This window comes from Olsenella sp. An293 (assembly GCF_002159495.1).
Classification (GTDB): Bacteria; Actinomycetota; Coriobacteriia; order Coriobacteriales; family Atopobiaceae; genus Thermophilibacter.
On the sequence record NZ_NFIT01000002.1, the window covers coordinates 171,761 to 228,205 of the forward strand.

Below are 56,445 nucleotides of genomic sequence, written 5' to 3' on the forward strand. Positions count from 1 at the left end.
CTCCAGCGACTCGGCGAACGCGGTGTCAATGTTCGCGGACTACACGACCATGATGGCGAAGTACGCCGACATGTCGGAGCAGATCGATGCCATCGATACGGAATCTCTCTCTGCCGACGACCTGGCCTATTACACCGAGGTCATGGGGCGCGTGTCCCAGCGGCTTGCGGAAGTTGGCCAATAGGCTCGCGAGAAGAACGGGCGAGACAGGGCGGGGTGGCTCCAAATCCGGGGTCGCCCCGCTTCTTTGATGGTCGGCATCTGCGACCGGCGGTCATCTCGCACGTGAGTTAGTATGCGCTTCGCAGGGAGAACCTGGTGTCATCCCAGATGAGCGTCAAAAGACTCAGGCAGATGCGCGTTTTCCGACGGCTCCGAAACCTATGCGCCACTGGTCCTAGAGTCCCAGCACCTCGCGCTTCTTGGCGTCGAACTCCTCCTGCGAGAGGATGCCAGCGTCGAGCAGGTCCTTGAGCTTCTTGAGTGCCTCGATCTGATCGTCAAGCGACGGCGTGGCGGCGCGCTCGGACGGTGCCGGGGTTGCCGTTGGCCGCGACGCGGCGGAGGCGTCCATCGGGCTGAGCGACTGCGCGAGGTTCATGCCAAAGAGCATCCCGCCCCCGTCCCCGAGGCCGTTGTCGCGCACTCCCTGGGCAATCATCTGCTGTGCGGCAACGTTGGCGGCACGCTGCGAGACGTCCTCGTATGCGCGAACGCCCATCTTCTTCTCGGAGAACTGGCGCACGAGCTCGCGCGACTGCTCGGAGAACTCGATGTTCTCAATGGCAACGGCCACGAGCTTGAGGCCAAAACGCTCGGGCCAGGTGCCAGCGTTCTCGTCTTCCGCCGCAATGGAAGCTGCGATCTCGTTGGTTTGCGACGGCAGCTGCGATACGCGGTAGTCAACGGAGAGCGAGTTCACGGCGGCGATGTAGGAGTTGAGGAACTCGGAGAGCAGCTGTCCTCTCGCCCTGGGGTCATCGAGCGTGTAGGACGTCACGTTGGCGGGAACGAAGTTTCGAACAAAGCGCTCGGCATCACACACGGCGACGGTGAAGCTGCCGTAGGAATAGATTTCGAGGTCGGTGCCATAGAAAAGGTCGTTGTAGGCCAGCGGGCCCCGGGTGCCAAACTTGAGGCCCCGAATCTCGCGCAGGTTGACAAACGCCACGCGCTTCTCGTCCTGGGACATTCCGGAGAAGCCGATGCGGTCCGCCGCCTGCCCAAGAAGAATCTTGCCCAGGCCCTTCTCGCGTCGGTCTCGCTCGTCAAAGACGCTCGCCTCGCCGTCTCGGTACTCAAATCCGCCTGGAGTGGTTATGACCTGCTCGATTCCCGCCTGGCTGAACACAAATGCCGCGGTGTTCTCGGGGACGAAGATTATCGAGCCGTTGGAGAGGATGTCCTCGGCGCCAAAGTTTCCGCCACGCCCGTTTTGGGCGTTCTTGCGGATGCCTGGGGAGACGATGGTGTGCTCGTCAAAGGGCGCTGCGGTGACGATGTCTTTCCATTGGTCTGCGAGGACTCCGCCGATGGAGTCAAACGCCGCGTCAAGAATACCCATGGCTGCTCCTAGATGGTCTGCTTCGTGTCACAGTACGGGCAGATGACGGTGCTCCCGGCACGCCCCGTGATGGGAGCGTGGCACCCCATGCACCTCTTGGTTACGGATGACGGGCGCTGGCTCGCACCGTTCTTGTCGGCAGGCTTCTTGCCCCCACCGAATATGGCACCGAAGGCGCCCTTGGCTCCGTCGACAAAGTCGGCGATTTCCGGTGGGAGAGTATCCTCGGGCTGAATGCTGGAGAGATTCCCCACGGCCGCGTTTCTGATTGCCTCCGCCCATCGCTCGGCGGAGCGCTTCGTGTTTGAGGGGAAGGTTACGGAGATGGTCTCGTCGGGGTAGACCACCTGGAGATAGTAGCTCTCGCGATATTTGGTTACGAGGGCCTGGGGCTCCTCCTGCGAGCCGCGAATCCTGCTGAGAGGGCAGCGCTTCACGAACTTTGAGCGCCTGAGGAGCTCCTGGGACATCGTTGTGACAAGAACGAGGTTTTGGTTGGTGAGCACGAGCTCGTCAAGGGTGGTGTCGTCATCGAGCTTGACCGACGCCTCCTGCATGATGACGAACTCGCCGGGCTCGAGGTTGTAGTCGTCCACGCTTCTTCCTCTCAATACCGAATGAGGCACCCTTCATGGTAGGAAGCAGGAGCTGCGGTTTCCTCAGTTGACAGCTGAGGAAACCAGGAGGGCTCGCTCTCACAATGTGACTGACTTGGGTTGCTTTCAGGCACAGCGTCAAGGGAGGCACGCATGAAGTGGGAGCCGGCGGGAAAGAATGCGCCCGGAGGAAAGAGGGGCAAGAAGAACAGGCTTCTGATTGCTGTTGCCGTGATCGCCGTCATTGCAATCATTGGCCGCATAGCGAGCTGCGGCGGTGGCGGTGGAGGCGGCAATGCGACTGAGAAGCTCGAGTGGCCAACGACTGGCCTGGCAACCGTGCTGCCCAAGCCGAACTCTGACAAGGGTGAGGTCGTCATCGACAACGACGATATGTTTGATGCCAACATTGATGGCTGGGCAAAGTCTGACTACGACGCATATGTCGAGCAATGCAAGGAGCGCGGATTCACGATCGAGGCATCGGACGGCGGAAGCACGTACGAAGCGTTCCTCGACGACGGTCATCACCTGAGGCTCATGTTCTATGACGGCATGGAACAAATGGATATTACGCTCGAGGCACCCATTGAGCTGGGTACCATCACATGGCCCACGGCTGGGGCGGGCGCCCTCGTGCCCGCGCCCACCTCGACGACGGGCAAAATCAACTCCGACAGTTCGACGCACTTCTCTGCGAGCGTGGGCGAGACGGGGCCCGAGGCGTATTCCTCATATGTCGAGGCGTGCATTGCCGCGGGGTTCAACGTTGACTACAACCGCGGTGACGATAGCTTTACTGCAGATAACGCCGCCGGTGCTCATGTGAGCGTCAGGTACGAGGGGTTTAGCGTCATGAGCGTGTCCGTCGACGCGCCCGAGGCTTCTGCCGAGCAGGCGGAGCAGCCCGTCGAGACGCCGGCGGAGCCCGAGGCGCCCGCCCCTACGGATGGGGCCCCTGCGGCACCGTCCGAGACCACCGCGGAGACTACGGGAACCACCTCTGACTTCCGGGCCATGGTGGATGAGTACGAGGCATTCATGAACTCCTACTGCGACTTTATGGAGACGTACAGCAGTGACTCCGGAAACGTCGTGAGCATGGCAATCGACTATGCCAGCATGATGGCTCAGTACGGAGACTGGGCAACGAAGATAGACGCCGTTGACGAGAGCGCGCTCAGCGCCGAGGACAACCAGTACTTCATTGATGCCCAGACCAGAATCAACCAGCGTCTGTGGAGCATCGGCCTAAGCGAGTAGCGCGCGACGAGAGGAACGTCGAGCGGGCCCGGGCGCCTTTGACGTGCGCCCGGGCCCGTCGCTCGGTCAGCCGTGGAAAAGTGACTGTCACTTTTCCACGCTAGCAGGTGGCGCCGCCGGTGACGTCCTTTGCCAGGATGGCCTCTTTGTCGATCGGGGCGGTCAGCAGCTTGTCCTGCACGTAGTCAAAGCCGAGGCGCGCGACGGTGTCGGCAAAGCGCTCGCCGCTCACGCCCTCGTCGCGGAAGAAGAGGATCGACCGCTCAACGACGTCCATGACCTCCTCCTCGCTGGTGAAGATCTTGTCCAGCGGGATGCCGTGGGCCGTCTTCTTGCCCCAGCGCCCGCCGATGTAGACCTTGCAGCCCGCAAGCCCCTCGGTCACGGCGCCAAACGGACAGCTGCCCACGCAGCGACCGCAGTGGTTGCACAGCGACTCGTCGATGGTGATCTTGCCGTCCGGCCCCACCTGTGCGTCTCCCATGGGGCATGCCTTCACCACCTGGCAGACCTTGCACGCGCGGCACTTCTCGAGGTCGACCTGCGGCACGCGCTGCCCGACGATGCCCAGGTCGTTGAGGTCGGGCTTGACGCACATGTTGGGGCAGCCGCCCACGGCGATCTTGAACTTGTGCGGCAACTCGATGCCGTGGTAGCCCACGTAGAAGCGCTCGTGCAGCTTCTCGGAGAGGTCAAAGGTGTCGATGAGGCCGTACTGGCAGGTGGTGCCCTTGCAGCTCACGACCGGGCGCACCTTGGAGCCGGTGCCGCCGGCGTCGAGGCCGTGGTCTTGCAGGAAGGCGATGCACGCGTCGATCTGCTCGTACTTGACGCCCTGAATCTCCAGCGTGAGGCGCGTGGTCATGGTGACCTCGCCGGAGCCAAAGCGCTCGGCGGCCTCGGCTACGACCTTCTGCTCTGCCGAGGTCAGCTTGCCGTTGCGCGTGATCACGCGCACGTTGAAGACGTCGTCAAAGCGCTTGTCCTGCAGGCATCCCAGGCCCTTGAGGCGCTTGATCTCCGCGGCGGGCAGCTTCGTGCCAGCCGGGCGCGGCACGCGGACCTCGTTGAACGTGATGCCACCCTCGAGTACGCGCGTGTTGGTGTAGCCGGCGGCCTTGAGGCGGTTCTGCGTAAAGTAGCCGCGCTTGCCCTTGGCGCACACGAGCAGGAGCTTCTCGTCCTTGGCATGGCCGGGCAGGCCATCCGCGCCGATCTTGGTGAGGTCGGCCCACTCCGCGCCAGGGATGGTGGGCGCAGGCAGCACGTCGATGACCTGGTAGTCCGCGGCGCCGCCGGCGGCGTACTCGGCCGGCGTGAAGCTCTCGAGCTCGCCTGCGAGCTTGTTCTCCAGGATATAGGCGGTCGTGACCAGCGGGTGGATGGCGGTCGAGAAGGGCGGTGCGTAGGAGAGGTCCATGAGGTCGAGGTCCTCGACGGCGAGCTTTTGGTAGAGCGCCGTCACCATCACGTCCACGACCTTGTCCACCGCGCCGGCACCGAGCGCCTGCACGCCGAGCAGGCGGTGCGTCGCGCGGTCCGCAATGAGCTTGATGAAAAAGCTCGAGGAGCCGGGGTAGTAGTGGGCCTTGTCGTCCACCACCGAGACCACGCCCACCGGGTCAAAGCCCGCTTCGCGCGCGGCCGCCTCGGTGAGGCCGGTGCGGCCACCGTTGAGCGATGGCAGCAGCCGCACCACGCCGGTTCCGAGCGCGCCGGGGTAGGCCGTCGGCGTGCCCGTGAGCGTGCGGGCGATCGCGCGACCGGCGATGTTGGCCGTCGATCCCATGGCGCTCCAGAACGGGAGCCCGGTGATGGCGTTCGTGACCTCGGCGCAGTCGCCGGCGGCGTAGACGTCCGGCAGGTTGGTGGCGCCGAACTCGTCCACGAGCACGCAGCCCTTGAGCGTCTCCACGCCGGAGCCCTCGAGCCAGCCGGTGTTGGGCCGGATGCCAATGGAGAGGACCACGAGGTCGGCCGGCAGCACGCCCGCGCCGGTCTCCACTCCCTCGGCCTTGCCGTCGCCAACGATGCCCTTGAGCGGGCACGACGTCATCACGCGCACGCCGGCGGCCTTGAGCTGGCGCTGGGCGAAGCCGGCCATCTCGGGGTCGAAGACGTTGGGCAGGATCTGCGGCATCGCGTCGATCACGGTGACGGAGAGGCCACGCGCGAGCAGGTTCTCGGCCACCTCCAGGCCGATGAAGCCGGCACCCACCACAACAGCGCGCCGCGCGCCCGCCTCGACGGCCGCGCGGATGGCCTCCGCGTCGTCCGGCGTGCGCACGGTGAAGACGCCGGGCAGGTCGGTCCCGGGCAGGCCGGCGGGCACAAACGGCGAGGCGCCGGTGGCGATGACGAGCTTGTCGTACTTCTCGCCGTGCTCGGAGCCGTCCTTCTCGCGCACCGTGACCTCGTGCGCGGCGGCGTCGAGCGCCACCGCCTCCACGCCCGTGCGCACCTCCACGCCGGTGAGCCCCGCGTAGGCGGCCGGCGTGTTCACGATGAGCTCGCCGCGGGTCTTGATGTCGCCGCCGATGTAGTAGGGCAGCCCGCAGCCCGCGTAGCTGATGTCCTCGCCCTTGGTGACAACGGTGACGTCTGCCGAGCGGTCGCAGCGCTTGAGCTTGGCCGCAACCTTGGTTCCAGCGGCCACGCCGCCGACGATCAGGTATCTCATGGTGTTCCTCTCCTCTTGCGTTGCCTCGCGCAGCGCGTCCAATTCCATGGTAGGCCGAGCTGGATGTCGTTGTCCTGGGATTTGCGGCAGCGGCGAGGTCTTGGTCGCGTGAGGTCTGAACGTGTTCGGCTGGGAGATGTCTGCAAAATAGCCCTCCAATCCATTTTCGGCCGGCGCCCGGAACAAAACCGCCCTTCGATCCATGGAAAAATGGGCTATCAGAGTGTCTTTCCGATTGCCGGCCGATCGGTCAACTGCGATTTTGTTCTGCAGCCTCGGCGAACGCTGCCGCATCGCCTCAAAACCTCATGGATCGAAGCTCGGTTTTGTTCTGTACGTCGGCCAAAAATGGATCGGAGGAAGATTTTGCAGGGTCGCCTGTCCCGACGCTGCGGTCTGGTTCGTCGGCGGTTTGCGCCTGACGTCGCTTGCTGCCAGAATGGCCTCGTCTAGCAGCGCGGGTGCCGGTCGTGCCGGAACGCCCGCAACGAGAGGAGATTCCCATGAAGGTTGCCATCCCCACCCTCGGCAAGGGTGGTCTGGACTGCGAGCGCTCCGGTCACTTTGGCCACTGCGACTGCTTCACCGTGGTCGATGTCGAAAACGGCGAGGTGGGCGCCGTGAGCGTCATCGATAACCCGCCCCACGAGGAGGGTGGCTGCATGCGTCCCGTGGCGCTGCTCGCCGAGAACGGCATCGACGCCATCGTTGCTGCCGGCATGGGCATGCGCCCCATGATGGGTTTCGCGCAGGCGGGCATCACCGTCTTCTTCGAGAACCAGACCCCGGGCGTGGGCGACGTCGCGCAGATGGCCGCCTCCGGAACCCTCCCCGTCATGGGCGAGGAGCACGCCTGTCATCACTAGCGTGTCCGATGCCCTGGTCATAGCCGGCTGTCTCTCAGGCGAGAGTGGCGACGCGGGCGTCATGGCCCTGGTTGACGAGCTTGGCGCGGCAGTCGGCGCCGACGTGACGCTGCGCGCCCGCACGGGCGGCAGGCCCGTGGGGCGGTCGCTGCCCGAGGTGCTGGTGGACCTGCGAGAGCGCGGCGCGCGGCGCGCGATCGTGGTGACCACGCACGTGGCCGACGGCCGCTTGCAGCGCGAGGCGGCCGCCGCCGTGCGCGCCGCCGCCTCCGGCTTCGACGAGCTCCGACTCGCCCCGCCTCTGCTCGCGGACGAGAAGGACCTGGCCGCCGTCGCCCGCGCGCTCGATATGGCGCTGCCCGCGTCCCCCGGCCGCGTCACCGTCCTTGCCGGACACCGCGGCGCCGAGTGCGAGGCCGCCCTCGCTCGGTTGGAAGCCGCGCTGCGCGACCGTGGTCGCGGCGACGTGCTGGTTGACACGCCCGAGCGTCTGTCGGCGCGCGTCTCGTCGAGTTCCGAGCGGCAGGTGCTCCTCGCCCCCTTCCTCATGGCCCTTGGCCATCACGCCATTCACGACGTGCTGGTCGAGCTCCGCGCGGAGCTGGAAGGCGCCGGCCTTGACGTGGCCCCTTGGCCGCACTCCTTGGCCGAGCTCCCCGCCATCCGCGCGCTCGTCGTCGACCACGCGCTCTGTCAGTTGGGGACAGTCCCCAACTGACAGAAAGGTTTTATGTAAATTGGGGACTGTCCCCAACTAACAGACTCGCCCGACAGAGAGGGATCGCCCATGAAGCTCGTCATCGCCTCAGATATCCACGGCGCCGCTGACGCCTGCGCCCGGCTCATGTCCGCCATCGAGGCGGAGTCTCCCGATCGCGTGGTCCTTCTGGGCGACCTGCTCTATCACGGACCGCGCAACGACCTCCCCGCGGACTATGCGCCAAAGCGCGTGATAGAGATGCTCAACTCCATCGCTGACCGCGCGATCGCCGTGCGAGGCAACTGCGAGGCCGAGGTCGACCAGATGGTCCTCAACTTCCCCTGCATGGCCGACCACAACATCCTGGTCGACCCCACCGCAGACGGCGACCCGTACACGCTCTTCCTCACGCACGGCCATGTCTACGGCCCCGGGTATCACAACAGCGTGGACGCATGGCCCACGCTTCCCGAGCGCTCGGCCCTGGTTTATGGCCACACGCACATCAAGGTGAGCGAGAAGAACGAGGAGCGCGGAGCGTGGGTCTTCAACCCCGGCTCCGTGGGCATCCCCAAGGACGGTTCGGCCAGCTATGGCGTCTACGAGAACGGGCACTTTGAGCATCGCCTGCTGTAGGCCCGTCCCTCCTCAACTCCACACGTCAAAAAATCTCATATGTGGAGACTTAGATAATGTATAGAATCGAAGCGCATGGGGGATAAACTCCACCGTACAGAAAAGGAATCACGCGAGAGGGGCGCGCACGCGGCCCCGCGCAGGAAAAGGAGAGCAACCATGGGCAAGATTCTTGGTATCGACCTGGGCACCACCAACTCCGCGATGGCGGTCCTCGAGGGCGGCGAGCCCACGATCATCGTCAACGCCGAGGGCGACCGCACCACCCCGTCCGTCGTCGGCTTCCGCGCCGACGGCGACCGCATCGTGGGCAAGGCGGCCAAGAACCAGGCTGTCACCAACCCCACCAACACCGTCTTCTCGATCAAGCGCTTCATGGGCCGTCGCTACGACGAGGTTGGCTCCGAGCTCAAGACCGTCCCGTACAAGGTCAAGTCCGGCACCGGTTCCCGCGCCGTCGTGGAGATCGAGGGCGAGGACTTCACCCCGGAGCAGATCAGCGCCATGATCCTCTCCAAGATGAAGGCCGACGCCGAGAAGTACCTCGGCGAGCCCGTCACCGACGCCGTCATCACCGTCCCGGCCTACTTCAACGACGCTCAGCGCCAGGCCACCAAGGACGCCGGCAAGATCGCCGGCCTCAACGTCCAGCGCATCGTCAACGAGCCCACCGCCGCGGCGCTCGCCTACGGCCTCGACAAGAAGGGCATCGACCAGAAGGTCCTGGTCTTCGACCTGGGCGGCGGCACCTTCGACGTGTCCCTGCTCGACCTCGCCGACGGCGTCGTGGAGGTCCTCGCCACCAACGGCGACAACCACCTCGGCGGTGACGACTGGGACCAGCGCGTCATCGACTGGCTGGCCGACAAGTTCCAGGCAGACAACGGCATCGACCTGCGCAAGGACCCGATGGCCCTGCAGCGTCTGAAGGAGGCCGCGGAGAACGCCAAGAAGGAGCTCTCCTCCGCCCAGCAGGCCCAGATCAACCTGCCCTTCATCACCGCTGACGCCACCGGCCCCAAGCACCTCGACTACACGCTGACCCGTGCCGAGTTCGAGCGCATCACCCGCGACCTTCTCGACCGCTGCAAGGGCCCCGTCACCAAGGCGCTTCACGACGCCAACCTGCAGCTCTCCGAGGTCAACGAGGTCATCCTCGTCGGCGGCTCCAGCCGCATGCCCGCTGTTCAGGAGCTCGTCAAGCAGATGACCGGCAAGCAGCCCAACATGTCCGTGAACCCGGACGAGGTCGTGGCCGACGGCGCCGCCGTCCAGGGCGGCGTCCTCACCGGTGACGTCTCGGGCATCCTGCTGCTCGACGTCACCCCGCTGTCGCTGGGCGTCGAGACCATGGGCGGCGTCATGACCAAGATGATCGACCGCAACACCACGATCCCCACGTCCAAGACTGAGATCTACTCCACGGCGGCCGACAACCAGACCTCCGTCGAGATTAACGTCCTGCAGGGCGAGCGCGAGATGGCCGCGGACAACAAGTCCCTCGGCAAGTTCAACCTCACCGGCATCCCGGCCGCCCGCCGCGGCGTGCCGCAGATCGAGGTCACCTTCGACATCGACGCCAACGGCATCGTGAAGGTCACCGCCAAGGACAAGGCCACTGGCAAGAGCCAGCAGATCACCATCTCCGGCTCCACTGCGCTCTCCGACGACGAGGTCGATCGCATGGTCAAGGACGCCGAGGCCCACGCCGAGGAGGACAAGAAGCACAAGGACGAGATCGAGATCCGCAACCAGGTCGACAGCCTCGCCTACTCCACTGAGCAGACCCTCAAGGACCTGGGCGACAAGGTCCCGGCCGACCAGAAGAAGGCCGCCGAGGACGCCGTGGCCGAGGCCAAGAAGGCCCTCGACGGAACCGACGTCGACGCCATCCGCGCCGCGGGCGACAAGCTCCAGGAGGTGGGCCACAAGCTCGCCGAGGTCGTCTACTCCGCCACGCAGGACCAGGCCGCTCAGGGCGGCGCCAGCGCGCAGGGCGGCTCCGCGGACGACGTGGTGGACGCCGACTACGAGGTCGTTGACGACGACAAGAACAACTAGCTCGGGGCCGGCGCAACGTACTTGAGATCGGGGGCGGCCGCGGCTTCGCGACCGCCCCTTCGCAGAAGGTGGCAAGGGGAGCGCCCCTTGACCCATCGGAATGTTTGAGGAGGGTGACGTGAAGGTGCCCATCGAGGTAGAGGACGAGAAGAACAAGGCCGTGGAGCCCGAGGAGACGGAGTCCGTCGAGAACACGTCGGCCGAGCCGACGGAGGCAGAGGACGGGGTCGATGCCGAGGCCGCGGCCGTCGAGCCGGAGGATCCTGGCGACAAGGACGAGGAGGCCGAGGAGCGCGCCCGCGTCGAGGCCGCCATCCGCGCCGGCGAGGAGGCCGCGGAGCGCGAGCTCGCGGCCGACGCCGGCAAGCTCCGCGAGGAGCGCGACGAGCTCCAGAAGAAGCTCTCCGACGTCGAGGACCAGATCGAGGCGGCGAAGAAGGAGGCCTCCGAGGCCACCGATCGCATGCTGCGCCTCCAGGCCGACTGGGAGAACTACCGCCGCCGTACGGCAGCCGAGCGCCTCGCCGAGAAGGAGCGCGCGGCCGAGGGGCTGGTCACCAACCTGCTCCCCGTGATCGACGACATCGAGCGCGCCATCGAGCACGCCGGCGCCACGGAGGACAACGATCAGCTCAAGCAGTTCGTCGACGGCGTGAGCGCCGTGCACGCGAAGATGCTGAGCGTGCTTTCCAAGGAGGGCGTCGAGCCCATCGACCCGGCGGGGAAGGCCTTCGACCCGCTTGCCCACCAGGCCGTCGGTCGCGTGGAGGACAAGGACGCGTTTGACGAGACCGTCGCGCAGGTCTACCAGAAGGGCTACAAGATGGGCGAGAAGGTCATCCGCGCCGCCATGGTGACGGTGACCTACGGCGGCCCCAAGCGCCCCGCGGAGCCTGAGGCCGAGGAGGAGTAGCCCTTCGCGCCCGGACGCGCCTGTGAATTGGGGACAGTCCCCAATTCACATAAATGTTTTCTATAAATTGGGGCCTGTCCCCAATTCGCACACCGAGAGGAGGCTCGTGCAACATGGCAGGTAAGCGAAGCTACTACGACGTGCTCGGCGTCAAGCGCGACGCCTCTGACGATGAGATCAAGAAGGCGTTTCGCAAGCTCGCCGCCAAGTACCACCCCGACGCGGGCGGCGACGAGCAGAAGTTCAAGGAGGTCAGCGAGGCGTACACCACCCTCTCCGACCCGCAGAAGCGCCGCGAGTACGACCAGCTGCTGATGTTTGGCGGCATCCCGGGCGCCGACTTCGGCGGCTCGGGCGGCCGCGGACGCTACACCTACACCACCAACGTGGGCGGTGACTGGTCCGACATCTTCAACAACATGCGAGGCGGCGACGGCGGCTTCGGCGGGTTTGACTTCTCGTCGATTTTCGGCGGCGCCGCGGGGGCGCGCGCCGCGAGTAACCGGCCGACCAAGGGCAGCGACCTCACCATGTCCGTGGACGTGTCCGCCGAGGAGGCCTTCCGCGGCGCCACGCGCAAGGCCACCTATCGCGTCCCCTCGACGGGCGAGGAGCAGACCCTCACCATCAAGATCCCCGCGGGCGCGGTGGACGGCGGCAAGCTGCGCTACCGCGGCCGCGGCGAGTATGGCACCAACGGCGGCGACCGCGGCGACCTCGTGATCACCACGCACGTGGCCGAGCACCCGCTCTTCAAGCGCGACGGGGCCGACGTCCGCATGGACCTGCCCGTGAGCGTCTTCGAGGCCGCCCTCGGCGCGACGGTGGACGTGCCCACGCCCGACGGAACCGAGGTTCGCCTCAAGGTTCCCGCAGGCACGCAGGACGGCAAGACCTTCCGCTTCCGTGACCTGGGCGCCCCCAACGTCAAGCGCAAGGGCTCGCGCGGCGCGCTCTACGTAACCGTCCGCGTGAAGGTCCCCACGATGCTCACCAAGAAGGAGCGTGACGCTCTCGAGGCGCTGCGCGACGCCGACGCACGCGACTATCGCGAGGAGGTCAATCGCTATGGCACGAGGTCGTGACGAGGCCAGCGAGGGAACCGGGCGCGACAAGCCCCTCTACATGATTAGCGTGGCCGCCGAGCTCACCGGCATGCACCCCCAGACCCTGCGCGTCTATGAGCAGAAGGGCCTGGTGACGCCCGGGCGCTCGCGCGGCAACACACGCCTGTACTCGCAGTCCGACATCGACCGGCTCAACCTCATCTCAAAGCTCACCGACGAGGGCATCAACCTCGCGGGCGTGGTCCGCATCCTCGACATGCGCGAGCGCATGCTCGAGCGCGAGGACGAACTCGAAGAGCTTCGTCGCCGCGTGCGCCAGCTCGAAGACGAGGTCCACGAGTTCCGCATGCAGGAGAAGATCACGGCGCTCGCCCGCTACGACGGGCAGGGCAGCCCCGAGCAGGTCATGCGCCGCCTCCTCCTCAACGGCGCCCCAGGCGAGAAGAACGAGAAGTAGCGGCACCCCATTCGTCGAGGCGTCTTCCGCGGCGACGGCAAAACCCTTTGTGGAGACTCCGTGTGCCATTCCGTAGGATAGAGCTACGGAAGGAGGAGTCGTGGACGCAAAGCTCGCCAAGCTCATAGAGATTCTGCGTGACGAGGGGCAGATCAGCCCCGCCGAGCTCGCCCGACGTCTTGACGTGAGCGTGCGGACGGTCCGCACCTACGTGAGCCGTGCGAACGACCTGCTCACGCGCGCGGACGCCCAGGGCGGGGATGGTGCGCGGCCCATGGTCGCCTCCCGCCCCAAAGGCGGCTCGTCCTCCTCCCGAGGCCGCATCGAGATGCGCAGCTCATCGGTCTATCGTCTCGAGGGCGTCGACCCCTCGCGCATCGACGAGCTGCTCGGGCGCAGCGGCTCGGAGGGCTCGCGTGCGGGGGAGGCCGTTCCCGCCACCTCGGAGCAGCGCGTCGCATACCTCATGAACGACCTGCTCTACCGCGCGGGCTGGATTACCATCGACGACCTCGCGCAGATTCTCTATGTCTCCCGCGTCACGGTGAGCGACGAGCTCAAGGAGGTCGAGCGCCGCCTCGCGCGATTCGACCTCGCCCTCGAGCGCCGCCCGCGCTACGGCATTCGCGTCACCGGGCCCGAGCTCAAGCGGCGGCTGTGCCTCGCTGCCGTCGCCGCGAGCGGGCACAGCGCGGCATCCGACGCCTCGCTCGCCTCGAGCGAGGTCGTCACCGTCATCGACGAGTGCGTGCGCGAGGCCACGCGTCGCAACAACTTCCAGGTCAATGCCCTCGCCCATCAGAACCTAATCGTCCACATCGCCGTGGCTGTCGCACGCATCAGGGAGGGCTGCTATGTCCCCATGCCCGAGGAGCAGCTCGACAGGATTCGCTCCACGCATGAGTTCTCCGTCGCGCGCGATGTCGCGGCGCTCGTGGAGGCCCGCTTCGGCGTGGCGCTTCCCGAGGAGGAGGTCGCCTACATCGCGATCCACCTGGCCGGACGGCAGCGCCTGTACTTCTCCGCAGACGCCCCGGAGAACGACCTCGTCATTTCGGACGAGGTGTGGGACGTCGTCGCGCGCATGATCGAGCACGTGTGGACCGTCCTGCGCTTCGACTTTCGCGACGACCTCGAGCTGCGCATGAACCTCGCGCAGCACGTGACTCCGCTCGCGGTGCGCCTGCGCTTTCACATGCGCATGGACAACCCGCTGCTGTCGGACATCAAGAACCGCTACCCGCTCGCCTGGACCATGGCGGTCGAGGCGAGCGCCGTGCTCGCCGATGCCTACGACGCTCGGCTCAGCGACGAGGAGATCGGCTACGTCGCGCTGGCGTTCGAGCTTGCCCTCGAGCGCCAGAAGGGCGGCCCTTCGCGCAAGAACATCCTCATCGTCTGCGCCTCCGGCGCGGGAAGCGCGCGCCTGCTCGAGAACCGCTATCGCAGGGAGTTCGGCGCCTACCTCGACCGCATCGAGACCTGCGACGTGGGCGGCGTCGACGCCGTCGACCTCACGGACATCGACTACGTCTTCACCACGGTGCCCCTGGCGCACCCGCTCCCCGTTCCCGTCCGCGAGGTCGGCTTCTTCCTAGACGAGGGAGACCTCCATCTCGTGCGCGAGGCGCTCGAGGTGAGCCCCCGCCCGCAGGGCGTCGAGTCCTACTTCGACGAGCGCCTGTTCTTCTCGCATCTTGCTGCGAGGGACAAGAAGGAGGCGATCGAGCGCCTCTGCGCCCTCGTCGCCGAGCGCCGCGAGGTTCCGGAGGGCTTTGCGAGGCTCGTCTGGGAGCGCGAGAACGCGGCCCCCACAGCCTTTGGCAACAACGTGAGCATGCCCCATCCCGCGAGGCCGTGCACGCCCGACACGTTCGTCGCCGCGGCAATCCTCGACAGGCCCGTCCTCTGGGCACCCGAGGTCTGGGTGCAGGCGATCTTTCTCGTGAGTATCTCGACAAGCGCCGAGAAGAACCTCCAGGGGTTCTACGACAGGATTTCACGCCTCCTTCTGAGTAAAGAGGACATTCAGACGCTGATCAGCCAGCGGGACTTCACCACCCTGCTGGAGCTAGTGAACCGGTGAACACGCACGCATCATGACGAAAGGAGGAACGATGGACGAGAGCAAGTACGAGAACGCCATGCAGATCATCCTGCACGCGGGTAACGCCAAGTCTGCCGCGCTCATGGCGGTTGACGATGCGGCCGAGGGAGACTTCGGTGCGGCGAGGGAGCATCTCGCGGAGGCTCAGAGAGAGATGCACGAGGCGCATGACACCCAGCTCTCCCTCATCCAAGGGGAGGCCAACGGCGAGGGCGTCGAGGTGAACATCATCCTCGTGCACGCTCAGGACCACCTGAGCATGGCGATTACGGCAAGCGACGTGGCCGAGCGCATGGTCGAGATGTACGAGCGCATGGCCCGAATCGAGTCGGGAAAGTAACGGGACCGACCAGAGTGGAGCATCGGGGTCGATCCCGAGCAGAAAGAGGAGCTGAGCTATGAACATCATGCTGGCATGCGCCGCAGGAATGTCGACGTCCCTGGTGGTAAGCAAGATGCGTGAGGCCGCCGAGAGCCAGGGCAAGGACTACAAGATCTGGGCAGTCGAGCAGGGGCAGGTGGAGTCGGAGCTCGGCAACTTCGACGTCCTGCTCCTGGGGCCCCAGATTCGCCACATGGAGCGCAGGCTTGCCAAGGTGGTCGGGGACGCTGCCCCGGTCGCCGTCATCAACCCGATGGCCTATGGTCGCTGCGACGGAGCCGCCGTGCTCAAGCAGGCCGAGGAGCTCGTGGCTGCCGGCAGGTAGCGCCTGACGGAGCCCGACGCTCCGGGCACACATCAAGACAACCCATCGTACGTCCATGACGCTCTGAAAGGAGTGATACCCCATGCTTGACAAGTTTACGGACCTCATGGAGCGCATCCTGACTCCCGTTGCTGACTTCATGAACGGGAACAAGTACGTGGTGGCAATTCAGAAGGCGTTTACTACCTACACCCCCATCGTCATCACCGGCTCGTTTGCGTTCATGCTGAACCTCATGCTCTGCTCCACCTCGAGCGGGCTCGCCCAGTTCGCGGGATTCGAGTGGCTTGCGAACTACGCCAACATCTTCAGCACGGTCAATTACGCCTGCATCTCCTGCATGGCCCTCTGGATCGCATTCCTTGTCGCCTACTCCATTGGCGAGCAGGATGGGCAGAAGCCGCTCATCTGCGGTCTCATCTCGGTGGTCTGCTTCATCACCGTGCTCGACCCCGAGAACATCGCCGGCAGCCTCGATGCCTCCGCCCTCTTCCTGGCATTTTTCGTGGGCATCGGGTCGATGGCGATCTTCAACGGCCTCATGCGCTTCGAGCGCATCAAGATTAAGCTGCCCGAGTCCGTTCCCGAGATGATTGCCAACAGCTTCAACGCGCTCATCCCAGCCTTCATCACGATCATGCTCTTTGGCGTGTTCGCGGGCGTCCTGTATGCCGCCACGGGGACGTTCATCAACTCGATCATCTACACGGTGATTCAGATTCCGTTCAACCAGGCCATCGGCACGCAGATTGGCGTGAGCATCATCACCGTTCTCTCCCAGCTGCTGTGGTGGATGGGCATTCACGGTCACATGGCCATGAACGCCGTCGCTAAGCCCGTGCGCACCGCGGCTCTTGCCGCCAACATCGCCGCCGTCGCATCCGGCGCGCTTCCCCCCGAGTTCTACACCCTCGCCTTCGTCCACCTGTTCATGAACCTGGGCGGATCCGGCATCGTCATCTCGCTCGCGCTGGCAATCCTCGCGTTCTCCAAGCGAGCCGACTACCGCGAGGTCACGAAGCTTTCCTTCGTGCCGCTGCTCTTTGGCATCTCTGAGCCGATGGTGTTCGGCCTTCCCATTATGCTCAACCCCACCTTCTTCTTCCCCTTCGTGCTGGTGCCCCTCGTCACCTGCAACATCGGCTATTACGCCATCACCTCCGGGTTCCTGACCTCCGCCTACGTCGAGTCGATCGCCGGTGCGCCCATGTTCCTGCAGCAGTTCCTGGCCTTCAGCGGTCAGTGGCAGGCCCTGCTCATGGTCGTCGTCGTTATTGCCGTCGCGTTCGTGCTCTACGCTCCCTTCGTGCTCGTCTCCAACAAGCAGTACGAGCGCGAGCAGGCCGAAGCGGCCAAGATCGAGGCGTAAGAAGCCCCCCTAGCGGGCGGGTCGCCTCTCCCCGACGCCCGCCCCCCCCGCGCCCCGCGGCAGTTCTGCCGCGGGGCGCCTCACCAGACTCCGCAACCATCGAAGCCCGCGGACGGCGGGCGGACAAGGAGATGCCATGAACGCTTCAATCGAGGCGGATGCCGCCATCGAGGCGGGCGGCTCGCGCCGGCTCGTCGCGACGGACTCGGAGTGCTCGGCGGTCGCCAAGGGCATGCCCGAGGGGTTCCTCTGGGGCGGCGCCGTCGCCGCCAACCAGGTCGAGGGAGCCTACCTCGAGGACGGCAAGGGCCTCTCGATCGCCGACGTGCAGACCGCGGGCGCCCATGGCGTTCCCCGCGAGATTCACGACCACGTGCACGAGGGCGTCTACTACCCGAACCAGGAGGGCATCGACGGCTACCATCGCTACAAGGAGGACGTCGCCCTCTTTGCCGAGATGGGCTTTACCTGCCTGCGCACCTCGATCAGCTGGGCACGCATCTTCCCGAACGGGGACGACGCCGAGCCCAACGAGACGGGGCTTGCCTTCTACGACGCCGTCTTCGACGAGATGTGCGCCAATGGAATCGAGCCCGTTATCACGCTCTCTCACTACGAGATGCCGCTTCGGCTCGTGACCGAGTACGGGTCGTGGAGAAACCCTCGCCTCATCGACTTCTTCGTGCGCTTCTGCGAAACGGTCTTCAGGCGCTATCGCGACAAGGTGCGCTACTGGATGACCTTCAACGAGGTCAACGAGACGATGAACAAGCTCACGCCGTTCAACCAGGCGGGACTCATCTTCTCCGAGGGCGAGAACGCCAACGAGGTCAAGGTGCTGGCCAGCCACAACATGTTTCTCGCCTCGGCGCGCGCCGTGGCGCTCGGGCACCAGATCAATCCCGACTTCAAGATCGGCTGCATGGTGCAGTATCCCACCACCTACGCTAAGACCTGTCGCCCCGAGGACGTCATCGCCCGCCGCCTAAACATGATGCCCAACTACTACTACACCGACGTCATGGTGCGCGGCCGCTATACCAACCTCTGCCGCGCCCAGCTCAGGCGCCTCGGCGTCGAGTTTGAGGTGAGCGAGGAGGACGCCGCCACGCTCGCCGCCGGCACCGTCGACTACATCGCCTTCAGCTACTACTTCTCGTCCGTGGCGTCGAGCGAGAATGGTGACGACCTGCTCGTCGAGCGCAAGAACCCCTACCTCGACCGAACCGACTGGGGCTGGCCCATTGACGCGGTGGGCCTGCGCGTCGCCCTGAACGAGCTCTACGACCGCTATCAGGTCCCGCTCTTCGTGGTCGAGAACGGCCTCGGCGCGGTGGATGAGCCCGACGAGCGCGGCTACGTCGAGGACGACTACCGCATCGACTTCCTGCGCCGCCACATCGTCCAGATGGAGCGCGCCGTCAACGACGACTTCGTCGAGCTCATCGGGTACACCTCGTGGGGGCCCATCGACCTCATCTCGGTGGGGACGGGCGAGATGAAGAAGCGCTACGGCTTCATCTACGTCGATCGCGACGACCGCGGCAGGGGCACGCTCGCCCGCAGCAAGAAGAAGAGCTTTGACTGGTACCGCCAGGTCATAGCGTCAAACGGCCGCGTTCTGTAAGCGTCGGGACGGGGCGTCCGCGAGCGCCCCGCCCTTCTCCTCACGCTTATATAATCTATCATGGAGACGCTTAGATTTGCGTATAAGGCCCCGCTCGCCGGGTATAACTGCCTGTGATAAACAGCAGACCCAAGAAGGGGGCAACCATGAGACTCGACAAGTGGGCCGTCACGGCCCAGGAGGCGCTGCAGGCGGCTGTCGGCATCGCAACCGACGCAAACGCGGGGCAGCTCATGCCCGTTCACGTGCTCAAGGCGCTGCTGAGCTCCGGCGAGCACAACATCCGTGCCATCATCGAGCGCGTGGGCGCGGACCCGGCCTCGATCGAGGCCCAGACAGACGAGGCCATCGCACGCCAGCCGCGCGTCTCCGGTGACACCGCGCAGATGGGCATGGCGGACGCCACCGTGCGCGTGGGCAACGCCGCGGAGAAGCTCGCCGCCAAGATGGGTGACTCCTACGTCACCTCCGAGCACCTGCTCTGCGCGCTTGCCGACGACAAGACGGACGCCGGCTCGGTCCTCAAGGCCGCCGGCGTCACGGCCAAGCGCGTCGAGGAGGCGTACAACACCCTGCGCGGCGACGAGCGCGTGACCAGCCAGGACTCCAAGCCGGAGTTCGAGGCGCTCGAGAAGTACGGCCGCAACATCACCGACCTCGCCCGCCAGGGCAAGCTCGACCCCGTGATCGGCCGCGTGGAGGAGATCCGCCGCACCATCCAGGTCCTCAGCCGTCGCACCAAGAACAACCCGGTGCTCATCGGCGAGCCGGGCGTGGGCAAGACCGCCATCGTGGAGGGCCTCGCCCAGCGCATCGTGAGCGGCGACGTCCCTTCGACCCTGCGCGACAAGGACCTCGTGGAGCTTGACATGTCCGCCCTGGTGGCCGGCGCCAAGTACCGCGGCGAGTTCGAGGACCGCCTCAAGTCCGTGCTCAAGGAGGTCGAGAAGTCCGACGGCCGCATCATCCTGTTCATCGACGAGCTGCACACCATCGTGGGAGCGGGCGCCACGGAGGGCTCCATGGATGCCGGCAACATCCTGAAGCCGGCTCTCGCGCGCGGCACGCTGCACGCCATCGGAGCCACGACGCTCGACGAGTATCGCAAGTACATCGAGAAGGACGCGGCGCTCGCCCGCCGCTTCCAGACCGTCATGGTCTCGGAGCCCACCGTCGAGGACACCATCTCGATCTTGCGCGGTCTCAAGGAGCGCTACGAGCAGCACCACCGCGTGCGCATCACGGACTCCGCGCTCGTGTCCGCAGCGGACCTCTCCAACCGCTACATCTCGGACCGCTTCCTTCCGGACAAGGCCATCGACCTGGTGGACGAGGCGGCGAGCCGCCTGCGCATGGAGCTCGACTCCATGCCGGCGGACATCGACGCCGTGGATCGCCAGCTCACGCAGATGCAGATCGAGGAGCAGGCCCTCATGAAGGAGGAGGACGCCGCCAGCAAGGAGCGCCTCGAGACCCTGCGCGGCGAGATCGCCACCACCCGCGAGAAGCTCGACGGCATGAAGGCCAGCTGGGAGAACGAGAAGGGCGCCATCGACCGCGTGCAGGACCTCAAGTCCAAGATCGAGGACGCCAAGGTCGAGATGGAGCGCGTGACCCGCGAGGGCGACCTCGCGCGCGCCTCCGAGCTGCGCTACTCCACCATCCCCGGGCTCCAGCGCGAGTACGAGGAGGCGGAGGCCGCCCTCACCGCCAAGCAGGAGGCCGGGGGGCTCCTCAAGGAGGAGGTTACCTCCGAGGAGATCGCCGAGGTCGTGAGCTCGTGGACGGGCGTGCCGGTCTCCAAGATGATGCAGGGCGAGATGGACAAGCTCAAGAACCTCGAGTCCGAGCTGCACAAGCGCGTGGTGGGCCAGGACGAGGCCGTCTCGGCCGTGGCCGCCGCCGTGCGTCGCAGCCGCGCGGGCCTCTCCGACCCCAACCGTCCCATCGGCAGCTTCTTCTTCCTCGGCCCCACCGGCGTGGGCAAGACCGAGCTCGCCAAGGCGCTCGCCGAGTGCCTCTTCGACGACGAGCGCGCGCTCGTGCGCATCGACATGTCCGAGTACATGGAGAAGTTCAGCGTCCAGCGCCTCATCGGCGCGCCCCCGGGATACGTGGGCTACGACGAGGGCGGCCAGCTCACCGAGGCCGTGCGCCGCAGGCCCTACTCCGTCATCCTGCTCGACGAGATGGAGAAGGCGCACCCCGACGTCTTCAACATCTTGCTGCAGGTGCTCGACGACGGCCGCCTCACCGACGGTCAGGGCCGCGTGGTGAGCTTCAAGAACACGATCATCATCATGACGTCCAACGTCGGCAGCCAGTTCATCGCCGGCGTGAGCGCCTCGAGCGACCCGGACGAGGTCCAGCGCCAGGTCAACGACGCCCTGCGTCAGACCTTCAAGCCGGAGTTCCTCAACCGCATCGACGACGTGGTGGTCTTCCACGCCCTCGGCCTTGCCGACATCGAGCGGATCGTGGACATCCAGCTGCGCGACGTCCGCTCCCGCCTCGACCGCGACCGCATCCAGCTCGAGCTCACGCCGAGCGCCAAGCAGTCGCTCGCCCTCGACGGCCTTGACCCGGTCTACGGCGCGCGCCCGCTCAAGCGCCTCATCCAGCGCCAGGTCGTGGACAACGTCGCCAACCTCATCATCGAGGGCTCGCTCGGCGAGGGCGACGTGGTTCGCATCGACGTGGGTCCCGACGAGCGTCTGTTCGCCACCCGCGACGACGCCGCCTCCGAGCGACGCCGCTCGGGCGCGCAGCCCGCGCCCGACGACGAGCCCATCGAGCCCGACGCCATGGAGTAGCCCAAAAGGGGCGAGGGAGCAGTTCCCCCGCCCCTTTTTCTGGGTAGGATAGTGTCACGTTCAACGGATGGTTGGAGGGGGCATGGCGGTCTCAGGCGAGAAGAGCGGGCGAGACGAGAAGGACCTGCGGGACGAGACCGTCGCGATCCCCGCCGACCCGGACGCCACGGTGCTGGCCGACGCCGCGCCCGCCGACCCGGACGCCACGGTGCTGGCCGACGCCGCGCCGACCACGATGCTTGATGACGGCCTGCCCACGACCGTGGTGCCGCGCGATGACGCCGCCCCGACGACCGCCCTCGACGCGGGCGACGGGATCGACGCCCTGGATGACCCGTACTTCTCGCCCGCCGCTCCCGAGGACCTCACGTCCGTCCGCGAGCCGATGGTCTCCATCCCCTCGCCGGTCCAGAGCCTTCCCGAGCGCAAGCGGCGCCTGCCGGCCTGGGCGATCGCCCTCATTGTCGCCGTGCTGCTCGCCCTAGGCGGGGGCGTGGCGTACTACACCTACGACCAGGAGCTCTGGGGCGGCAAGACCGTCCCTGCGGTCCTCGGCATGACGCAGGAGGAGGCGACCGCCCTGCTCGAGGGGATGGGGTTTGTCGTGAACGTCGAGCCGGTCGTCTCGGATGATGACCACGGTACGGTTCTGTCGTGCAGCCCTGATCCGGGCGTGCGCGCCGACCCCAAGGACGGGGTCACGCTCGGCGTCTCCTCCGAGCGCGTCGTCCCCAAGGTCGTGGGCCTTGACGAGGAGGCCGCGCGCGAGGCGCTTCTCGCCGCGGGCGCCCAGAACATCCAGGTCAGCTCCGAGGGCTCGAGCCAGCCCGCGGGCACGGTGATCTCCGTGACCCCCGGCGAGGGCGAGCCGTTTTCCGCGGAGGATCTCGTGACGCTCGTCGTGGCGCGCGCCTACACCGTGCCGGACGTCCTCGGCAAGTCGCTCGAGGAGGCGCTCTTTGACCTCGAGCAGGCCGGGCTCACCGGTACCGTCTCCTATGTCGACTCTACCTCCGAGGGCGGCACCGTCATCGAGACGGTCCCGGGCGTGGGGACCCAGATCGCCGGCGGCTCCGCCGTCGAGCTGCGCGTCGCCGTGGCCTATCCGGACGAGGCCTATGACCTCATGGCCTACTTCGGCGTGCCCTCCGAGGCGCTCTCGACCTATCTCACCCAGAGCGGCTACACGCTCGAGTACGGCGAGCTCTATGCGTCGGGCGGCAACGCCCACGCGGCCTGGTCGGGCTCGCGCGGCGACCTCCTGCAGATCTCCAACTACCCCGAGACCGGCCACTATGCCGGAGGCTCGCAGGTCGACGTCCTCGCGCAGGGCGCTGGCGTGGGAGGCGTGCGCTACGCGTTCTCGGCCGACACGCTCCCGACCGGCGGCGGCAGCGTGTCCGAGGAGGGCCTGCGCGCCGTCATGGCCGCGTGCGGGCTCGAGGGGCTGGAGGACGCCTGCACCCAGGACGACATCGTGGCGCCCGGCGTCAACGAGAAGAAGACGGAGGAAGAGCCTGCGGACGAGGAGCCCTCCGGGGACGCGGGGAATGAGGGCGCCCCCGAGGCGCCCAAGAGCGAGGCGGGCGAGGACGGGGGGCAGGCTGCGGCCGAGCAGACCAGCTCGCCGAGCTTCATCTGCGGCTGCGGGCGGCAGGACGGCTACGTCTGGGCCGTCATCATCGGCGGGCGCGGGGAGAGCACGAGCGTCGTGGCGCTTGTCGCCCCGTCGGCGCACTTCGACACCGTTGACCTGTCGCCGTTTGGCGGCAGCGTCTGCGACTACATTGCCTACATCGACCTGTACACGGGGTGAGACATGGACGAGAAGAACGCGAAGAACGAGAAGAGCGCGAAGCTCGACCCCAGGGAGCGTCCTGACAAGGAGTTCGTCCGGGCCGAGAACGAGGACGACGACGGGTACGACCCCTACTCCGACCGCAGGCCGGAGCCCGAACCGCTCTTCGAGCGCGACCCCTGGGCGTGACGTGCGGAGAGCGCCTCGGGAGGTGCCGCGTGCCTAGCTCGTGGCACCCCAGTTGGTCTGCATGTAGCCCCACAGGTAGTAGACCACGATGGCCAGGATGGCGAGGACAAAGACCAGCGCGATGAAGGTCTTCACGCGCGTCTTGCGCTCCCGCGAGACAAAGATGTCCCGGCGCCCCTTGGGGATCTCGAGATACTGGCCGTAGTGGAGGTCGCGGCGGAGCTGCTGCCCCTCGGTGCGGGAGCGCCGGTAGGCGCGGCCCGAGAGCGCCCCGCCGGGGGCGGTGTACCCGGAATCGTGCGTGACGGGGATGCTCTGCTCCTCGTCTTCGGCAAGGTCGTCGATGGGCTCGACGCTGCGGCGCGGCGGGCGCGTGCGAACGAAGGGCGCGGGCGAGGGGACCTGGTCGACCCCGTCATTGGCGCTCTGGGCGCCCTCGACGCTTCCGACCTCGGTGTTCTCCAGCTCGTTCTCGTTGGCCATGGTGCCTCCTGCCGGGTGCGAACAGCAATGCACCAATTCTATTCCAGCGCAGGCGTCCTGCCATCCCTCAGGACGAAACTATACAAACCGTAAGAAAGGTCGTGCCGCGCGCTCTTCTCGGCACTTCTCGTCCCTCGAAGGGATTCAGCAATATCTAAGTAAGGTCGACTTAGATATGGTGAGCATGTGTCGCTCAGAAAACATTGGTTCTAGCGTATAAAGACGGGCGATGGGGGAACAAGAAGAAGTGAGCAACGGGTGCAAGGCACCAATCACAAGGGAGTGATCGATTATGGCAAGCATGGTTCCGTATGATCGTTACACGCGCGCGCTTCGCAACTGGCCGTTTGATGCGCTCGACAGCTTCTTCGACGCGCCGTTCGCCCCGCTTTCCTCCACGGCGGCGAGCTTCAAGATGAACGTCGAGGACGCGGGCGACAAGTACGTGGTCACCGCCGAGCTTCCTGGCGTCAAGCGCGAGGAGATCGACGTCGAGCTCAACGAGGGCCGTCTCTCCGTCTCCGTTGACAAGAAGGAGACCGAGGAGGAGAAGGGTAAGAACTACCTCTACAAGGAGACCTCGGACTGGAGCGCCACGCGCGGCGTCTATCTCAAGGACGCGGCCGTCGCCGGCCTCTCCGCCAAGCTCGAGGGCGGCGTCCTCACGGTCAACGTCCCCAAGCAGGTCGAGAAGACCAACGTCACCAAGGTCTCCATCGACTAGCCTTCAGCCGCAGAGCGTTCATACTGGGCCGGCGCCTTCGGGCGTCGGCCCTTTTGCGCCGCGCCACGCTAACATGCACAGTTCCGGAAACGTCAATTTCTGACCTGCGGATATATGAAACTTAACGGAACTGTGCATGTTAGCGAGCGGCGCGGGGTGACAATTGAACCTGTCCCAATTGTCACCCCGCCCTACCACACGGTGAGCGGCCAGTCCTGCGCGGCACAGCAGATCGTGAGGCGGCCGTCGGGCGTGCGCGCCTCGGGGCGACCGTCCTCGCCGCTCGCGACCTCGGCGCCAACCGCCTCGGCGAGCGTCCTCACGCAGACGCTCGGCCGGTTGTTCTCCTGCGAGAGATGCATGGCAACCACGGTCTCGGTGTCGTCGCACGCCAGCGTGCCGAGCGCCTCGGCCGTCTGGGCGTTGGAAAGGTGGCCCGTCGGCCCGGCCACGCGCGCCTTGAGGTAGCCCGGGTAGCTGCCCGTCGCGAGCATGCGCTCGTCGTGGTTGGACTCGAGCGCGAGGATACGCGCGCCCGTCAGGGCCTCGAGCGCCTCGTCGCCAAGTCGGCCCGTGTCCGTGCAGAACCCGAGCGCGTCGTCTGCCGTGGAGAAGCGAAAGCCCACGGGGTCGGCCACGTCGTGCGAGGTAGGGAAGGTCCGCACGCGCATCCCGGCGAGCTCGAACTCATCCGAGTGACCCACGATCGTGAACGGCAGCTGGGTGAGGTAGCTTCTCGCCGCGGCGGTGCCCGCCGTCGTCAAGAGCTCCCCGTCGAAGTGGTTGCAGAAGACCGTGAGGCCACCCACATGGTCGGAGTGCTCATGGGTGAGCAGGACCGCCACCACGCGGCTCAGGTCCAGGCCAAGCTCGTCCGCCCTGCCGAGCAGGGCGCGGCGCGAGATGCCGCAGTCCACGAGCACAAGTCCGCTCGGCCCCTCCACCACGGCGGCGTTTCCCTTGGAGCCGCTGGCAAGGACGTGCAGGTGAATCTCGGGGGTCATGTCGGTCCTCTCGCTGTCGTACACTGGGTCCGGGCAAAATAGGATACATCCGTTTGGCTCGCCGTCTCGTTTGCCCAGGTACGCATCACGCGACCCCAAGCGAATGCATGTTATTTTGCAGCTCCCTAGGGTAGCCGTTATGGAGGTATCGCATGCCGAGCGTCTCTCGTCGATACGCCAACGCTAGGAGTCGCTTTGACCGACCGAGCGGCCAGCCTGACGAGAGCCTTGCGGCTCCCGTCGTGCTCATGGTCTCGGGCGGCGCCGACTCGACCGCCTTGCTCGTCCTCGCGGCGACCTCGAGCCTCGACGTCGATGACGGGCGCGGGGTCGCTCGCATCGCGCGCGAGCGCCTGCACGTCCTGCACGTCAATCACGGGCTTCGGGGAATCGATGCCGAGGAGGACGAGGAGTTCGTCCGAGACCTCGCGCAGCGCTACGGCATCCCCTGCACGATCCGTCGCGTCGACGTCGAGGAGCTCGCCGCGGCAGGGGACGGCAACGTCGAGAACGCCGGTCGCATGGCGCGCTACGCCGAGGCGACGCGCCTGGCCAACGACCTCTCGGAGGCCTTTGGGACGCCGCGCTCGGCGGCGCGCATCCTCACGGCGCACACCGCCGACGACCGTGCGGAGACCTTCTTCATGAACGCCATCCGCGGGACGGGCGCCGCGGGCCTCTCGTCGATCCCGCGCCGGCGCAACCGCATCGTGCGCCCCCTGCTCGACCGGACCCACGCCGAGCTCTGCGACCTGCTGCGCATGCGCGGCATCGTCTGGCGCGAGGACGCCACCAACGCCGACACGCGCTATCTGCGCGCCTTCGTCCGGCACGAGGTCCTGCCGGTGGCGCGCGGGAGAAACCCGCGCGTGGTGGCCAACCTCTCGACGACCTGCGACATCCTCTCCGACGAGGACGCCTATCTCACGGCGGTCTCAGCCCGCGCCCTCCGAGACCTCACGAGGAGGGAGGGAACGGGCCTGCTCGTCCTCGACGCGGCGCGACTTGCGGCGACCGACGTCGCGATCGCCCGCCGCGTCGTGCGCTCGGCCATCCTGACGGTGTGTCCGGAGGCCCGTCTCGAGGCGCGCCACGTCGCCGCGGTCCTCGAGATCGTCGCGGCGGGGGAGGGCGCCGCCAACATCCCGCTGGGAGCCGAGGCGCGCGTGGAGCATGGTCTTCTCGCCCTGCGCTCCCGCATGGCGCCGGCCGTCCCGACGGCTGCCTGGCTCGAGGTGCCAGGGAGACTCGTCCTTCCCGGCGGGCGCGTGCTGTCCGCCCGTCTCCGTCCGGCCCCCGAGGCAACCGACGTCGCCGCCTATGCACGCTCCCATGCGCTCGAGTGGTCGGGCGAGTCCGTTCTTCTCGATGCCGTGCAGGCTGGGGTCGACCCCGCGCGCGGGGGCAGGCTTTGGGTGGACACGCCCCATGCGGGCGAGCTGCTCTGCCCGCTCGGAATGCACGAGCAGTCCAAGAAGCTCTCCGACCTGCTCGGCGAGGCGCGCGTGGACCGGGACGAGCGCGCCCTCGTCCCGGTGGTGCACGCGTCTCCCACGGGTCCGGTGGTGTGGGTCGCGGGCGTTCGCGCCGACGAGCGCGCCCGCTGCACGTCGCAGACGAGGTGGCTGCTAGAATTGACCCTGACGCACGACGAGACGGGACCGTCCGCGCCGGACGGCCGGTGAGAGGAGAGGAGCGCGCATGGAGGCACTGCATCCGGACGTCAAGGAGACCCTGCTCAGCGAGGACGAGATCAGGCAGATCGTGGCCCGCATGGGCGAGGAGATCTCGCGTGACTATGCCGACAAGAACCCGCTGGTCGTGGCCGTGCTCCGCGGCGCGGTGGTCTTCATGGCAGACCTCATGCGCGCCATCGACTGCCCCATCGGCATCGACTTCATGGCTGTCTCGAGCTACGGCGACGGCGCCAAGAGCTCGGGCGTCGTGCGCATCGTCAAGGACCTCGACACCAAGATCGAGGGGCGCGACATCTTGATCGTCGAGGACATCCTCGACTCCGGCCTCACGCTCTCCTATCTCATGGAGCTTCTGCGGGGCCGTGGCCCCGCCTCCGTCGAGGTCGCCGCCTTCCTCGTGAAGGACGTCCCCGGCAACACGCCCGCCGTCAAGCCGCGCTACGTGGGAGCCCACGTCCCCGACGAGTTCATCGTCGGCTACGGCCTCGACTACGCCGAGCGCTATCGCAACCTGCCCTACATCGGCGTCCTCAAGCCCGAGGTCTACCGGTAGCCTGACGTCCGGGAGCTTGTCCGCCGGGTTCATCCGGCCCGCTCCCCGTCTTGACCGCCAGTCGCACGCAAGGAGAGTCGCTTGCCCGAGAAGAACAACCATCCGCTCGGCCCCGAGGGGCGCACGCGCTCCGCGGTGTTCACCACCGCGGTCGTGGTCGCGATCATCCTCTACCTCGTCTTCTCGGGCGGAGGGGGCGGCCTGTCGGGCGGCAGGCGGACTGACGCGCTCGCGACCAACGAGTTCGTGACGGCCGTGAGCGAGGACCGCGTCGAGAGCGTGACGTACCGGACCGATGACGGCAGCGTCTCCGGCTCGTACTGGCACAGCGAGGCAGAGCGCGAGGACGGCGCGGAGGCGACCAACTTCACGAGCGTCTATGTGGGGTCGGACTCCTTGGCCGAGCTGATGGCGGAGCACCCCGACGTCACCTACAAGATCGACACGAGCGACTCGAGCATGCTCGAGACCGTGCTTATCTCCGTCGTCCCGACGCTTCTGCTCGTCGGCGTCTTCGTGTACTACATGAGTCGCATGTCCTCCCAAAACGACAAGACGATGGCGTTTTCCAAGACGCGGGCCCTCACCTCGGAGGCGCAGCGCCCCAAGGTGAGGTTCGCGGACGTCGCGGGGGTCGACGAGGCGGTCGAGGAGCTCCAGGAGATTCGCGACTTCCTCTCCGACCCCGAGCGCTATCACCAGATGGGCGCCCGCATCCCGCGCGGCGTCCTGCTCGTGGGCCCTCCGGGCACGGGCAAGACGCTGCTCGCCAAGGCCGTGGCCGGCGAGGCGGGAGTCCCGTTCTTCTCGATCTCCGGCTCGGACTTCGTGGAGATGTTCGTGGGCGTGGGCGCCTCGCGCGTCCGTGACCTCTTCAAACAGGCCAAGGAGGCAGCTCCCTGCATCGTGTTCATCGACGAGATCGACGCGGTGGGCCGCCAGCGCGGCGCGGGCCTGGGCGGCGGCCACGACGAGCGCGAGCAGACCCTGAACCAGCTGCTCGTCGAGATGGACGGCTTCGAGGAGAACTCCTCGGTCATCCTCATCGCCGCCACCAACCGCCCCGACATCCTTGACCCGGCGCTGCTGCGTCCTGGCCGCTTTGACCGTCGCGTGACCGTGGACCGGCCCGACGTGGCGGGGCGCGAGAAGATCTTGCGCGTGCATGCCGAGGGCAAACCCTTCGACGGTGACGTCGACTTCGCTCGGCTCGCCAAGGTCACGCCCGGCTTCACGGGCGCCGACCTCGCCAACCTGGTGAACGAGGCGGCTCTGCTCGCCGCCCGCCGGCGCAGGGGCTCCATCGGCGAGGGCGAGGTCGAGGAGGCCATGGAGCGCGTGATGGCGGGTCCCGAGCGCAAGAGCCGCGTCATCACCGAGAAGGAGCGCCGCGTCATCGCCTATCACGAGTCGGGTCATGCGCTCGTGGGGCACGTCCTGGAGAACTCCGACCCCATCCACAAGATCTCGATCGTGAGCCGCGGCCAGGCGCTCGGCTATACGATGCAGGTGCCCGAGGAGGACCACTTCCTCGAGACGCGCGACGGCATGCTCGACCAGATCGCCGTGCTCCTCGGCGGCCGCACGGCCGAGGAGCTCTTCTGCGACGACATCACCACCGGCGCCTCCAACGATCTCGAGCGCGCGACCAAGCTCGCCCGCACCATGGTCACGCGCTACGGCATGAGCGAGGAGCTGGGGACGCAGGTCTTTGGCGAGGCCCAGCACGAGGTCTTTCTCGGCCGCGACTACGCCAACCGCCAGGACTACTCCGCGGAGACCGCCAAGCGCATCGACGACGAGGTCGAGCGCATCATGCGCGAGGGGCACGATCGCGCCCGCCAGGTCCTCGAGGCACGCTCGGCCCAGATGGACACGATGGCGCACGTGCTCCTCGAGCGCGAGACGGTCGAGGGCGATGCGGTGAAGGCGCTGCTCGACGGCAGCTGGGACGCCTACGTTGCCGCCGAGGGGGCGAGCGGCTCCCCGGCCGGTGCCCAGGAGGCCGGCGTCCGAGAGGCGGGCGCCCAGGAGGCGGACGCCCAGGAGGCTCGCGCATAAAAAAGTGAGCAGGGCCCCTGCTTGTGTATTCATCGTGTGCAAGCTGCCTGCGCATAATCTGAAAGATCTGAAAAAGTGCTCAGGGGGGTACTCACCTTATGACCCCCTGTAGCAAAACAGCACATAATGGGGTGGCACCAAGGGTGTCCCCTAACCGGGCATACTCAAATAACGAGCAGGTCAGGTGGTATATAAGCGCCAAGCCAGCCCGCCTTCGATGATACCGTTTGCACGCAGGGCCAAAAGATTTTGCCTAGGGCCCCCAACAAGCGTGCAGGGAGGTGTCTGGCTGATGGCGCGCAAAGTCGAGTTCGAGATCAAGCTCACCATCAACGAGACCGAGCACCGCCTCCTGCACTGCCTCGGCGAGCTCGCTCCAAAGCAGGGTCAGGTCGCTGCGGTCTCGGCAAGCAGGTTCTCCTCGCTGCTCAACACGAGCGTGGCGACGGTCAGAAGGTCATGCGAGTCCCTCGACGAGATGGGCCTCATCTCCAAGCGCGGGAAGGTGCGCGAGGACGGCGGCAGGGACGCCAACGAGTATGTCATCACCCTGCTCGGATGGGAGGTCCTGCGCAGCAAGGGCTACATGCGGCCCCGTCACCCGGAGGACGAGCTCTCATAGTCCTTCTCGCCCGCCGTCTTGCCTTCGGAGCTGTCCCGCGCGAGTACAATGGCCTTGCAGCACAGAGCGAGCAGACACGTTGCGCGAGGAGGCCCCATGTCCATTAACGAGAAGAGCCGCGCCTACGGGGCGCAGAAGTCGTCCATCCGCGAGATTGCGGCGTATGCCGGGGCCCGCAAGGCCCAGATCGGCGCCGAGAACGTCTTCGACTTCTCTCTTGGCAACCCCTCCATCCCCGCACCCGACTCCGTTCGCGCCTCGATCGAGCGCTGCCTGGCGCTTCCCGCCACGCAGCTTCACGGCTACACGCCCGCCAGCGGCCTGCCCGCCGCCCGCGAGGCCGTCGCGGCGAGCCTCTCGCGGCGCTTTGGCGAGGGCGCGGCGTCCGCGGACGACCTCTATCTCACCTGCGGGGCCGCGGCTTCGCTGTCCATCACGTTCCACGCCGTCGTGAACCCCGGCGACGAGGTCATCGTGATCGCCCCGTACTTCCCCGAGTATCGCGTCTGGATCGAGACCGCGGGCGCCACGTGCGTCGAGGTGCTCGCCGATCCCCAGACCTTCCAGATCGACGTCGCGGCCGTCGAGGCGGCGCTGACCGCGCGCACCAAGGCCGTGGTCATCAACTCCCCGAACAACCCCGTGGGCTCGGTCTACTCCCGCGGTAACCTCGAGGCCCTGGCCGCCGTCCTCGCGAAGGCCGAGGCACGGCTCGGCACGGCGATCTACCTCGTTGCGGACGAGCCCTATCGCGAGATCACCTACGGCGCCGAGGTACCCTGGGTGCCCTCCGTCTACGACCGTTCCATCGTGTGCTACAGCTACTCCAAGTCACTCTCGCTCCCGGGCGAGCGCATCGGCTGGGTGCTCGTGCCCCCCACCAACCCCGATCACGACGAGCTCGTGCTCGCGGTCGCGGGCGCTGGGCGCAAGCTGGGCTTCGTGTGCGCCCCGGCGCTCTTCCAGCGCGTGCTCATCGACTGCGTCGACGAGCCGAGCGACGTGGAGGCCTACGCGCGCAACCGCCAGGCGCTGACCGAGGGCCTCGCCCGCCTGGGCTACGAGTTCATCGCGCCCGAGGGGGCCTTCTATCTCTGGGTCAAGGCGCTCGAGCCCGACGCCAGCGCGTTCTTCGAGCGCGCCAAGGCCCTCGAGCTGCTCCCCGTTCCCTCGGACTCCTTCGGGTGCCCGGGCTGGGTCCGCGTGGGCTACTGCGTCTCCTACGAGACCATCGTGAACTCGCTGCCCGCCTGGGAGGAGCTCGCCAAGTCCTACCGGTAGCGCGGAGGGCCCGCCCTTTTCCGCATGAGGAGCGCCATGTACGAGAACCGCTGCGACACGCACACCCACACGCTCTATTCCCGCCACGCCTACTCGACGGTGCGCGAGAACGTGCTCGCGGCACGCGACGCGGGCCTCGAGCTGCTCGGCGTGACGGACCACTTCAGCGACATGCTCTTCCCGAGGACCGACCTCGCCCATGCCGACCTGCGCGACTACCAGCACTTCATCAACATGCGGGTCTGGCCCCGCGTCTGGGAGGGCGTGCGGCTCCTTCACGGCATGGAGGCGGACATCCGCGCGCTCGACGGGAGCCTCTTCGGGCAGGCCATCGAGGTCGCCTCGGACATCACGGGGCGGCCGGCGCGCTCGGCGGCGTCCCTTTACGCCCGCGCGTGCTCGGGATGCGACTACGTCATCGCGAGCGTTCACTACAAGGACTTCGCCGAGGGCGCGTCGCTGGCGCAGACCACCGAGATGTACCTCGGCGCCCTCGCGCAGCCCAAGGTGCTCGTGCTCGGCCATACCGGGCGCGCCGGCGTTCCCTTCGACGTCCGCGAGGTGGTGGGGGAGGCCGCCCGCCTCGGCAAGCTCATCGAGATCAACGAGCACAGCCTCGAGACCGCCCGTCCCGACGGGCGCACCCACACGAGCTGCCGGACCATCGCCGAGACGTGCGCTGAGCTGGGCTGCCAGATCGTCGTGAACACCGACGCCCACATCAGCAGCTCCGTCGGCAGGACGCCGCACGCGCTCGCCCTTCTCGAGGAGATCCGCTTCCCCCAGGAGCTCATCGCCACGCGCTCCGCCGAGGCGTTTCTTTCCGCCATGGCCGGCGCCGGGCTCACGGTGCCGGAGTTCTAACGGGTCCTCGGCCTCGGACCCCAGCTCTGCGCCCGCCGCGTGTTCGACCCTCGCTGTCCGTGTGGGTGGCGGGCGAGTTTTGTACGGCGAGAATGCAGCCCTCTCGGTACGAGCCAGCGTTTCCGCAGGTCACGCTGTTCCACTTTACCGAGAAGAACGTGCTCGCCGTACATATTTCGATCGAGTATGGCACGGCGTTGTCGGGCGGGGCGCATCCGTGCCCCTATACGTCTGGCAGGCTCTCCCAGTCAACGAGCACGCTCGCGCGCAGGTCTTCCTGAGCCCGCTTCTCTCGCTGGGTCCTCTCTTGACGCTCGACGCCGAGCTTCTCGGCAAGGAGCCGAGAGAACGCTTCAAAGCGCTGCGCATTCTCCATTTGCGCGTAGGTGAGCTGAATCACCTCGATGCCCATCATCTGGAGCGCCGTTGACCTGTCTGCGTCGGAAACCGAGCTCCTTGACCCAAAGTGATGAGAGCTGCTCTGGCACTCCACGTCAACGTCGCCGCCCTCGCGCTCCCAGAAGAGATCGCAATAGCAGCTGCTCAGGCCGCACAGCCTTTTGGCGTCCGCCGAGAGGGCGACGCGGCGGTTGTGCTCGAGTCCGAGGTAGCCCTCGCCACCGTGACGCACGCTTTCTGCCAGCAGCATGCCCGCCTGCGCCTCAAAAGGCGAGGCGGCGCCCACCCGAGCGCGTCGCGCCGCTTCGGTCAGCGCCCTCTTTCCTCGGGACGAGGCGAGCGCGAGATGGTTTTGCAGGCGGTCGAGGCTGAGCAGGGGAGGACGCGACCAGAGCCCCGTCAGCTTCCCGCCGTTGTTTCTTGCGGCCCGCCAGCCCCGATACGCTGGAAGTCGATTGTGGTCTGCCAGCTCCTGCAGCACCTTGGCAAGCGGGCCGGGAGCCTGGTAAACAGAGAACGTCCCCAGAAGCTCCGAGAGGAGAAGGGCTGTCCGAACAGCGTCTACGCGAACCGCGAGCTGCTGGAGCGCGAGCTCGGGGGAGACGACCTCAACCCCCTCGCGGATGACGCTCGTCGAGTTGTCGGGAAGCGTCGCTCCCCAGACGCGTGGCCGAATGACCCCCGACGGCCTTCGGTCCTCAGGGGTTGCCGCCAGCACATCCACCGGTCCTCCGAAATTGGTGGCAAGCAGAGGAAGCGTGCCTGCGACGCGCAGCCCGGCGATGCCGCAGTGCGACCTGCGACCAGTTAGTCCGTAGGAGCTGGAGACGAGCTCGGATGACTCCAGCAGCTCAAGGCGGAGCGCTCTGATCGTCCCGACGTCGAGCAGGGCACGCAGCATGGGATCATCCTCCGGGCCCGATGCCAGGAGGCGCGCTATCGGCGGTGTGCGCCAATAGAGAAACGCGGATCTGTCGCACAGAATCGTCTCCATGAAGTGACGCTAGCACCAACGTGACGGGCGCGCTTGCGGCGTGGGTCGAACCCGTGCCGCGATTCTCGAGAAATGTATGGCGAGAAAGTTCTTCTCGCCCGAGGGCAGGGCTGTGAGCTGGGAAAAGAATCGATGAAATGTGGGATGAGGGTATTTCGCCGTACAAAAGTCGCGCGTGTGCCCACCGCCGTCAGCTTGCGGTACGTTTCGCAGGCGGCGCGCTTTCGCCGGCGGGTGGCAAACGGGTAAGATGGCGGGGACCCCGAGCGGAAGGATTCCCATGCCGAGCCCACGCGAGCTGCGCCTCGTCTCCTGGAACGTTAACGGCCTGCGCGCCGTCATGAAGAAGGATCCGAGCTTCACCGACGTCGTTGCCGCCACCGACGCCGACGTGTTTGCCGTCCAGGAGACCAAGCTCCAGGAGGGTCAGATCGAGCTCGACCTGCCCGGCTACCACCAGACCTGGAGCTACGCCGAGCGCAAGGGCTACTCCGGGACCGCCGTCTTCTCACGGGAGGAGCCACTGCGGGTCATCAACCACATCGGCGCGCCCGAGGCGGACGACGAGGGTCGCGTCTGCGCGCTCGAGTTTCCGGGCTACTGGTTCGTCGACGTCTACACGCCCAACGCCCAAAACGAGCTCGCGCGCATCGACACGCGCCTGGCCTGGGATGCGGCGTACCGCGACTTTCTCGTGGGGCTTGCCGCCGAGAAGCCCGTGGTCACGTGCGGGGACTTCAACGTGGCGCACAACGAGATCGACCTCAAAAACCCCGGTCCCAACCGCGGCAACGCGGGCTTTTCCGACGAGGAGCGAGAGAGCTTCACGCGCCTGCTCGACGCCGGCTTCACCGACACCTTCCGCGCTCGTCACCCGGACGTGACCGGCGCCTACAGCTGGTGGAGCTACCGCTTCAACGCGCGCAAGAACAATGCGGGCTGGCGCATCGACTACTTCCTCGTCTCCAACGACATCGCCGATCGCGTGACCGGCGCCTCGATTCTCTCCGAGGTCTTTGGCTCGGACCACTGCCCCGTCGAGCTCACGATCGAGCTCTAGGACGGGGCCCGCGCCGTCGCCCTAGCCCAGCGTGATGTAGCCGGTGCCGGCGTCGGGGTCTTTGGGCGTCGGGCCCCCGTCGGCCGAGCCGAAGAGAAACTCGCGGACGCGCGGCATCTCGCGCAGGTACTGGGCGTGGCCGGCGTCGTAGGCGGCGGCGAGCTTGCGGGGATTGACCGTCGCGTTTTCCACGGGCATCTTATCGGGGTAGAGGATGAGCGCTCGGCCCTGCTCGGCGAGCTGCTCGACGTGCTCGATCGCGTCGTTGTAGCGCTCCCAGCGGGTGAGCAGCGCCTTTCGCAGGTAGGGGTGGTCCTTGGCGACGGCCTTGAACATCTGCCTGTCCTTGGCGCCGGGCTCGCTCTTGCGGTACCCGCGCGGCCTAGTCGCCACAAAGACCAGGCGCTCGAAGCCGTCCTCCTCGGCCATGCAGACCGGGATCCCCGCGCCCTCTCCGAGGCCGCCGTCAAGCAGCACGCGCCTGTCGACCTCGAGCGGCTTCATCATGCCGGGCAGCGTGGAGCTTGCGCGGACGAGGTCGATCATGCGCATCGGGTCGGTCATGTCCTCTCGGCCAAAGCGCACCGTTCGGCCGGTGTCGCGCTCGAAGGCCTGGATGCGCAGACGGGCGGGGTTGGCGGAGAACGTCTCCCAGTCAAACTCGAGGGTCCCCTCGCGCAGCGCCCCCTCATAGAGGGCGTCGGCGTCGAAGTAGCCGTGCCCTCGAAGCAGCGAGCGCAGGCCCACGAGCCCGCGAGCGGGGCCGTCTGTCATGAAGGCGTCGCGGACGCGCTTGCGGTCGCGGGAGAGATAGTTGACGGTGTTGCTGGCCCCGGCGGAAAGACCGCAGACGTAGTCGAAGTAGATGCCCTGCTCGAGCAGGACGTTCGCGAAGGCGCAGGTGTAGCTCGCCCGATAGCCGCCCCCCTCGAACACCAGGGCGCAGTCGAACACGTTGCTGACGGGTGACTCCATGACAACCTCCTCCGAGCGCGCTGCGGCGGATCACGTGACAGATACGCGGGACAGATGCCCCGGAGGCGTCTGTCGCGCATAAACCTTGTTGTTCCCCAAACGCCGCTGCCCGAACCGTCGCCGACGGATTCTCCATCATGTGTCCCGGGGGCATACCATGGCACCATGGCCCGCGGCGACGAAGGGACGGCACATGGCATGCACAATAACTGATTCCCAGGAAGCGGCGTCTGAGCTCGCCAAACGCTTCGATCGGGCGAGAAGGGCGGTCTTCTTCGGCGGGGCGGGGGTCTCCACCGCCAGCGGCATCCCGGACTTCAGAAGCGCGGACGGCCTCTATCACCAGCACTTTGCCTACCCGCCCGAGGAGATGCTCAGCCACGGCTTCTTTATCTCCCACACCGAGGAGTTCTTCGACTTCTATCGCGAGCGGATGATCTGCCTCACGGCGCGGCCCAATCGCGCCCACGCGAGGCTCGCCGAGCTGGAGCGCGAAGGGCATCTCGCGGCGGTGGTCACGCAAAACATCGACGGGCTCCATCAGATGGCCGGGTCGCGCGTCGTCCACGAGCTGCACGGCTCGGTGCACCGCAACGTCTGCCAGCGGTGCGGCGAGACCTATTCGGCGGAGTGGGTCCTTGAGTCCGAGGGCGTGCCCCGGTGCGAGAAGTGCGGGGGACTGGTGAAGCCCGATGTCGTGCTTTACGGGGAGAGCCTGGACGAGCGCGTTCTTATCGCCAGCGTCCAGGCGATAGCGCAGGCGGATCTGCTGGTCATCGGGGGAACGTCGCTGGTGGTGTATCCGGCGGCGGGGCTCGTGGACTACTTTGGGGGCTCTGAGGTTGTGGTCGTGAACCGCGACCCCACGCCGGCAGACTCCCGTGCCGACCTCGTCTGCGCCTGCGACATCGCCGCCGCGTTCGACTTCTGAGGAAGGAGCGCCCCCGGCGATTGAACCCGTCCTCATTGTCGGCGGCCCCGGGTACAATGGACGAGTACGGCGGTCGGCCCGAAAGGGGATGGTCATGCTTCGAGAGAACTACGCCACCTGGCATTGTGGCGCCCACGAGATTTCGCTCGCGCGCCCGCGCATCATGGGCATCCTCAACGTCACCCCGGACTCGTTCTCCGACGGCGGCGAGAACGTCGACCCCGAGGCGGCGATCGTCCGCGGCCTCGAGATGCTCGACGAGGGGGCCGACATCATCGACGTGGGCGGCGAGTCCACGCGCCCGGGGCACACGCCCGTCTCCGCGAAGGTCGAGGCCGAGCGCGTCGTCCCCGTGGTGCGCGCCCTGGTCGAGGCGGGCGCGATCGTCTCGGTGGACACGCGTCACGCCGAGGTCGCCCGCATGTGCGTGCGCCTGGGCGCCTCGATCATCAACGACGTCTCGGGCTTCACCGATCCCGAGATGGTCCAGGTGGCCGCGGACACGTCCTGCGGCTGCGTCATCATGCACTGGAGCCACGAGGGCCTCGGCACGCGGGCGCCGCGCCGCCAGGTCACCCTCGACCAGAGCCGCCCCAACGGGAGCGCCCTCCCGCGACCCGTCCTCTCCCAGCGCCGCTTCACGCTTCCCGAGGAGGCGCCGATCATGCGCCAGGTGATGGGCTTTCTGGGCGACCAAGCGCGGACGCTGCTGCGCGCCGGCGTGGGCCGCGACCGCATCTGCCTCGATCCCGGCGCGGGGTTTGACAAGCTCGCCGACGAGGACGTGGTCATCCAGCGCTCGACGCGCTCGATGGCCTCCATGGGCTATCCGCTCGTGTGCGCCGTGTCGAGAAAGCGCTTCGTCGGCGCCGTCTCCGGCGTCCCCGACGCGGCCGCGCGCGACGCCGCGACCGCCGGCATCTGCATCGCCGCTATCGAGGGTGGCGCGCGCATCCTGCGCGTTCACGACGTGGCGGGCGCCGCGCAGGCGGTCAACGCCTACTGGGCCGTCTCGCACAAGGACCCGCGCCAGGGGTTCGTGAGCCTCGGCTCCAACGTGGGCAACCGCGTGGGCAACATCGCGCGCGCCGTCCGGCTCATCGACGAGATCCCGCTGACGTGCGTCGTCAGCGTGAGCCACGCCTACGAGACCGAGCCTGCCTACGGCATCGCGACGCCCGTCGCCAACGCCGTGGCCGAGATTCGTACCGAGCTGCACCCGCTCGTGCTCATGGGCAAGCTGCTCGAGGTCGAAGACGAGCTCGGCAGAATCCGCGAGAAGGACCGCGACCCCAAAAAGCCCGGGTCGGGCCCGCGCACCATCGACTGTGACCTCGTGTGGGTGGAGGGGGAGCGCCACTTTGGCACGCGTCTCACGCTCCCGCACCCGCGCGCCGGCGAGCGCGACTACGTGATCGTGCCCATGGAGGACCTCATGCACAGCCCCGAGCGCTTCCTCGCCCACGAGGGCGTCGACGTCGCCGAGCGCGAGGCGCGCGTCGGCCATGTGACGTCCGATCTCGGGGAGGTCGCATGGGAGTAGGGACGTCGGTGACCCTGCGTCCGGGCGTCCCGATGGGGTTTTCGACGGGCGTGCCGTTTGTGTGCGCCCTCGCCGTCGCCCGCGAGCTTGGCGCTCGCGTGGCGTGGCCTCACGAGGTGGTCTCAGCCGAGGGCACGCCGCTCGTTCACGTTGATGCCCGCGCCGGCTACGACGAGCTGGGCGTCTTTGTCCGCTGCGACCTCACGTGGGACGCCGAGAAGAACCTTGACGCCGCCGCTCTCGAGCGCGCGGCGACCGAGGCGGTCGGCGCCTGGGGGCAGGCCTATGCCGCCGGCCGCGGAAAGGCCGGGCCGCTCGCCTCGATCCTGGGCGACTACTTCGACGCCCTCCGCGGCATGAGCGAGCGAGTCGAGGTCGTGCGCGGGGGTCGCGTGGTCGCGCGCGGGACGCTTTCCGGCGTCGACGTCTGGGGACGCGTGACGGTGAGCCGTGAGGGCGGCGGCGAGCTCGAGCTCGCTCCGGAGCAGGCGACGCTGCGGGTGCTCCCCTAGCGTCTTGCTCCTGTGCGCCTCGGCGTCCGGCTACGCGCGGGCGCGCTCTCGAAGCCAGATCTCCCGGATGCCGCGCAGCGTGAGGTCGGGGTCGATCGCGTCGAAGAGGTCCGTGGCCCGCGCCACCGTGCGAGCGAGCCCCCCGGTTCCCACCACCGTCGCGTTGGGCGCGCCGAGCTCGGCGCGGATGCGCGCGACGAGACCTTCCGCCTGGGCGGCCGCCCCGATCACGAGGCCTGACTGCAGCGCCGCCTCGGTGCTGTCGCCAAGCGCCCGCTCGGGGGCCTCGATGGGGATGCTCGCGAGCTTCGCCGCACGCGAGAAGAGCGCGGAGGCGGAGAGCATGAGCCCCGGGGAGATGGCTCCCCCGCGGTAGGCGCCCGCCGCGTCCACCACGTCGATGTTGGTGGCGGTGCCAAAGTCGACCACGATCACCGGCGAGCCGTAGGTGCTCCGTGCCGCGATGGCGTTGGCGATGCGGTCGGCGCCCACCTGGCGGGGGTTGGGCATGGCGACGTCCATGCCGTAGCCCTCGCCCGCGCTCACGACGATGGGCTCGTGGCCGAGATGGGCCTCGAGGCAGCGCCTCCAGGATCGCTCGAGGGCGGGGACCACGCTCGCGACGCCGGCGTCGGTCACGTCCTCGAGGTCGAGGCCGTCTTTCATGAAGAAGCCCCAGAGACGTGAGTGCAGCATGTCGGAGGTGTCCGCCGCGGTGGTGGACATGCGCCAGCCGCGGACGAGCCCGCCCCCGTCGTCAAAGAGGCCGAGCGTGGTCTGGGTGTTGCCGACGTCGATCGCCAGGAACATGGGGCACCTCCCGGATGGCTGCCGCCCGAGGCGGCGCGTTCTTCTCGCCCCATCTTACGCGCAAATCTTCACAGACGTGTCACAGCCTTTCTGATATAGTCATACGGCTATTGTGTCTCGGTCGGAACCGAGACGAACCCCCGCCCTGGTCGGAAACCAGGGCCGATGAAGAGGAGTCCTGCCATGAAGCAAGGTATCCACCCCGACTACGTGGAGTGCACCGTCCGCTGCACCTGCGGCAACACCTGGAAGACCCGTTCCACCAAGAAGGAGATCGTGGTCGACCTCTGCGACAAGTGCCACCCGTTCTACACCGGCCAGCAGAAGCTCGTCGACACCGGCGGCCGCGTCCAGCGCTTCGCCGACAAGTTCGGTGGCGCCGCTGCCGCGCAGCTGAAGAAGGCCCAGGAGGCCAAGGCCGCCAAGGCCGCCAAGGCCGCCGAGGAGGCCGCTGCCAAGAAGGCCGCCAAGGAGGCCAAGGCCGCTGAGAAGGCCAAGCGTGCCGCCGAGTACGCCAAGAAGGCCGAGGCCGAGGCTGCCAAGGCTCCCGTCGAGGAGGCTCCCGCCGAGGTCGCCGAGACCACCGAGGCCGCCGAGTAGCACCTGCTTCACGGCATGTGAGGGGCGCCCCGCGGACTGCGTGTCCGCGGGGCGCCCTTTTGTGATGCGCGGATGGCGCCTCTAAGGCGCCTGCCACATGCTATGCCGTGCGGACGAGCGAGAAGGTGTCGGCGTAGGCGACCGTCTCCTCGACGGGGAAGAACAGGATCGAGCCCGTCTGCGTGGAGGAGCTCGTCAGCTCGGCGACGGCGGCCGCGGGATTGTCCTTCTCGCCCAGACGCAGGGTGAGCGTGGTCGTGCCGTCGACGTCCTCCGGAAGCGTCGCCTCGAGCACGAGCGTCCCGTCTTCGTCATCGACGAGCGTGGCGGTGAAGGGCACCTCGGTGAGCGTGAGGTCGCCCGGGCAGCCCTCGGCGTCGCGCGACGGGTGCCCGTGGTAGTGGGCGACACCCGAGACGGTGCCCGTGGCCTGCGTGACGCCGCCCTCGGTGCGGGTGCTCTCGACATTGAGAGAAAGTCCTGACGGCCGGCCCGCCAGGCACTTCGTCCCGTCAGTTGCCTGGCTCACGAACGTGCCCGACCACGTGCCGACGAGCGGCTCGAGGCTGCGCGTCTTGCCGCCGTCCGCGACGGAGAGTCGCTCGAGCTCCCACTTGCCGTTCGACGAGCGGAAGGCGAGCCCGGCGCTCAGGCGGCACTCGTACGCCTCGAAGGTCTCGGTCTTGGTGCAGGTGAGCTCCATCGAGCAGCTCCCGCTCTCGGAGTCGAACTCAAGAAGGTCGAGTCGCACGTTAGCGCCCTGGTAGAGCTGCTCGAGCGTGGCGTCCCCGTCCTCCCCCTGCCCGGAGAGCTGCTGATCCGCCCGGGCGAGAAGAACGCCGACGTTCGAGACGATCTTTCCCGCGTCGGGCCCCTCGAGGGCGCTCCACGAGACGCGCGCGTCCTCGGAGCTGCCATCTGCGACCCAGGAACCCTCGCTCAGGGCGTAGCCGATGGTCGTGACCTTCTCGGCCTTGACGTAGCTTCCGAGATAGGTGACGAGCACCTCGGCCCGGGCGGTCTCACGCTGGTCGCCCGCAGCGATCGATCGAACCTCAGCCTCGCGGGCCACGAGGATGTCGTCATGGCCAAAGCTGCCGGGGGCGTAGACGGGCGCCTCGAGGGCGAGGGCGTCTTGCTCGACGAGCTCTCGGGCGGGGAACTGCGGCGCTGCGGTCAGGGCGGCAATCGCCGCGACGGCCGCTGCGACGACGGCGAACGCGGCGATCGCAGCGGCGACCCGGTGCGCGCGCACGAGCCGCGCGAGGGAGCCCGCGCGACCGCGCAGATAGCTCCTCAGCGCTCCGGTGACGTCGTGCAGCCCCGCCTCGCTCGCGGACTCGGGCTGCGGTGAGGTCGCCTCGACGGGGGGACGTCGCTCGGTCTCGCCCGGCTGGGGACCCTCCGGGGAGAGCGTTGCCGTCTCACCCGCGAGCGTCTCGCCGGGGTCCGAGGCGGGCCCCTCGTTCTTCTCGGCCTGCGCGTCGCGCTCTGGCCTGGGTTCGTCCGGCATGGGTGCACCTCCTGACTTCTGGTCCCTAGTTTCTCACAAGAGCGGGGCGTTTTGCTGTTTGCCGGGCTCGCGTGGACTTTGCGCAGATGCGTGCGGCCCGCGACGTTCGGGGTATGATGTGATGGCTGAAACGACGAGACTCCGGGGAGGTCCCGTGTATCTGAGGTTTGACAAGCTCTAGCTGCGCCAAGGCGGCACTGCCGCATGGCTCGACGTTGTTATCCCCACATTCTCCCCAAGGAGTCATCATGCGAGACAAGCTCACCAAGATCATCATTGCCTACGAGGAGCTCGAGAAGAAGCTCATGGACCCTGCCGTCGTTTCCGACCCCAAGGAGTACGCGCGCCTTGCCAAGGAGCACGCGAGCCAGGCCGAGCTCGTGACGCGCGCTCGCGAGTACCTTGGCGCGCTCGACGACATCGACGCAGCCAAGGAGATGTTGCACGAGGCCGATGCCGAGGAGAAGGCGATGCTCCAGGAGGACATCGCGGCCAACGAGGCCAAGCTTCCCGCGCTCGAGGACGACATCAAGTTCCTGCTCATCCCGGCCGATCCCAACGATGAGAAGGACACCATCGTCGAGATTCGCGCGGGCGTGGGCGGCGACGAGGCGGCCATCTTTGCCGGCGACCTCTTCAAGATGTACCAGCACTTCTGCGAGGGCCGCGGGTGGAAGATCCAGATCCTCTCCTCGTCTCCGAGCGAGGCCGGCGGCTTCAAGACCATCGAGTTCAAGGTCGCCGGCGACAAGGTGTACTCCGTGATGAAGTACGAGTCCGGCGTGCACCGCGTCCAGCGTGTTCCCAAGACCGAGAGCCAGGGTCGCATCCAGACCTCTACGGCCACCGTGGCGGTGCTCCCCGAGGCCGACGAGATCGACATCCAGATCGATCAGTCCGACCTGCGCATCGACACCTACTGCGCCTCCGGTCCCGGCGGTCAGTGCGTCAACACCACCTACTCCGCCGTGCGCATCACGCACCTGCCCACCAACACCGTGGTGCAGTCTCAGGACCAGCGTTCCCAGATCCAGAACCGCGAGGTCTGCATGCAGATGCTGCGCGCCCGCCTCTACGAGATGGAGCTCGAGAAGCAGCAGGCCGAGCAGGGGGCCGCGCGCCTCTCCCAGATCGGTCACGGAAACCGCTCCGAGAAGATTCGTACCTACAACCAGCCGCAGGATCGCGTGACCGACCACCGCATCGGCTTCAACAGCACCTACAACGGCGTCCTGCTCGGTGACGGGCTGTCGAGCGTCATCGAGGCGCTTGCCGCGGCCGAGCGCGCGGAGAAGCTGGCCCAGGCGGTGTAGCGTCCCACACATCGCACACCACAAGGCCGCCCGTGCCTTCGGCACGGGCGGCTTTGCGTCGCGGGCTGCAAAAGTGATCTTCGGTCCATATTCGCGCGGGCCGGGAAACAAAACCTGCCTTCGATCCATGCGTTTTGGCCAGTAAAACCGCTTCGGGCGTCTGTCGGAGCGAGGTCGTCTTCTCATCAACTGGGAAAACGCGATTGGCTGCAGGGGCGCGCCGCGAAAAAGCCATGGATCGAAGGCGGGTTTTGTTTCCCGGCCCGCGCGAATATGGACCGAGAGCTGATTTTGCAGGGCGGCAACGCTGGAGCAGGCCCCTGCGGCACGCTATGATGCTATGACGCACAGCCGGAGGGAGGACGATGCCACGCACCGAGCCATGGACAATCAAGAGGGTGCTCGACTGGACGAGCGGTTACCTCGAGCGCAAGGGTGACGAGCATCCCCGCCTCTCCGCCGAGTGGCTGCTTGCCAACGTCTGCGGCCTTTCGCGCGTGGAGCTCTACGTTAACTTTGACAAGCCGCTCGAGGCAAGCGAGCTCGACGCCATGCACGCGGCCATCGAGCGGCGTGCGGCGGGAGAGCCGCTGCAGTACGTGACCGGAGAGATGGCCTTCCGGCACATCGTCCTCAAGTGCGAGCGCGGCGTGCTCATCCCCCGTCCCGAGACGGAGATTCTGGTGGACGCGGCGCTCGAGGGCGTGGACGCGACAAAGGCCAAGCGCGGCGGCGAGGCCGAGGCCCCCGTCCGCGTGCTCGAGGTCGGCACGGGAACGGGCTGCATCGCGCTCTCCGTTGCATCCGAACGCCCCGGCACGCTCGTCACGGCCACCGACCTCTCGCCTCGCGCCGTCGAGCTTGCGACGCGCAATCGTGAGGCTCTGGGCCTCGAGCAGGCTGTGGACATCGTCGAGTGTGACCTTGCCTCCGGGGTCGACCCCGAGCTTATGGGCTCGTTCGACGTGCTCGTCTCAAACCCGCCCTACATTCCCACGCAGGTCCTGCGCGAGGAGGTTCCCGCCGAGGTCGCCGACTTCGAGCCGCAGCTCGCGCTCGACGGCGGAGACGACGGGCTCGACGTCTTTCGTCGCCTGCTCGATCTGGCCCCCGCGGCGTTGGCGCCTGGGGGCATGCTTGCCGTGGAGCTCTTTGAGGGCTCGCTGGATGCCGCCGCGGCGCTCGTGCGCGAGCGGGCCGGCTGGGCGACGGTCGAGGTGCGCGAGGACCTCACGCGCCGCCCGCGGGCGCTCGTTGCCGTGAGGGAGGGACAGTGATGGAGGTTCTTCTCGCTCGGGGACAGGATCGTCCTGAGTCCCTGATGGTCGCGCGCGTCGTGGAGGTTCTGCGCGACGGCGGCGTTGCCGTGCTGCCCACCGACTCCGTCTACGGCATCTGCTGCGCCGCGACGCCCGCAAACCCCGCGCACGCAAGAATCTTCGAGGTGAAGCGCCGCGACCGCGCGCAGACCCTCCCGTGGTTCGTCGCCGACGTCGCCGACCTTGACGTCTACGGGAAGGACGTGCCCGAATGGGCGCTTCGTCTCGCCAAGCACTTCTGGCCGGGCGCCCTCACACTCGTGGTGCGCGCCTCCGAGGCCGTCTCCCCGGAGTACGCGCAGGAGGGAGCGGACGGCCTCACCATCGCCTTGCGCGTGCCCGGCTCCGAGCTCGACCGCGCCATCGTGCGCGCCTTGGGCTGTCCCGTCGCCCAGACGAGCGCCAACACGCACGGCGAGGCCGCCGCGGCGTCTGGCGCCGAACTGGAGCCCGGCATCGCCGCGGCGGTCGACCTCGTGGTCGATGCCGGGCCCGCGCCCGTGGGGGTCGCCTCGACGATCGTGGACGCCACCGGTTCCGAGCCTCGCATCCTGCGCGAGGGCGCCCTGACCGAGGCCGAGGTCCTTCTCGCCTGCCGCTCCTAAGCGTTACATCTCGCCTCAATCTGCGGGCCCGGCGCAGGGACGTCTGTCCGCGCCGTGCTACAGTTGTCCTGCGGCGTCCTGCAACCGCCGGGACGGGCATTCTGCACAGCGCATAAAGGAGGGGTTTTATGGCCTACGAGCACCTGAGCGCGTCCGACCCCGAAGTCTTCGCTGCCGTGAGCGACGAGCTGCGCCGCCAGCGCTCCTCGATCGAGCTCATCGCCTCGGAGAACTTCGTCTCGATGGCGGTGATGGAGGCTGTTGGCTCTCCGCTCACCAACAAGTATGCCGAAGGTCTTCCCGGCAAGCGCTACTATGGCGGCTGCTGGGCGGTCGACGAGGCCGAGAACCTCGCTCGCGAGCGCGCCAAGCGCCTCTTCGGCGCCGCCTTTGCCAACGTGCAGCCCCACTCGGGCGCGCAGGCCAACTACGCGGCCCTCTCCGCGCTCGCCCAGCCGGGCGACAAGATCATGGGCATGGCGCTCGACAACGGGGGGCACCTCACCCACGGCTCTCCCGCCAACTTTTCGGGCAAGCTCTTCCAGGTCGTCTCCTATGGCGTTGACTCCCAGACCGAGCGCATCGACTACGATGCCGTCGCAGCGCTGGCCGAGGCCGAGAGGCCCAAGGTCATCATCGCCGGCGCCTCCGCCTACCCGCGCTTCATCGACTTCGAGCGCTTCGCCGAGATCGCCCACTCCGTGGGCGCCTACCTCATGGTCGACATGGCCCACATCGCGGGCCTCGTGGCGACGGGCCGCCACCCCTCGCCGGTGCCCTGCGCCGACGTCGTGACCACCACCACGCACAAGACGCTGCGCGGCCCGCGCGGCGGCCTCATCCTCTCCAACGACCCCGACCTCGCCAAGAAGCTCGACTCCGCGGTGTTCCCGGGCAGTCAGGGAGGCCCGCTCGAGCACGTCATCGCCGGCAAGGCCGTCGCCTTTGGCGAGGCCCTGCGTCCGGAGTTTGCGGACTACGCAGACGCCATCCTCGCCAACGCCAAGGCCCTCGGGCGAGGCATGGAGTCGCGCGGGCTGAGGCTGGTCTCCGGCGGGACCGACAACCACCTGCTGCTCGTCGACCTCACGCCGGCCGGCGAGGTCACCGGTCGCGACGCCGAGCGCGCGCTGGACGAGGTGGGCATCACCGTCAACAAGAACACCATCCCCGGCGAGAAGCGCTCGCCCTTCGTCACGAGCGGCATCCGCGTGGGCTCGGCCGCCGCGACCACGCGGGGCTTCTCCGAGCAGGAGTGCGAGCGCATCGGTCAGCTCATCGGCGAGGTCGTGGCCGATAAGGACAACCCCGCGCTGCTCGACCGCGTGAGCATGGAGGTCCGCGAGCTGCTCGCCGAGCACCCCCTCTACCCCGAGCTGTAGTGTCTGCGAGTTGGGGACAGTCCCCAACTCACATATGTACGTTGGGGACTGTCCCCAATTGACAGAAAGGACCAGAAATGGCAGAGGAGTTCGACACCGAGCGCTTCACGGTCATCGATCACCCGCTCGTCCAGCACAAGCTCTCCATCCTGCGCGACAAGGCCACCTCGACCAAGCAGTTCCGCGAGCTGGTCAACGAGCTCGCCATCTTCGAGGGCTACGAGGCCATGCGCGACTTCCCGCTCGAAGACGTCGAGGTCGAGACCCCGCTCGAGGTCACGACCTGCAAGCGCCTCGCCGGCAAGAAGGTCGCCATCATCCCGATTCTGCGCGCCGGCATGGGCATGGTCGACGGCCTGCTCGAGCTCGTCCCCTCGGCGCGCGTGGGACACGTGGGCATGTACCGCGACGAGGTCACCCACGAGCCGCACCAGTACTACTGCAAGTTCCCTGATGATATTCAGAACCGCATCTGCCTCGTCGTCGACCCGATGTTGGCCACGGGCGGCTCGCTCACCGCTGCGATTCAATTCCTGCGTGAGGCGGGCGTGCGTGACATCCGCTGCCTCACCCTCGTCTCGGCCCCCGAGGGCGTGCGCACGACGCTCGAGTTCGACAAGGACGTCCGCCTCTACACCTGCGCGCTCGACCGCCAGCTCAACGACCACGCCTACATCCTGCCGGGTCTCGGCGACGCGGGCGACCGCATCTACGGAACCAAGTAGCGCCGGGCGTCTTTATCCGCTCTTTATGACGAATGGGGGGCGCCCGGGCGCCCCCCTTGACGTTTGGGGTCGGCGCGCTAGACTTCTCGTATTTCGGAATCGCTCGGACGGGACGGAGGCCATGGACTTCTCGGTTGCCGTCATCGCGGGCGCGCTGTTCGGCCTTCTGGGCTGCGCCGCGCCAGCGGCCCTGTTCGAGCGGGCTCTGAGGGGCGGTGCCGGCCTGAGTCTGGCGTCCGGCATCGCGGCGGTGGGCGCCTCCATGGTGTCGCTGACCGTCGTCCTGCTTGTGGTGTACACTGCCACGGACACGGGCTTCTTGGAGTTCGGAAGCTCTATGGTCGCCTCGTTTCTGCTCTTCTGGGTTATCGAGGCGGTGAGGGGCTGGCGCGCCGCCAATGGCAGCCGCTAGGCCGGGAGGAAAGGACAGAGCGTGGGCAATCCTCTGGACAGCCTGGGCGAGGAGGTCAACGAGCTCGTTGCGAGCTTCACGTCGCAGCCGATCGTGGGCAGCCTCGATTCCATCGGCTTCACGCAGTACTCGTTCTGGTTCGCGGTCGCCGTCATCTTGATGCTCGTCGTGCTCTTTGTCTTCAAGAAGAAGCAGGCGCAGAGCCTCGTTCCGCAGGGCACCTTCGTCAACGGGGTCGAGTACGTCATCGAGTTCGTGCGCGACGACATGTGCAAGGGCCTGCTCGGCGACTCCTGGAAGCGCCACTTCCCCTTCATCGCCACGGTGTTTCTCGTGGTGCTCGCCAACAACATCGTCGGCATCATCCCGGGCTGCAAGCCCGGCACGGGCACCATCTCCACCACTGCCGCCCTGGCCATCTGCTCGTTCGTCTACTTCATTGCCTGCGGCGTCAAGAAGAAGGGCGCGCTCGGCTATGCCAAGAGCCTCGCGCCCGCCGGCGTGGCCTTCCCGCTCAACGCGCTCGTGTGGCTGATCGAGGTCTTCTCCACGATTCTGCGCCTCATCACCCTCGCCGTCCGACTCTTCTGCAACCTTTTCGCGGGCCACGTGGTCATGGGAACCTTCGCGATTCTGGCCTCGCTCTTCTTCGAGCCCATGGTGCAGGCCTTCTCGATCGCCACCGCCGCGCAGGCGGGGGCGTCGGTCCTGTGGGTGGGCATCCTGCTCGTCATCTACGTCGTGGAGATCATGGTGGCCGCCATCCAGGCCTATGTCTTCGCGCTTCTCTCCGCCGTCTACATCCAGATCGCCGAGTCCGACGAGGAGTAGGCGAGAAGAACGGTAACTCGCGGGTGTTCGCCCGCTGAGGAATAGCACGTTGGTTTGAAACTCGTCCCGGCTCACAACACCCATCGGGGCGAATGTCAAAGGAGGAACAGTGGGAGCTCTCGGTGTCGTTGGTTATGGTCTCGGCGTTATCGGCGCGGGCATCGGCATTGGCCTGGCCGCCAGTGGCGTCGCGCAGGGCATGGCTCGTCAGCCTGAGGTCCAGGGCCGTCTGTTCACGGTCTTCATCCTGGGCTCCGCCTTCGTCGAGGCGCTCGCCCTCATCGGCTTCGTCGTCAGCCTCATCGTAAAGTAGGGCTGTCGGACGAGCGAGTTGGAGGCACGCATGAACAACACTGCTAGAAAGCTTGCCGCCCTCGCGGGCGCGACGGGCGTGGCCGCGTGGTCCGCGCCCGTGGTGTCGCTCGCTGAGGAGTCGGCGGTCGGCCCCGACATCCTCATCCCCAAGGTGGCCGAGTTCGTCCCGGCGCTCATCGCCTTCCTCATCATCCTGGCGGTCCTCAGCAAGCTCGTGTGGCCGTCGGTCCTCGAGATGATGGAGAAGCGCCAGGCGAAGATCCAGGCCGACCTCGACGACGCCGAGCGCTCCAAGCGCGAGGCGGCCGAGGAGGTCAAGAGCTACGAGAGCAAGATCCTCGAGGCACACCACGAGGCCGACGCCATCATCGCCAAGGCCAAGAAGGAGGCCGAGGAGGTCCGCTCCCAGGTGCTCGCCAAGGCCCAGCGCGAGGCGGCTGACATCATCGCCAAGGCGCACGGCGCCGTGGACTCCGAGCGCCACAAGGCCATGATCGAGCTCTCGAGCTCGGTGGTGGACCTGTCCGTGGAGATCGCGAGCAAGATCATTGGCAACGACCTCTCCGAGGACGAGCAGCGTCGCCTTGCCGAGAAGTACCTTGCGGAAGTGGGCGCGCCCGATGAGCGGAAGTAAGCGCGGCCAGGCCGAGAAGGTCGAGGCGTACACCAGGGCACTGCTCGAGGCCGCCCGCTCCGAGGGGCGCGCCAACGCCGACCTGGTGCAGTGGCAGCACGCGCGCAAGTTCACGCCCGAGGTGCTCGAGACCCTCGCCGCCATGCAGCGAGAGGATGACATCGGGCTGCTCGAGGAGGTCGCGAAGCGCTACAAGGAGCTTCTCGACGCCCAGGACACCACGGTCTCCGTCACGGTCACCACGGCGGTCCCGCTCGACGACGACCTCCGCGCCAAGGTGCGCGCCAAGGCCGAGTCAGACCTCGACGCCCCGGTTTACCTCGTCGAGCGCGTCGACCCCTCGATCATCGGCGGCATCATGCTCGAGGTGCGCGGCAAGCGCTACGACGCCTCGGTGCGCGCGCAGCTCGCCAACATCAGAAAGACGCTCTCGTCGACCTTCATCGAAGGCGAGGAACGATAAATGGAAACCATCAGCTCCGAGAAGATTATGAGCACCCTGCGCGACGAGCTGTCGCGCATCAACGCGACGGTCGACCGTCAGGAGGCCTCGGTCGTCACCGAGGTCGCCGACGGCATCGCCCGCGTCTCGGGCCTCAAGAGCGCCATGTCCGGCGAGCTTCTCAAGTTCACCAGCTCCGCCACGGGCCGCGACGTCTACGGCCTGGTGCAAAACCTCGACCAGGAAGACGTCGGCGCGGTTCTCTTCGGTGAGGTCGAGGACATCAAGGAGGGCGACGAGTGCCGCACGACGGGCCGCGTCATGGACATCCCCGTCGGACACGCCATGCTCGGCCGCGTGGTGAACCCGCTCGGCCAGCCCATCGACGGCCTCGGTCCGATCAACACGACGCATCGCCGTCCCATCGAGTTCAAGGCCCCCGGCATCATGGAGCGTCAGCCGGTGTGCGAGCCCGTTCAGACGGGCCTGCTCGCCATCGACGCCATGGTCCCCATCGGCCGCGGACAGCGCGAGCTCATCATCGGCGACCGCAAGACGGGCAAGACGGCCATCGCCATCGACGCCATCGTCAACCAGCGTGCGACCGACATGATCTGCATCTACGTCGCCATCGGCCAGAAGGCCTCGACGGTTGCCGCGATCCGCGAGTCCCTCTCGCAGCACGGCGTCCTGGACAAGACGGTCATCGTCGCGGCGACTGCCGCCGAGTCCGCCCCCATGCAGTACATCGCCCCGATGGCGGGCGCCGCCATCGGCGAGTACTTCATGTACAACGACGAGCACGGCAACCCCGCCGACGCCGAGCACCCCGGCGGTCACGTGCTGGTCGTCTACGACGACCTCTCCAAGCAGGCCGTCGCCTATCGTCAGATGTCGCTTACGCTGCACCGTCCGCCCGGACGCGAGGCGTACCCCGGCGACATCTTCTACCTGCACTCTCGTCTGCTCGAGCGTGCCTGCAAGCTCTCCGACGCCAACGGCGGCGGCTCGCTCACGGCGCTCCCGATCATCGAGACGCAGGAGGGAGACGTCTCGGCCTACATCCCCACGAACGTGATCTCGATCACGGACGGCCAGATCTATCTGCAGTCCAACCTGTTCTTCCAGGGCCAGCGTCCCGCCGTTGACGTGGGCATCTCGGTGTCGCGCGTCGGTGGCGACGCGCAGATCAAGGCCATGAAGCAGGTCGTGGGCACGCTGCGCCTCGATCTCGCCGCCTTCCGAGAGAAGCAGGCCTTCTCGCAGTTTGGCTCCGACCTCGACGCGACGACGCAGTATCAGCTCAACCACGGCGAGCACATGATGGAGCTGCTCAAGCAGCAGCGCTACTCTGCGCTTGACGTGCGCGACCAGGTGATCGCGATCTTTGCCGCCAAGGAGGACTTCCTCGACGACATCGACCTCGACCACGTGACCCTGTTCCGCGACGGCCTCGCCAAGTACATGGCCGACCACTGCCCGAAGCTGCGCGCCTCCGTGCTCGAGGGCAAGCTCGACGACGCGACGTCGAGCCGCCTGCGCGCACGCATCGCGCGCTACAAGAAGCTCTTCCTCGCCGAGCACCCCAACCGGCGCCGCGTCGAGGACGTCGAGCAGGCGGCGGAGCAGACGGTCACCGCCCCGCCCGAGGGCGGGCACGAGCCGCTGGACGGCCAGGAGCAGTAAGCGATGGCCAACCTTCGTGAAATACAGCGTCGCATGAGCTCGATCAAGAGCACCATGCAGATCACGCGCACGATGGAGATGATCTCGACCGCGCGCATCCAGAGGGCGCTCGCCCGCGCCGAGCAGGCCGAGCCCTACAAGGATGCCATCACGCGCATGCTCGCCAACGTCGCCGAGGCCGGCTTCACGACCGGGCAGCCCCTTCTCGCCAAGCACGCGGAGGAGCGCAGCGCCTTGTTCATCGTGGTCGCCTCCGACAAGGGACTCGCGGGCGGATTCAACATCGTCCCGCAGCGCGCGGTCGAGGCAGAGGTGCGCCGCCTGAAGGCCCAAGGGGTCTCGTCCTCGATCATCACCTGCGGCCGCAAGCCTACCGAGTACTTCACGTACCGCAAGATGGCCCCGGTCATGTCCTTCGTCGGCATCTCCTCCGAGCCCAACCAGGACCAGGCCGACCGCATCGCGTCCTACGTCATGCGCGGCTACGCCCGGGGCGAGATCGACCGCGTGGTGCTCTACTACTGGCACGCTCGCAACCGCGTCGAGCAGACCCAGGTCATCGAGCAGCTGCTCCCCATCACCAAAGAGCAGCTCACGATGCCCAACAAGCCGCGTGAGCGCGAGGCGCTCTCGCGCGTCGAGGGGCACGCCTACACCGACTTCGCGTTCGACCCGTCCGCGGAGGAGGTGCTCGGCAAGCTCATGCCGGCCTACTTCAGGACCGTCATCTTCCACGCGCTGCTCGACTCGGCGGCCGCGGAGCACGGGGCGCGCCGCCGCGCCATGCAGTCCGCGACCGACAACGCCCAGGAGGTCCTGGGCAACCTCGAGCGCACGTTCAACCGAGTCCGCCAGGGCTCCATCACCACCGAGCTCAACGAGATCATCGGCGGCGCTTCCGCATTGGAGGACAACTGATGGCAGAGAAGAACCAAGAGACGCGCACCGCCCTCGAGGAGGCGGCGTACAACAAGCTCAACCGCACCGTCGGCATGGGCTCGATCGTGCGCGTAGTCGGCCCCGTCGTCGACGTCAAGTTCGACGGTCAGGTCCCCGGCATCTACACGGCCCTCGTGGTCGACGGCGACACGCCCGTCGGGCACGTCAGCACCGTCCTTGAGGTGGAGTCCCAGCTTCCGGGCGGCATCGTCCGCACGGTCGCCATGTCCTCGACCGACGGCCTCACGCGCGGCCTGAAGGTCCGCGACACGGGGCACCCCATGATGATGCCCGTGGGCCCCTCGACCCTGGGGCGCGTCTGGAACGTCATGGGACAGCCGGTTGACGGCCGCCCTGTGCCCGAGGACGTGCAGTACTACCCGATCCACCACCCCGCGCCCTCCTTCGACGAGCTCACCACCCAGACCGAGATCTTCGAGACGGGCATCAAGGCCATCGACCTGCTCGAGCCTTACGTCCGTGGCGGCAAGACGGGCCTTTTTGGCGGCGCCGGCGTCGGCAAGACGGTCCTGATCCAGGAGCTCATCAACAACCTCGCGCAGCAGCACGGCGGCACCTCGGTCTTCACCGGCGTCGGCGAGCGCACCCGCGAGGGCACCGACCTCTACCTCGAGATGACCGAGTCCGGCGTCATCGAGAAGACCTGCCTGGTCTACGGCCAGATGAACGAGCCGCCCGGAGCCCGCATGCGCGTCGCGCTGGCCGGCCTCACCACCGCCGAGTACTTCCGCGACCAGGGCCAGGACGTCCTTCTCTTCATTGACAACATCTTCCGCTTCTCCCAGGCGGGTTCCGAGGTCTCGGCGCTTCTCGGCCGCATGCCGTCCGCTGTTGGCTACCAGCCCACGCTGGCGACGGAGATGGGCGAGCTCCAGGAGCGCATCACCTCCACCAAGGAGGGGTCGATCACCTCGGTCCAGGCCGTCTACGTCCCCGCCGACGACCTCACCGACCCTGCCCCCGCGACGACGTTCACGCACCTTGACGCCACGACGGTCCTCTCTCGCGCGATCACCGACCTCGGCATCTACCCTGCGGTCGACCCTCTGGCGAGCTCGAGCTCCGCGCTCGACCCCTCGATCGTGGGCGAGGAGCACTATCGCGTGGCGATGGCCGTCCAGGAGACGCTCCAGGAGTACTCCGACCTGCAGGATATCATCGCCATTCTCGGCATGGACGAGCTCTCTGAGGAGCAGCAGCACGTCGTCGCGCGTGCCCGCAAGATCCAGCAGTTCCTCTCCCAGTCGTTCCACGTCGCCGAGAAGTTCACGGGCAACCCCGGCGTCTACTGCACCGTCGAGGATACCGTCCGCAGCTTTGCCGAGATCGTCGACGGCAAGTGCGACGACCTGCCCGAGCAGGCGTTCCGCTTTGCCGGCAACATCGAGGACGTGCGTCGTCGCGCCGCCGCCATGACGGCGTCCGACGAGGCGAAGGAGTAGGCCCATGGCCGAGCTCAACTGCCAGTTCGTCCGTCCCGACCGGCTGCTGTTCGAGGGCCCGGTCGCAAACCTCGTGCTCGTCACCTATGCGGGCGAGCTCGGGGTGTGGCCGGGCCACGCGCCCGAGGTCGTCGCCCTGGGCGACGGCGTCGTGCGCATCAGGCGCCGGCCCGAGGACGGCGGAGGGGAGTATGACGTCGTCGTCTCCGGCGGCTACGCGGAGATCGACCGCGACGGCGTGATCATCCTGGCCGACCACGCGCGCCGGACCGACGACATTGACCCCGACGTGGTGCGCAACACGCGCGACGAGGCGATCGAGGCGCTCGAGGAGCTCGGGCACGGGGACTACCGCAGCGCGTATTACGAGAAGAAGATCAAGTGGTGTAACCTTCTGCTCAAGCAGTCAATGGGAAGCGCCACGCCGTCTTCCCACTAGCACGGAGGTTACATGGACGTCATTCGAGTCGAGGGTGGTCATCGCGTCACGGGGTCTGTGAAGGTCGAGGGCGCCAAGAACTCGGCGCTCAAGCTCATGGCTGCGACCATCATGGCGCCGGGAACGACGACGCTCACCAACGTCCCGAACATTGCGGACGTCCACGTCATGGGCAAGGTGCTCAAGAACATCGGCGCCAAGATCGAGGTCGTCAACGAGCACGAGCTCAAGATCGACACTTCCGACGTCGACTCCTGGGAGACGCCCTATCACCTCGTCGCACAGATGCGCGCCTCGACGGCGGTGCTCGGGCCGCTGCTCTCCCGCTTCGGCCGCGCCGTTGTCGCCATGCCCGGCGGCTGCAACATCGGCGCGCGCAAGATCGACATGCACATCCTCGGCCTCGAGGCGCTCGGCGTCGAGTTCAAGGTCGACCACGGCAACATCTACGCGAGCGCCCCAAACGGCCTCGTCGGCGATACGGTCACCCTCTCCTTCGCAAGCGTCGGCGCCACGGAGAACCTCATGATGGCGTCGGTCTTCGCAAAGGGGACGACCACCATCGACAATGCCGCCCGCGAGCCCGAGATCGTCGATCTCGCCAACCTTCTCAACGAGATGGGGGCCAAGATCTCCGGCGCCGGCTCCCCGGTCATCGAGGTCGAGGGCGTCTCCGAGCTTCATCCCGTCACGCACCAGGTCGTCGGGGACCGTATCGAGGCGGGCACCTTCCTTGCCATTGGCGCGCTGACGGGGGATCCGGTGAGGGTCACCGGGTTCGCCCCGTCGCACCTCGGGCTTGTGCTCAAAAAGTTCGAGCAGATGGGCGCCACGGTCGAGCGGGGGACGCGCGAGTGCACCGTCTGGCGCGACCGGCCGCTGCTCCCCGCCGATATCCAGACCCTCCCGTTCCCCGGGTTTCCCACGGACATGCAGGCGCAGACCATGTGCCTGCTCGCACTTGCAAAGGGAAGCTGCATCATCACCGAGAACGTCTTCGAGAACCGCTTCATGTTCGCGAGCGAGCTCTCCCGCATGGGCGCTGACATTGTCATCGAGGGCCATCACGCAATCGTGCACGGCGTCGAGAGATTCTCCGGCGCCGAGGTCCGCTCGCCGGACCTTCGCGGCGGCGCGGCGCTCGTCATGGCGGGCCTGGTCGCGGACGGCACGACCACGGTCTCGGACATCTATCACATCGACCGCGGCTACGAGGGCTTTGTCGAGAAGCTCGCGTCTCTTGGCGCCAAGATCGAGCGGGCGACCGTGCCCGACGTCGAAGACGAGTGCTTCTAGGGCCTCTGGCCCGTGGGGGAGACAGACTGGGCGGAGGCCGGCATGACCAACGACGCGCTTCACGAAGATCACGCGCTCACCAAGGCGAGCGAGGACTACCTCGAGACGATCTATCGCCTCTCGCTCGAGGGAGCGGGTGACGGGTCGGTTCGCTCCGTGGACGTTGCCGAGCAGCTCGGCGTCTCCAAGGCGAGCGTCAACAAGGCGCTCTCCACGCTCAAGGAGTCCGGTATGGTCGAGCAGAGCCGCTATGGCCGCGTCACCCTTACCGAGCGCGGCCGGGAGTACGCGGCGCTGGTGTGGCGCGCGCATCGGGCGATTCGGCTTTTCCTCGAGTCCGACCTCGGCGTCGAGGCGCAGCGCGCGGACGAGGAGGCCTGCCTCATGGAGCACGTTCTCTCCGAAGACACCATGGGGAGGCTCATCGCCTATCTCGAGCGCCAGGGGCTCGACATTCCCGAGTAGGCCCGTCGAGAGGCTCGGCTTTCCAACTATATGAACGCCCTGTGATGAAGCGCGCCCGACACGACGGAGGGCGCGCTTCTTAGTCCGCTTACGGCTTAGTTGAAATCTGGGTGAGCCAATGGGGTATGTTTCTTGTGCCG

54 protein-coding genes (1 of these 54 running past the window's edge) are annotated in these 56,445 nt (G+C 67.1%); 45 read left to right on the forward strand and 9 right to left on the reverse strand.

Translation table 11 applies throughout. The annotated features are described in order from the left end of the window. On the forward strand, positions 1–184 hold the 3' portion of the coding sequence (locus tag B5F85_RS01915) for a DUF6591 domain-containing protein (RefSeq protein WP_087313849.1). It extends 269 nt beyond the left edge of the window; 184 of the gene's 453 nt are visible here — the last part of the coding sequence; its start codon lies beyond the left edge, outside the window; it ends in the stop codon at positions 182–184. Between the two features lie 213 nt (positions 185–397). On the opposite strand, the gene B5F85_RS01920 is transcribed toward B5F85_RS01915, so the two are convergent. Beyond that, the gene (locus B5F85_RS01920; protein ID WP_087313851.1) at positions 398–1,564 is read right to left on the reverse strand and encodes an SPFH domain-containing protein; all 1,167 of its coding nucleotides are present in this window, start codon (positions 1,562–1,564) and stop codon (positions 398–400) included. A gap of 8 nt (positions 1,565–1,572) precedes the next feature. After that, positions 1,573–2,160, reverse strand: coding sequence for a hypothetical protein (locus B5F85_RS01925; RefSeq protein WP_087313853.1), 588 nt, complete (start codon positions 2,158–2,160; stop codon positions 1,573–1,575). 153 nt (positions 2,161–2,313) lie between these two features. Between B5F85_RS01925 and B5F85_RS01930 the strand changes: the two genes are divergently transcribed. After that, positions 2,314–3,423 (forward strand): DUF6591 domain-containing protein, encoded by a 1,110-nt coding sequence (locus tag B5F85_RS01930; RefSeq protein WP_087313855.1) that lies wholly within the window; start codon positions 2,314–2,316, stop codon positions 3,421–3,423. Between the two features lie 100 nt (positions 3,424–3,523). On the opposite strand, the gene B5F85_RS01935 is transcribed toward B5F85_RS01930, so the two are convergent. Continuing rightward, complete coding sequence (locus B5F85_RS01935; protein WP_087313857.1) at positions 3,524–6,103, reverse strand: FAD-dependent oxidoreductase; 2,580 nt, start codon at positions 6,101–6,103, stop codon at positions 3,524–3,526. Positions 6,104–6,606: 503 nt separating this feature from the next. On the opposite strand from B5F85_RS01935, the gene B5F85_RS01940 reads away from it, so the two are divergent. The 15 genes from B5F85_RS01940 (at position 6,607) to B5F85_RS10635 (ending at position 23,413) form a co-directional block, all read left to right on the forward strand. Continuing rightward, positions 6,607–6,969, forward strand: coding sequence for a NifB/NifX family molybdenum-iron cluster-binding protein (locus tag B5F85_RS01940; RefSeq protein WP_087313860.1), 363 nt, complete (start codon positions 6,607–6,609; stop codon positions 6,967–6,969). A 61-nt stretch (positions 6,970–7,030) separates the two neighbouring features. Continuing rightward, positions 7,031–7,687, forward strand: coding sequence for a sirohydrochlorin cobaltochelatase (locus B5F85_RS01945; RefSeq protein WP_143786113.1), 657 nt, complete (start codon positions 7,031–7,033; stop codon positions 7,685–7,687). Positions 7,688–7,756: 69 nt separating this feature from the next. Next, positions 7,757–8,305 carry a phosphodiesterase gene (gene yfcE, locus B5F85_RS01950; RefSeq protein WP_087313863.1) on the forward strand — a complete coding sequence of 183 codons (549 nt, stop codon included), beginning with the start codon at positions 7,757–7,759 and terminating at the stop codon, positions 8,303–8,305. 159 nt (positions 8,306–8,464) lie between these two features. After that, complete coding sequence (gene dnaK / locus B5F85_RS01955) at positions 8,465–10,366, forward strand: molecular chaperone DnaK (protein WP_087313865.1); 1,902 nt, start codon at positions 8,465–8,467, stop codon at positions 10,364–10,366. Between the two features lie 118 nt (positions 10,367–10,484). Beyond that, on the forward strand, positions 10,485–11,279 hold the full coding sequence (gene grpE, locus B5F85_RS01960; protein ID WP_239386585.1) for a nucleotide exchange factor GrpE: 795 nt from the start codon (positions 10,485–10,487) through the stop codon (positions 11,277–11,279). Between the two features lie 113 nt (positions 11,280–11,392). Beyond that, complete coding sequence (locus tag B5F85_RS01965; RefSeq protein ID WP_087313869.1) at positions 11,393–12,364, forward strand: J domain-containing protein; 972 nt, start codon at positions 11,393–11,395, stop codon at positions 12,362–12,364. Next, on the forward strand, positions 12,348–12,803 hold the full coding sequence (locus tag B5F85_RS01970; protein WP_087313871.1) for a MerR family transcriptional regulator: 456 nt from the start codon (positions 12,348–12,350) through the stop codon (positions 12,801–12,803). Before B5F85_RS01965 ends, B5F85_RS01970 begins: the two co-directional genes overlap by 17 nt. A gap of 100 nt (positions 12,804–12,903) precedes the next feature. Then, on the forward strand, positions 12,904–14,889 hold the full coding sequence (locus B5F85_RS01975; protein ID WP_087313873.1) for a PRD domain-containing protein: 1,986 nt from the start codon (positions 12,904–12,906) through the stop codon (positions 14,887–14,889). Between the two features lie 31 nt (positions 14,890–14,920). Beyond that, the gene (locus tag B5F85_RS01980) at positions 14,921–15,250 is read left to right on the forward strand and encodes a PTS lactose/cellobiose transporter subunit IIA (protein ID WP_072373544.1); all 330 of its coding nucleotides are present in this window, start codon (positions 14,921–14,923) and stop codon (positions 15,248–15,250) included. Positions 15,251–15,308: 58 nt separating this feature from the next. Next, positions 15,309–15,617: a PTS sugar transporter subunit IIB gene (locus B5F85_RS01985; protein ID WP_087313875.1), complete on the forward strand. Its 309-nt coding sequence runs from the start codon at positions 15,309–15,311 to the stop codon at positions 15,615–15,617. 82 nt (positions 15,618–15,699) lie between these two features. Continuing rightward, a complete protein-coding gene (locus tag B5F85_RS01990; RefSeq protein ID WP_087313877.1) occupies positions 15,700–16,986 on the forward strand; it encodes a PTS transporter subunit EIIC in 1,287 nt (428 codons plus the stop codon). Between the two features lie 136 nt (positions 16,987–17,122). Further along, on the forward strand, positions 17,123–18,613 hold the full coding sequence (locus B5F85_RS01995) for a 6-phospho-beta-glucosidase (protein ID WP_343203475.1): 1,491 nt from the start codon (positions 17,123–17,125) through the stop codon (positions 18,611–18,613). A 146-nt stretch (positions 18,614–18,759) separates the two neighbouring features. Then, positions 18,760–21,426 carry an ATP-dependent chaperone ClpB gene (gene clpB / locus B5F85_RS02000; RefSeq protein ID WP_087313879.1) on the forward strand — a complete coding sequence of 889 codons (2,667 nt, stop codon included), beginning with the start codon at positions 18,760–18,762 and terminating at the stop codon, positions 21,424–21,426. Positions 21,427–21,508: 82 nt separating this feature from the next. After that, positions 21,509–23,242, forward strand: coding sequence for a PASTA domain-containing protein (locus B5F85_RS02005; protein ID WP_143786114.1), 1,734 nt, complete (start codon positions 21,509–21,511; stop codon positions 23,240–23,242). A 3-nt stretch (positions 23,243–23,245) separates the two neighbouring features. After that, complete coding sequence (locus tag B5F85_RS10635) at positions 23,246–23,413, forward strand: hypothetical protein (RefSeq protein ID WP_158094541.1); 168 nt, start codon at positions 23,246–23,248, stop codon at positions 23,411–23,413. A gap of 33 nt (positions 23,414–23,446) precedes the next feature. Here B5F85_RS10635 and B5F85_RS02010 read toward each other — a convergent pair whose 3' ends face one another. After that, positions 23,447–23,896, reverse strand: a complete 450-nt coding sequence (locus tag B5F85_RS02010) for a hypothetical protein (protein WP_087313884.1) — start codon at positions 23,894–23,896, stop codon at positions 23,447–23,449. 292 nt (positions 23,897–24,188) lie between these two features. Between B5F85_RS02010 and B5F85_RS02015 the strand changes: the two genes are divergently transcribed. Further along, complete coding sequence (locus B5F85_RS02015; protein ID WP_087313886.1) at positions 24,189–24,620, forward strand: Hsp20/alpha crystallin family protein; 432 nt, start codon at positions 24,189–24,191, stop codon at positions 24,618–24,620. Positions 24,621–24,811: 191 nt separating this feature from the next. On the opposite strand, the gene B5F85_RS02020 is transcribed toward B5F85_RS02015, so the two are convergent. Next, the gene (locus B5F85_RS02020) at positions 24,812–25,624 is read right to left on the reverse strand and encodes an MBL fold metallo-hydrolase (RefSeq protein ID WP_087313888.1); all 813 of its coding nucleotides are present in this window, start codon (positions 25,622–25,624) and stop codon (positions 24,812–24,814) included. Between the two features lie 152 nt (positions 25,625–25,776). On the opposite strand from B5F85_RS02020, the gene tilS reads away from it, so the two are divergent. The 6 genes from tilS (at position 25,777) to B5F85_RS02050 (ending at position 32,702) form a co-directional block, all read left to right on the forward strand. Continuing rightward, complete coding sequence (gene tilS, locus B5F85_RS02025) at positions 25,777–27,309, forward strand: tRNA lysidine(34) synthetase TilS (protein WP_087313889.1); 1,533 nt, start codon at positions 25,777–25,779, stop codon at positions 27,307–27,309. A gap of 16 nt (positions 27,310–27,325) precedes the next feature. Next, on the forward strand, positions 27,326–27,874 hold the full coding sequence (hpt, locus tag B5F85_RS02030) for a hypoxanthine phosphoribosyltransferase (RefSeq protein WP_087313891.1): 549 nt from the start codon (positions 27,326–27,328) through the stop codon (positions 27,872–27,874). An 81-nt stretch (positions 27,875–27,955) separates the two neighbouring features. Beyond that, the gene (gene ftsH / locus B5F85_RS02035; protein WP_087313893.1) at positions 27,956–29,935 is read left to right on the forward strand and encodes an ATP-dependent zinc metalloprotease FtsH; all 1,980 of its coding nucleotides are present in this window, start codon (positions 27,956–27,958) and stop codon (positions 29,933–29,935) included. 292 nt (positions 29,936–30,227) lie between these two features. Continuing rightward, positions 30,228–30,557 (forward strand): hypothetical protein, encoded by a 330-nt coding sequence (locus B5F85_RS02040; protein ID WP_087313895.1) that lies wholly within the window; start codon positions 30,228–30,230, stop codon positions 30,555–30,557. A 96-nt stretch (positions 30,558–30,653) separates the two neighbouring features. After that, positions 30,654–31,838 (forward strand): pyridoxal phosphate-dependent aminotransferase, encoded by a 1,185-nt coding sequence (locus tag B5F85_RS02045; protein ID WP_087313897.1) that lies wholly within the window; start codon positions 30,654–30,656, stop codon positions 31,836–31,838. Between the two features lie 36 nt (positions 31,839–31,874). Continuing rightward, positions 31,875–32,702 (forward strand): phosphatase, encoded by an 828-nt coding sequence (locus B5F85_RS02050; protein ID WP_087313898.1) that lies wholly within the window; start codon positions 31,875–31,877, stop codon positions 32,700–32,702. A gap of 223 nt (positions 32,703–32,925) precedes the next feature. Here B5F85_RS02050 and B5F85_RS02055 read toward each other — a convergent pair whose 3' ends face one another. Next, positions 32,926–34,095 (reverse strand): hypothetical protein, encoded by a 1,170-nt coding sequence (locus tag B5F85_RS02055; protein ID WP_143786115.1) that lies wholly within the window; start codon positions 34,093–34,095, stop codon positions 32,926–32,928. 280 nt (positions 34,096–34,375) lie between these two features. Here B5F85_RS02055 and B5F85_RS02060 point away from each other — a divergent pair, with 280 nt between their 5' ends. After that, complete coding sequence (locus B5F85_RS02060) at positions 34,376–35,155, forward strand: exodeoxyribonuclease III (RefSeq protein WP_087313902.1); 780 nt, start codon at positions 34,376–34,378, stop codon at positions 35,153–35,155. Positions 35,156–35,176: 21 nt separating this feature from the next. Here the strand turns inward: B5F85_RS02060 and B5F85_RS02065 are convergent, their stop codons facing one another. After that, on the reverse strand, positions 35,177–36,130 hold the full coding sequence (locus B5F85_RS02065; RefSeq protein ID WP_087313904.1) for a patatin family protein: 954 nt from the start codon (positions 36,128–36,130) through the stop codon (positions 35,177–35,179). 193 nt (positions 36,131–36,323) lie between these two features. Here B5F85_RS02065 and B5F85_RS02070 point away from each other — a divergent pair, with 193 nt between their 5' ends. From B5F85_RS02070 to B5F85_RS02080, 3 genes are all read left to right on the forward strand, one after another. Beyond that, on the forward strand, positions 36,324–37,061 hold the full coding sequence (locus tag B5F85_RS02070) for an NAD-dependent protein deacylase (protein WP_087313906.1): 738 nt from the start codon (positions 36,324–36,326) through the stop codon (positions 37,059–37,061). A 94-nt stretch (positions 37,062–37,155) separates the two neighbouring features. Then, positions 37,156–38,604: a dihydropteroate synthase gene (gene folP, locus B5F85_RS02075; RefSeq protein ID WP_087313965.1), complete on the forward strand. Its 1,449-nt coding sequence runs from the start codon at positions 37,156–37,158 to the stop codon at positions 38,602–38,604. Beyond that, positions 38,595–39,116, forward strand: coding sequence for a hypothetical protein (locus tag B5F85_RS02080; RefSeq protein WP_143786116.1), 522 nt, complete (start codon positions 38,595–38,597; stop codon positions 39,114–39,116). Before folP ends, B5F85_RS02080 begins: the two co-directional genes overlap by 10 nt. A gap of 30 nt (positions 39,117–39,146) precedes the next feature. Here B5F85_RS02080 and B5F85_RS02085 read toward each other — a convergent pair whose 3' ends face one another. Then, on the reverse strand, positions 39,147–39,926 hold the full coding sequence (locus B5F85_RS02085) for a type III pantothenate kinase (RefSeq protein ID WP_087313910.1): 780 nt from the start codon (positions 39,924–39,926) through the stop codon (positions 39,147–39,149). 183 nt (positions 39,927–40,109) lie between these two features. On the opposite strand from B5F85_RS02085, the gene rpmE reads away from it, so the two are divergent. Continuing rightward, complete coding sequence (rpmE, locus tag B5F85_RS02090; protein ID WP_087313912.1) at positions 40,110–40,526, forward strand: 50S ribosomal protein L31; 417 nt, start codon at positions 40,110–40,112, stop codon at positions 40,524–40,526. 100 nt (positions 40,527–40,626) lie between these two features. On the opposite strand, the gene B5F85_RS02095 is transcribed toward rpmE, so the two are convergent. Next, positions 40,627–42,039, reverse strand: coding sequence for a hypothetical protein (locus B5F85_RS02095; RefSeq protein ID WP_087313914.1), 1,413 nt, complete (start codon positions 42,037–42,039; stop codon positions 40,627–40,629). Between the two features lie 248 nt (positions 42,040–42,287). On the opposite strand from B5F85_RS02095, the gene prfA reads away from it, so the two are divergent. From prfA to B5F85_RS02170, 16 genes are all read left to right on the forward strand, one after another. Further along, on the forward strand, positions 42,288–43,352 hold the full coding sequence (gene prfA, locus B5F85_RS02100) for a peptide chain release factor 1 (protein ID WP_087313916.1): 1,065 nt from the start codon (positions 42,288–42,290) through the stop codon (positions 43,350–43,352). Between the two features lie 365 nt (positions 43,353–43,717). Then, on the forward strand, positions 43,718–44,629 hold the full coding sequence (gene prmC, locus B5F85_RS10760; protein WP_204204597.1) for a peptide chain release factor N(5)-glutamine methyltransferase: 912 nt from the start codon (positions 43,718–43,720) through the stop codon (positions 44,627–44,629). Beyond that, a complete protein-coding gene (locus tag B5F85_RS10765) occupies positions 44,629–45,276 on the forward strand; it encodes an L-threonylcarbamoyladenylate synthase (RefSeq protein ID WP_204204598.1) in 648 nt (215 codons plus the stop codon). The genes prmC and B5F85_RS10765 overlap by 1 nt, the downstream gene beginning before the upstream one ends. Before the next feature lie 128 nt (positions 45,277–45,404). Beyond that, complete coding sequence (gene glyA / locus B5F85_RS02110; RefSeq protein ID WP_087313918.1) at positions 45,405–46,658, forward strand: serine hydroxymethyltransferase; 1,254 nt, start codon at positions 45,405–45,407, stop codon at positions 46,656–46,658. Positions 46,659–46,735: 77 nt separating this feature from the next. Further along, positions 46,736–47,383 carry a uracil phosphoribosyltransferase gene (gene upp / locus B5F85_RS02115; protein WP_087313920.1) on the forward strand — a complete coding sequence of 216 codons (648 nt, stop codon included), beginning with the start codon at positions 46,736–46,738 and terminating at the stop codon, positions 47,381–47,383. A gap of 121 nt (positions 47,384–47,504) precedes the next feature. Beyond that, positions 47,505–47,795 carry a hypothetical protein gene (locus B5F85_RS02120; RefSeq protein WP_087313922.1) on the forward strand — a complete coding sequence of 97 codons (291 nt, stop codon included), beginning with the start codon at positions 47,505–47,507 and terminating at the stop codon, positions 47,793–47,795. A gap of 21 nt (positions 47,796–47,816) precedes the next feature. Then, a complete protein-coding gene (gene atpB, locus B5F85_RS02125) occupies positions 47,817–48,626 on the forward strand; it encodes a F0F1 ATP synthase subunit A (protein ID WP_204204600.1) in 810 nt (269 codons plus the stop codon). 109 nt (positions 48,627–48,735) lie between these two features. Beyond that, positions 48,736–48,939, forward strand: a complete 204-nt coding sequence (gene atpE, locus B5F85_RS02130) for an ATP synthase F0 subunit C (RefSeq protein WP_075278954.1) — start codon at positions 48,736–48,738, stop codon at positions 48,937–48,939. A gap of 30 nt (positions 48,940–48,969) precedes the next feature. Further along, a complete protein-coding gene (gene atpF / locus B5F85_RS02135; RefSeq protein ID WP_087313923.1) occupies positions 48,970–49,575 on the forward strand; it encodes a F0F1 ATP synthase subunit B in 606 nt (201 codons plus the stop codon). Further along, the gene (locus tag B5F85_RS02140; RefSeq protein ID WP_087313925.1) at positions 49,562–50,038 is read left to right on the forward strand and encodes a F0F1 ATP synthase subunit delta; all 477 of its coding nucleotides are present in this window, start codon (positions 49,562–49,564) and stop codon (positions 50,036–50,038) included. Before atpF ends, B5F85_RS02140 begins: the two co-directional genes overlap by 14 nt. Continuing rightward, positions 50,039–51,703: a F0F1 ATP synthase subunit alpha gene (atpA, locus tag B5F85_RS02145; RefSeq protein WP_087313927.1), complete on the forward strand. Its 1,665-nt coding sequence runs from the start codon at positions 50,039–50,041 to the stop codon at positions 51,701–51,703. Positions 51,704–51,706: 3 nt separating this feature from the next. Further along, positions 51,707–52,621 carry an ATP synthase F1 subunit gamma gene (gene atpG, locus B5F85_RS02150; protein WP_087313929.1) on the forward strand — a complete coding sequence of 305 codons (915 nt, stop codon included), beginning with the start codon at positions 51,707–51,709 and terminating at the stop codon, positions 52,619–52,621. After that, the gene (gene atpD / locus B5F85_RS02155) at positions 52,621–54,105 is read left to right on the forward strand and encodes a F0F1 ATP synthase subunit beta (RefSeq protein WP_087313931.1); all 1,485 of its coding nucleotides are present in this window, start codon (positions 52,621–52,623) and stop codon (positions 54,103–54,105) included. The genes atpG and atpD overlap by 1 nt, the downstream gene beginning before the upstream one ends. A gap of 4 nt (positions 54,106–54,109) precedes the next feature. Further along, the gene (atpC, locus tag B5F85_RS02160) at positions 54,110–54,544 is read left to right on the forward strand and encodes an ATP synthase F1 subunit epsilon (RefSeq protein ID WP_087313933.1); all 435 of its coding nucleotides are present in this window, start codon (positions 54,110–54,112) and stop codon (positions 54,542–54,544) included. 12 nt (positions 54,545–54,556) lie between these two features. Further along, the gene (gene murA / locus B5F85_RS02165; RefSeq protein ID WP_087313935.1) at positions 54,557–55,840 is read left to right on the forward strand and encodes a UDP-N-acetylglucosamine 1-carboxyvinyltransferase; all 1,284 of its coding nucleotides are present in this window, start codon (positions 54,557–54,559) and stop codon (positions 55,838–55,840) included. A gap of 42 nt (positions 55,841–55,882) precedes the next feature. Further along, positions 55,883–56,305, forward strand: coding sequence for a metal-dependent transcriptional regulator (locus B5F85_RS02170; RefSeq protein ID WP_087313937.1), 423 nt, complete (start codon positions 55,883–55,885; stop codon positions 56,303–56,305). The last annotated feature ends 140 nt before the right edge of the window (positions 56,306–56,445 follow it).

Coding starts and splice junctions, on each gene's coding strand:
- B5F85_RS10765 (WP_204204598.1), top strand. CDS start 44,629: ATGGAGGTTCTTCTCGCTCGGGGACAGGATCGTCCTGAGTCCCTGATG.
- B5F85_RS02170 (WP_087313937.1), top strand. CDS start 55,883: ATGACCAACGACGCGCTTCACGAAGATCACGCGCTCACCAAGGCGAGC.
- atpA (WP_087313927.1), top strand. CDS start 50,039: ATGGAAACCATCAGCTCCGAGAAGATTATGAGCACCCTGCGCGACGAG.
- upp (WP_087313920.1), top strand. CDS start 46,736: ATGGCAGAGGAGTTCGACACCGAGCGCTTCACGGTCATCGATCACCCG.
- B5F85_RS02010 (WP_087313884.1), bottom strand. CDS start 23,896: ATGGCCAACGAGAACGAGCTGGAGAACACCGAGGTCGGAAGCGTCGAG.
- murA (WP_087313935.1), top strand. CDS start 54,557: ATGGACGTCATTCGAGTCGAGGGTGGTCATCGCGTCACGGGGTCTGTG.
- B5F85_RS01980 (WP_072373544.1), top strand. CDS start 14,921: ATGGACGAGAGCAAGTACGAGAACGCCATGCAGATCATCCTGCACGCG.
- B5F85_RS02050 (WP_087313898.1), top strand. CDS start 31,875: ATGTACGAGAACCGCTGCGACACGCACACCCACACGCTCTATTCCCGC.
- B5F85_RS01930 (WP_087313855.1), top strand. CDS start 2,314: ATGAAGTGGGAGCCGGCGGGAAAGAATGCGCCCGGAGGAAAGAGGGGC.
- B5F85_RS01940 (WP_087313860.1), top strand. CDS start 6,607: ATGAAGGTTGCCATCCCCACCCTCGGCAAGGGTGGTCTGGACTGCGAG.
- B5F85_RS02020 (WP_087313888.1), bottom strand. CDS start 25,624: ATGACCCCCGAGATTCACCTGCACGTCCTTGCCAGCGGCTCCAAGGGA.
- B5F85_RS01970 (WP_087313871.1), top strand. CDS start 12,348: ATGGCACGAGGTCGTGACGAGGCCAGCGAGGGAACCGGGCGCGACAAG.
- B5F85_RS02085 (WP_087313910.1), bottom strand. CDS start 39,926: ATGTTCCTGGCGATCGACGTCGGCAACACCCAGACCACGCTCGGCCTC.
- tilS (WP_087313889.1), top strand. CDS start 25,777: ATGCCGAGCGTCTCTCGTCGATACGCCAACGCTAGGAGTCGCTTTGAC.
- B5F85_RS01985 (WP_087313875.1), top strand. CDS start 15,309: ATGAACATCATGCTGGCATGCGCCGCAGGAATGTCGACGTCCCTGGTG.
- B5F85_RS02070 (WP_087313906.1), top strand. CDS start 36,324: ATGGCATGCACAATAACTGATTCCCAGGAAGCGGCGTCTGAGCTCGCC.
- B5F85_RS02055 (WP_143786115.1), bottom strand. CDS start 34,095: ATGGAGACGATTCTGTGCGACAGATCCGCGTTTCTCTATTGGCGCACA.
- B5F85_RS02140 (WP_087313925.1), top strand. CDS start 49,562: ATGAGCGGAAGTAAGCGCGGCCAGGCCGAGAAGGTCGAGGCGTACACC.
- B5F85_RS02005 (WP_143786114.1), top strand. CDS start 21,509: ATGGCGGTCTCAGGCGAGAAGAGCGGGCGAGACGAGAAGGACCTGCGG.
- B5F85_RS01965 (WP_087313869.1), top strand. CDS start 11,393: ATGGCAGGTAAGCGAAGCTACTACGACGTGCTCGGCGTCAAGCGCGAC.
- yfcE (WP_087313863.1), top strand. CDS start 7,757: ATGAAGCTCGTCATCGCCTCAGATATCCACGGCGCCGCTGACGCCTGC.
- dnaK (WP_087313865.1), top strand. CDS start 8,465: ATGGGCAAGATTCTTGGTATCGACCTGGGCACCACCAACTCCGCGATG.
- B5F85_RS02060 (WP_087313902.1), top strand. CDS start 34,376: ATGCCGAGCCCACGCGAGCTGCGCCTCGTCTCCTGGAACGTTAACGGC.
- prmC (WP_204204597.1), top strand. CDS start 43,718: ATGCCACGCACCGAGCCATGGACAATCAAGAGGGTGCTCGACTGGACG.
- B5F85_RS01995 (WP_343203475.1), top strand. CDS start 17,123: ATGAACGCTTCAATCGAGGCGGATGCCGCCATCGAGGCGGGCGGCTCG.
- B5F85_RS02040 (WP_087313895.1), top strand. CDS start 30,228: ATGGCGCGCAAAGTCGAGTTCGAGATCAAGCTCACCATCAACGAGACC.
- B5F85_RS02015 (WP_087313886.1), top strand. CDS start 24,189: ATGGCAAGCATGGTTCCGTATGATCGTTACACGCGCGCGCTTCGCAAC.
- B5F85_RS02080 (WP_143786116.1), top strand. CDS start 38,595: ATGGGAGTAGGGACGTCGGTGACCCTGCGTCCGGGCGTCCCGATGGGG.
- atpC (WP_087313933.1), top strand. CDS start 54,110: ATGGCCGAGCTCAACTGCCAGTTCGTCCGTCCCGACCGGCTGCTGTTC.
- folP (WP_087313965.1), top strand. CDS start 37,156: ATGCTTCGAGAGAACTACGCCACCTGGCATTGTGGCGCCCACGAGATT.
- atpG (WP_087313929.1), top strand. CDS start 51,707: ATGGCCAACCTTCGTGAAATACAGCGTCGCATGAGCTCGATCAAGAGC.
- atpF (WP_087313923.1), top strand. CDS start 48,970: ATGAACAACACTGCTAGAAAGCTTGCCGCCCTCGCGGGCGCGACGGGC.
- B5F85_RS01920 (WP_087313851.1), bottom strand. CDS start 1,564: ATGGGTATTCTTGACGCGGCGTTTGACTCCATCGGCGGAGTCCTCGCA.
- prfA (WP_087313916.1), top strand. CDS start 42,288: ATGCGAGACAAGCTCACCAAGATCATCATTGCCTACGAGGAGCTCGAG.
- hpt (WP_087313891.1), top strand. CDS start 27,326: ATGGAGGCACTGCATCCGGACGTCAAGGAGACCCTGCTCAGCGAGGAC.
- B5F85_RS01945 (WP_143786113.1), top strand. CDS start 7,031: ATGGCCCTGGTTGACGAGCTTGGCGCGGCAGTCGGCGCCGACGTGACG.
- atpD (WP_087313931.1), top strand. CDS start 52,621: ATGGCAGAGAAGAACCAAGAGACGCGCACCGCCCTCGAGGAGGCGGCG.
- B5F85_RS02120 (WP_087313922.1), top strand. CDS start 47,505: ATGGACTTCTCGGTTGCCGTCATCGCGGGCGCGCTGTTCGGCCTTCTG.
- B5F85_RS02065 (WP_087313904.1), bottom strand. CDS start 36,130: ATGGAGTCACCCGTCAGCAACGTGTTCGACTGCGCCCTGGTGTTCGAG.
- B5F85_RS01935 (WP_087313857.1), bottom strand. CDS start 6,103: ATGAGATACCTGATCGTCGGCGGCGTGGCCGCTGGAACCAAGGTTGCG.
- B5F85_RS01990 (WP_087313877.1), top strand. CDS start 15,700: ATGCTTGACAAGTTTACGGACCTCATGGAGCGCATCCTGACTCCCGTT.
- B5F85_RS02095 (WP_087313914.1), bottom strand. CDS start 42,039: ATGCCGGACGAACCCAGGCCAGAGCGCGACGCGCAGGCCGAGAAGAAC.
- rpmE (WP_087313912.1), top strand. CDS start 40,110: ATGAAGCAAGGTATCCACCCCGACTACGTGGAGTGCACCGTCCGCTGC.
- glyA (WP_087313918.1), top strand. CDS start 45,405: ATGGCCTACGAGCACCTGAGCGCGTCCGACCCCGAAGTCTTCGCTGCC.
- B5F85_RS02045 (WP_087313897.1), top strand. CDS start 30,654: ATGTCCATTAACGAGAAGAGCCGCGCCTACGGGGCGCAGAAGTCGTCC.
- B5F85_RS10635 (WP_158094541.1), top strand. CDS start 23,246: ATGGACGAGAAGAACGCGAAGAACGAGAAGAGCGCGAAGCTCGACCCC.
- clpB (WP_087313879.1), top strand. CDS start 18,760: ATGAGACTCGACAAGTGGGCCGTCACGGCCCAGGAGGCGCTGCAGGCG.